At 45.1% G+C, this 57,671-nt stretch carries 54 protein-coding genes and 3 pseudogenes (1 of these 57 running past the window's edge); 50 read left to right on the top strand and 7 right to left on the bottom strand.

The features are described 5' to 3' along the window. The 5 genes from MBEAL2_RS19255 to MBEAL2_RS19235 all read left to right on the top strand — a co-directional run. On the top strand, positions 1-548 hold the 3' portion of the coding sequence (locus MBEAL2_RS19255) for a branched-chain amino acid ABC transporter permease (RefSeq protein ID WP_047153891.1). It extends 472 nt beyond the left edge of the window; only the last 548 of its 1,020 coding nucleotides appear in the window; its start codon lies beyond the left edge, outside the window; it ends in the stop codon at positions 546-548. Positions 549-566: 18 nt separating this feature from the next. After that, the gene (locus MBEAL2_RS19250; protein ID WP_047153890.1) at positions 567-1,337 is read left to right on the top strand and encodes an ABC transporter ATP-binding protein; all 771 of its coding nucleotides are present in this window, start codon (positions 567-569) and stop codon (positions 1,335-1,337) included. Then, the gene (locus tag MBEAL2_RS19245; protein ID WP_047153911.1) at positions 1,330-2,040 is read left to right on the top strand and encodes an ABC transporter ATP-binding protein; all 711 of its coding nucleotides are present in this window, start codon (positions 1,330-1,332) and stop codon (positions 2,038-2,040) included. The genes MBEAL2_RS19250 and MBEAL2_RS19245 overlap by 8 nt, the downstream gene beginning before the upstream one ends. 36 nt (positions 2,041-2,076) lie before the next feature. Continuing rightward, the gene (locus MBEAL2_RS19240) at positions 2,077-3,348 is read left to right on the top strand and encodes an ABC transporter substrate-binding protein (RefSeq protein WP_047153889.1); all 1,272 of its coding nucleotides are present in this window, start codon (positions 2,077-2,079) and stop codon (positions 3,346-3,348) included. A 74-nt stretch (positions 3,349-3,422) separates the two neighbouring features. Continuing rightward, positions 3,423-4,265, top strand: a complete 843-nt coding sequence (locus MBEAL2_RS19235; RefSeq protein WP_047153910.1) for a 3-hydroxyacyl-CoA dehydrogenase family protein — start codon at positions 3,423-3,425, stop codon at positions 4,263-4,265. 12 nt (positions 4,266-4,277) lie between these two features. Here the strand turns inward: MBEAL2_RS19235 and MBEAL2_RS19230 are convergent, their stop codons facing one another. Further along, entirely contained in the window at positions 4,278-4,517 is a 240-nt protein-coding gene (locus tag MBEAL2_RS19230; protein WP_047153888.1) for a hypothetical protein, read from the bottom strand. A gap of 256 nt (positions 4,518-4,773) precedes the next feature. Here MBEAL2_RS19230 and MBEAL2_RS19225 point away from each other — a divergent pair, with 256 nt between their 5' ends. From MBEAL2_RS19225 to MBEAL2_RS19205, 5 genes are all read left to right on the top strand, one after another. Beyond that, positions 4,774-5,718 carry an aldose 1-epimerase gene (locus tag MBEAL2_RS19225; RefSeq protein ID WP_047153887.1) on the top strand — a complete coding sequence of 315 codons (945 nt, stop codon included), beginning with the start codon at positions 4,774-4,776 and terminating at the stop codon, positions 5,716-5,718. Between the two features lie 110 nt (positions 5,719-5,828). Beyond that, positions 5,829-6,023 carry a hypothetical protein gene (locus MBEAL2_RS19220; RefSeq protein ID WP_047153886.1) on the top strand — a complete coding sequence of 65 codons (195 nt, stop codon included), beginning with the start codon at positions 5,829-5,831 and terminating at the stop codon, positions 6,021-6,023. A gap of 31 nt (positions 6,024-6,054) precedes the next feature. Then, the gene (locus tag MBEAL2_RS19215; protein WP_047153909.1) at positions 6,055-6,399 is read left to right on the top strand and encodes a YojF family protein; all 345 of its coding nucleotides are present in this window, start codon (positions 6,055-6,057) and stop codon (positions 6,397-6,399) included. A gap of 13 nt (positions 6,400-6,412) precedes the next feature. After that, positions 6,413-7,060 carry a bacillithiol biosynthesis deacetylase BshB2 gene (bshB2, locus tag MBEAL2_RS19210; protein WP_047153885.1) on the top strand — a complete coding sequence of 216 codons (648 nt, stop codon included), beginning with the start codon at positions 6,413-6,415 and terminating at the stop codon, positions 7,058-7,060. 129 nt (positions 7,061-7,189) lie between these two features. Beyond that, the gene (locus tag MBEAL2_RS19205) at positions 7,190-8,323 is read left to right on the top strand and encodes an MFS transporter (RefSeq protein WP_439644890.1); all 1,134 of its coding nucleotides are present in this window, start codon (positions 7,190-7,192) and stop codon (positions 8,321-8,323) included. A gap of 160 nt (positions 8,324-8,483) precedes the next feature. Here the strand turns inward: MBEAL2_RS19205 and MBEAL2_RS29520 are convergent, their stop codons facing one another. Next, positions 8,484-9,149, bottom strand: a complete 666-nt coding sequence (locus MBEAL2_RS29520) for a copper amine oxidase N-terminal domain-containing protein (RefSeq protein ID WP_052947840.1) — start codon at positions 9,147-9,149, stop codon at positions 8,484-8,486. A gap of 502 nt (positions 9,150-9,651) precedes the next feature. Here MBEAL2_RS29520 and MBEAL2_RS19195 point away from each other — a divergent pair. The 16 genes and pseudogenes from MBEAL2_RS19195 to MBEAL2_RS19125 all read left to right on the top strand — a co-directional run bounded on the left by MBEAL2_RS19195 (position 9,652) and on the right by MBEAL2_RS19125 (position 27,878). Then, on the top strand, positions 9,652-11,157 hold the full coding sequence (locus MBEAL2_RS19195; RefSeq protein WP_047153884.1) for an ATP-binding protein: 1,506 nt from the start codon (positions 9,652-9,654) through the stop codon (positions 11,155-11,157). Beyond that, positions 11,132-12,520 carry a sigma-54-dependent transcriptional regulator gene (locus MBEAL2_RS19190; protein ID WP_047153883.1) on the top strand — a complete coding sequence of 463 codons (1,389 nt, stop codon included), beginning with the start codon at positions 11,132-11,134 and terminating at the stop codon, positions 12,518-12,520. Before MBEAL2_RS19195 ends, MBEAL2_RS19190 begins: the two co-directional genes overlap by 26 nt. Positions 12,521-12,696: 176 nt before the next feature. After that, positions 12,697-14,019: a TIGR00366 family protein gene (locus MBEAL2_RS19185; protein WP_082130037.1), complete on the top strand. Its 1,323-nt coding sequence runs from the start codon at positions 12,697-12,699 to the stop codon at positions 14,017-14,019. 247 nt (positions 14,020-14,266) lie between these two features. Beyond that, positions 14,267-14,431 carry an iron-containing alcohol dehydrogenase gene (locus MBEAL2_RS31925; protein ID WP_161798250.1) on the top strand — a complete coding sequence of 55 codons (165 nt, stop codon included), beginning with the start codon at positions 14,267-14,269 and terminating at the stop codon, positions 14,429-14,431. Between the two features lie 58 nt (positions 14,432-14,489). Then, positions 14,490-14,804 (top strand): NIPSNAP family protein, encoded by a 315-nt coding sequence (locus tag MBEAL2_RS19180; protein WP_047153882.1) that lies wholly within the window; start codon positions 14,490-14,492, stop codon positions 14,802-14,804. 283 nt (positions 14,805-15,087) lie between these two features. Then, positions 15,088-16,065 carry a TRAP transporter substrate-binding protein gene (locus MBEAL2_RS19175; protein ID WP_236692942.1) on the top strand — a complete coding sequence of 326 codons (978 nt, stop codon included), beginning with the start codon at positions 15,088-15,090 and terminating at the stop codon, positions 16,063-16,065. A 26-nt stretch (positions 16,066-16,091) separates the two neighbouring features. Beyond that, entirely contained in the window at positions 16,092-17,126 is a 1,035-nt protein-coding gene (locus tag MBEAL2_RS19170; protein ID WP_047153881.1) for a tripartite tricarboxylate transporter substrate binding protein, read from the top strand. Positions 17,127-17,303: 177 nt separating this feature from the next. Continuing rightward, the gene (locus MBEAL2_RS19165; protein WP_047153880.1) at positions 17,304-17,759 is read left to right on the top strand and encodes a tripartite tricarboxylate transporter TctB family protein; all 456 of its coding nucleotides are present in this window, start codon (positions 17,304-17,306) and stop codon (positions 17,757-17,759) included. A 13-nt stretch (positions 17,760-17,772) separates the two neighbouring features. Further along, positions 17,773-19,278 (top strand): tripartite tricarboxylate transporter permease, encoded by a 1,506-nt coding sequence (locus MBEAL2_RS19160; protein WP_047153879.1) that lies wholly within the window; start codon positions 17,773-17,775, stop codon positions 19,276-19,278. A gap of 201 nt (positions 19,279-19,479) precedes the next feature. Further along, entirely contained in the window at positions 19,480-20,541 is a 1,062-nt protein-coding gene (locus tag MBEAL2_RS19155) for an Ldh family oxidoreductase (protein ID WP_047153878.1), read from the top strand. 12 nt (positions 20,542-20,553) lie between these two features. After that, positions 20,554-22,254 carry a thiamine pyrophosphate-dependent enzyme gene (locus MBEAL2_RS19150; RefSeq protein WP_369405512.1) on the top strand — a complete coding sequence of 567 codons (1,701 nt, stop codon included), beginning with the start codon at positions 20,554-20,556 and terminating at the stop codon, positions 22,252-22,254. A 6-nt stretch (positions 22,255-22,260) separates the two neighbouring features. Next, positions 22,261-23,414, top strand: a pseudogene (locus tag MBEAL2_RS19145) (iron-containing alcohol dehydrogenase). Between the two features lie 14 nt (positions 23,415-23,428). Then, positions 23,429-24,856, top strand: coding sequence for an NAD-dependent succinate-semialdehyde dehydrogenase (locus MBEAL2_RS19140; RefSeq protein ID WP_047153876.1), 1,428 nt, complete (start codon positions 23,429-23,431; stop codon positions 24,854-24,856). Positions 24,857-24,886: 30 nt separating this feature from the next. Continuing rightward, positions 24,887-25,885, top strand: coding sequence for a C-terminal binding protein (locus MBEAL2_RS19135; RefSeq protein ID WP_047153875.1), 999 nt, complete (start codon positions 24,887-24,889; stop codon positions 25,883-25,885). Between the two features lie 184 nt (positions 25,886-26,069). Beyond that, complete coding sequence (locus MBEAL2_RS19130) at positions 26,070-26,726, top strand: GntR family transcriptional regulator (RefSeq protein WP_047153874.1); 657 nt, start codon at positions 26,070-26,072, stop codon at positions 26,724-26,726. A gap of 135 nt (positions 26,727-26,861) precedes the next feature. After that, a complete protein-coding gene (locus MBEAL2_RS19125) occupies positions 26,862-27,878 on the top strand; it encodes a galactitol-1-phosphate 5-dehydrogenase (protein WP_047153873.1) in 1,017 nt (338 codons plus the stop codon). Positions 27,879-27,943: 65 nt separating this feature from the next. Here MBEAL2_RS19125 and MBEAL2_RS19120 read toward each other — a convergent pair whose 3' ends face one another. Together MBEAL2_RS19120 and MBEAL2_RS19115 are read right to left on the bottom strand one after the other, a co-directional pair. Then, entirely contained in the window at positions 27,944-28,705 is a 762-nt protein-coding gene (locus MBEAL2_RS19120; protein WP_047153872.1) for an SDR family oxidoreductase, read from the bottom strand. Positions 28,706-28,719: 14 nt separating this feature from the next. Beyond that, positions 28,720-29,739 (bottom strand): zinc-dependent alcohol dehydrogenase, encoded by a 1,020-nt coding sequence (locus MBEAL2_RS19115; RefSeq protein ID WP_236692941.1) that lies wholly within the window; start codon positions 29,737-29,739, stop codon positions 28,720-28,722. Between the two features lie 329 nt (positions 29,740-30,068). On the opposite strand from MBEAL2_RS19115, the gene MBEAL2_RS19110 reads away from it, so the two are divergent. From MBEAL2_RS19110 to MBEAL2_RS19085, 7 genes are all read left to right on the top strand, one after another. Further along, complete coding sequence (locus tag MBEAL2_RS19110) at positions 30,069-31,049, top strand: glycosyltransferase (RefSeq protein ID WP_152667850.1); 981 nt, start codon at positions 30,069-30,071, stop codon at positions 31,047-31,049. Positions 31,050-31,210: 161 nt separating this feature from the next. Continuing rightward, on the top strand, positions 31,211-31,447 hold the full coding sequence (locus MBEAL2_RS30415) for a spore germination protein GerPB (protein ID WP_439644889.1): 237 nt from the start codon (positions 31,211-31,213) through the stop codon (positions 31,445-31,447). An 83-nt stretch (positions 31,448-31,530) separates the two neighbouring features. Next, positions 31,531-32,271, top strand: coding sequence for a spore germination protein GerPC (gene gerPC, locus MBEAL2_RS19105; protein WP_047153870.1), 741 nt, complete (start codon positions 31,531-31,533; stop codon positions 32,269-32,271). Next, on the top strand, positions 32,271-32,468 hold the full coding sequence (locus MBEAL2_RS19100) for a spore germination protein GerPD (protein ID WP_047153869.1): 198 nt from the start codon (positions 32,271-32,273) through the stop codon (positions 32,466-32,468). The genes gerPC and MBEAL2_RS19100 overlap by 1 nt, the downstream gene beginning before the upstream one ends. Next, complete coding sequence (locus MBEAL2_RS19095) at positions 32,465-32,827, top strand: spore germination protein GerPE (protein WP_047153868.1); 363 nt, start codon at positions 32,465-32,467, stop codon at positions 32,825-32,827. Before MBEAL2_RS19100 ends, MBEAL2_RS19095 begins: the two co-directional genes overlap by 4 nt. 173 nt (positions 32,828-33,000) lie before the next feature. Continuing rightward, entirely contained in the window at positions 33,001-34,287 is a 1,287-nt protein-coding gene (locus tag MBEAL2_RS19090; protein ID WP_047153867.1) for a hemolysin family protein, read from the top strand. 278 nt (positions 34,288-34,565) lie between these two features. Continuing rightward, entirely contained in the window at positions 34,566-34,775 is a 210-nt protein-coding gene (locus MBEAL2_RS19085) for an alpha/beta-type small acid-soluble spore protein (RefSeq protein ID WP_152667849.1), read from the top strand. Between the two features lie 78 nt (positions 34,776-34,853). Here the strand turns inward: MBEAL2_RS19085 and MBEAL2_RS19080 are convergent, their stop codons facing one another. After that, positions 34,854-35,534, bottom strand: coding sequence for a TerC family protein (locus MBEAL2_RS19080; RefSeq protein WP_047153865.1), 681 nt, complete (start codon positions 35,532-35,534; stop codon positions 34,854-34,856). Between the two features lie 2 nt (positions 35,535-35,536). Next, entirely contained in the window at positions 35,537-35,818 is a 282-nt protein-coding gene (locus tag MBEAL2_RS19075) for a YkvA family protein (RefSeq protein ID WP_047153864.1), read from the bottom strand. Between the two features lie 453 nt (positions 35,819-36,271). Between MBEAL2_RS19075 and MBEAL2_RS19070 the strand changes: the two are divergent. The 15 genes and pseudogenes from MBEAL2_RS19070 to MBEAL2_RS18995 form a co-directional block, all read left to right on the top strand. After that, positions 36,272-36,838: pseudogene (locus MBEAL2_RS19070) on the top strand (RRXRR domain-containing protein); the annotation flags it as partial. A gap of 27 nt (positions 36,839-36,865) precedes the next feature. Then, positions 36,866-38,545, top strand: coding sequence for a sigma-54 interaction domain-containing protein (locus tag MBEAL2_RS19065; protein ID WP_047153863.1), 1,680 nt, complete (start codon positions 36,866-36,868; stop codon positions 38,543-38,545). 216 nt (positions 38,546-38,761) lie between these two features. Continuing rightward, entirely contained in the window at positions 38,762-39,478 is a 717-nt protein-coding gene (locus tag MBEAL2_RS19060) for an ABC transporter ATP-binding protein (protein WP_047153862.1), read from the top strand. Positions 39,479-39,562: 84 nt separating this feature from the next. Beyond that, on the top strand, positions 39,563-40,747 hold the full coding sequence (locus MBEAL2_RS19055; protein WP_047153861.1) for a thiolase family protein: 1,185 nt from the start codon (positions 39,563-39,565) through the stop codon (positions 40,745-40,747). A 60-nt stretch (positions 40,748-40,807) separates the two neighbouring features. Beyond that, positions 40,808-41,962, top strand: coding sequence for an acyl-CoA dehydrogenase family protein (locus MBEAL2_RS19050; RefSeq protein ID WP_082130032.1), 1,155 nt, complete (start codon positions 40,808-40,810; stop codon positions 41,960-41,962). Between the two features lie 81 nt (positions 41,963-42,043). After that, the gene (locus MBEAL2_RS19045; RefSeq protein ID WP_047153860.1) at positions 42,044-43,270 is read left to right on the top strand and encodes an ABC transporter substrate-binding protein; all 1,227 of its coding nucleotides are present in this window, start codon (positions 42,044-42,046) and stop codon (positions 43,268-43,270) included. 12 nt (positions 43,271-43,282) lie between these two features. Next, positions 43,283-44,176 carry a branched-chain amino acid ABC transporter permease gene (locus tag MBEAL2_RS19040; RefSeq protein ID WP_047153859.1) on the top strand — a complete coding sequence of 298 codons (894 nt, stop codon included), beginning with the start codon at positions 43,283-43,285 and terminating at the stop codon, positions 44,174-44,176. Between the two features lie 12 nt (positions 44,177-44,188). Continuing rightward, positions 44,189-45,976, top strand: a complete 1,788-nt coding sequence (locus MBEAL2_RS19035) for a branched-chain amino acid ABC transporter ATP-binding protein/permease (RefSeq protein ID WP_052947836.1) — start codon at positions 44,189-44,191, stop codon at positions 45,974-45,976. 20 nt (positions 45,977-45,996) lie between these two features. Next, the gene (locus MBEAL2_RS19030) at positions 45,997-47,166 is read left to right on the top strand and encodes an acyl-CoA dehydrogenase family protein (protein ID WP_047153902.1); all 1,170 of its coding nucleotides are present in this window, start codon (positions 45,997-45,999) and stop codon (positions 47,164-47,166) included. Between the two features lie 16 nt (positions 47,167-47,182). Then, on the top strand, positions 47,183-48,781 hold the full coding sequence (locus MBEAL2_RS19025; RefSeq protein WP_047153858.1) for a long-chain-fatty-acid--CoA ligase: 1,599 nt from the start codon (positions 47,183-47,185) through the stop codon (positions 48,779-48,781). Between the two features lies 1 nt (position 48,782). Beyond that, the gene (locus tag MBEAL2_RS19020; protein WP_047153857.1) at positions 48,783-49,649 is read left to right on the top strand and encodes a 3-hydroxyacyl-CoA dehydrogenase family protein; all 867 of its coding nucleotides are present in this window, start codon (positions 48,783-48,785) and stop codon (positions 49,647-49,649) included. A gap of 20 nt (positions 49,650-49,669) precedes the next feature. Then, positions 49,670-50,446, top strand: a complete 777-nt coding sequence (locus MBEAL2_RS19015) for an enoyl-CoA hydratase/isomerase family protein (RefSeq protein ID WP_047153856.1) — start codon at positions 49,670-49,672, stop codon at positions 50,444-50,446. A 19-nt stretch (positions 50,447-50,465) separates the two neighbouring features. Further along, entirely contained in the window at positions 50,466-51,314 is an 849-nt protein-coding gene (locus MBEAL2_RS19010; protein ID WP_173427727.1) for a 3-hydroxyacyl-CoA dehydrogenase, read from the top strand. A gap of 27 nt (positions 51,315-51,341) precedes the next feature. Continuing rightward, positions 51,342-51,829 (top strand): annotated as a pseudogene (locus MBEAL2_RS34385) (acyl-CoA dehydrogenase family protein); the annotation flags it as partial. A 165-nt stretch (positions 51,830-51,994) separates the two neighbouring features. After that, positions 51,995-53,965 carry a methyl-accepting chemotaxis protein gene (locus tag MBEAL2_RS18995; protein ID WP_047153853.1) on the top strand — a complete coding sequence of 657 codons (1,971 nt, stop codon included), beginning with the start codon at positions 51,995-51,997 and terminating at the stop codon, positions 53,963-53,965. A gap of 45 nt (positions 53,966-54,010) precedes the next feature. On the opposite strand, the gene MBEAL2_RS18990 is transcribed toward MBEAL2_RS18995, so the two are convergent. Continuing rightward, positions 54,011-55,477, bottom strand: coding sequence for a potassium/proton antiporter (locus tag MBEAL2_RS18990; RefSeq protein WP_047153852.1), 1,467 nt, complete (start codon positions 55,475-55,477; stop codon positions 54,011-54,013). A gap of 403 nt (positions 55,478-55,880) precedes the next feature. On the opposite strand from MBEAL2_RS18990, the gene MBEAL2_RS29510 reads away from it, so the two are divergent. Next, complete coding sequence (locus MBEAL2_RS29510; RefSeq protein ID WP_052947835.1) at positions 55,881-56,780, top strand: LTA synthase family protein; 900 nt, start codon at positions 55,881-55,883, stop codon at positions 56,778-56,780. Positions 56,781-56,797: 17 nt separating this feature from the next. Beyond that, on the top strand, positions 56,798-57,628 hold the full coding sequence (locus tag MBEAL2_RS29505; RefSeq protein ID WP_052947834.1) for an LTA synthase family protein: 831 nt from the start codon (positions 56,798-56,800) through the stop codon (positions 57,626-57,628). The last annotated feature ends 43 nt before the right edge of the window (positions 57,629-57,671 follow it).

The raw sequence follows: 57,671 nt of genomic DNA, 5'->3' as shown, positions 1-57,671 counted from the left end.
AAATGTATTACCTTCTGCTTGTGGTAACACTCATTGTTACCTGGCTGCTAAGCAATTTAATCAACAGTAGAATGGGCCGCGCATTTGTAGCCATACGGGAGAGCGAAATTGCAGCAACGGCCATGGGAATCAATGTGCCTTTATATAAGGCGCTAATGTTTAGTATTAGTGCTTTTTATACCGGACTGTCCGGAAGCCTTTACGCTCATTTTATCGGGTTTATTAGTCCCAATGATTTTAATCTCAGTATTTCATTTCTTGTATTAGCGATGGTCGTTGTAGGCGGATTCGCTTCCATACCGGGTTCCTATCTGGGGGCCATTCTGTTGACGATGATTCCGCAGCTGACGGATAAAGTTCCTGGCTTATCTCTTGTGTTAACGGGAGCAGCATTGGTTCTTGTTATCCTTTTCCTTCCGGACGGCTTAATTAGCATCGGCTCCAGGCTAAAAAGAAAAAAGGCAATAAAAAGATCCAGCCATCAAACGGGCGACCCGGTACCCGAAACCGTCCCAACGTCTCAGCAGGTTATCAGTTCAGAGAAGTAATTGAAGGAGGTGATACGTATGTTTTTTGAAATGAAAGGGGTTACGGTTCAGTTTGGCGGCTTAACAGCCGTCAATCATCTTGATTTGTATGTGGAGAAAGGCCAAATCTTCAGTTTAATTGGCCCCAACGGAGCTGGGAAAACTACGGTATTAAATACGATTTCACGCTTTTACCAACCGATTCAGGGTCAAATCACGTTTGAAGGGAAAAGTATACTGTCTCTAAAGCCCCATCAAGTGATTAAGTCGGGCATTGCCCGCAGCTTTCAGAATGTAGAGTTGTTTGCAAACATGAGCGTTTTGGATAACCTGCGAACAGGATTGCATCCGAAGTTAAAGAGCGGAGTTTTTAGCAGCAGTTTCCTCTTGCCCGGATTTCGCCGTGAGGAGCGGGAAGTCTTAAAGAAGGCGGAGGAAATCCTTGAAGTGTTGGAGATTCAAAACATTGCTCACGAGATTGTTAAAAACCTGCCCTTCGGGCTGCAAAAAACGGTGGATATTGCCCGCGCCCTCATGGTTAAACCGAAATTATTGCTACTTGATGAACCGGTAGCAGGTATGAACCATACTGAAACCGAACGTATGGGAGACTTTTTCCGGAGGCTGCGTGATGAGTGGGGCATTACGATTTTCATGATTGAACATGACATGCCGCTCGTGATGAAGATTTCTGATCGGATCGCTGTGGTTGATTTCGGGAGTAAAATCGCGGAAGGGTTGCCTGCGGAAATTCAACAGCACCCGGCAGTTATCGAGGCTTATTTGGGAGAGGGGGATGAAAGTGCTTAAACTCGAAAATATTTCTGCAAGCTATGGAAATATCGAAGCCCTTCGGAATATTAGCCTGGAAATCCCTGCCGGTTCGATTATTACGCTGCTGGGAGCGAACGGCGCAGGAAAGTCTACTACTCTTAAAGTAATTTCCGGTGTAGTGAAACCAACACTGGGGAAGTTAATCTACCAGGAAGAAGAACTAACCGGAAAGTCTCCGGATCAAATTGTAAAAATAAGGGTGATTCAATGCCCGGAAAATCGCCAGGTATTTCCACAATTAACCGTTCTGGAAAATCTGCAAATTGGTTCGTACACCCGGCGCGACCGAACCGCAGTGAAGGAAGATTTACAAAAGGTATTGGCGATGTTCCCACGTTTGAAGGAGAGACTGGCTCAATTTGCTGGAACGCTAAGCGGAGGAGAGCAGCAAATGCTGGCGATTGGCCGGGCGTTAATGGCAGCACCAAAAGTTCTGCTATTAGATGAACCTTCGTTAGGTCTGGCTCCTATCATTGTGAAAGAAATATTCGAAATAATAAGAAACATCAATCAGACGGGTACTTCAATTTTATTAGTTGAACAGAATGCGAATCTTGCCTTATCGGTCGCGGATTATGCCTATATCTTGGAGAACGGGCGTGTGGCTTTAGCTGGAAAGGCGAGTGAATTGAAGAAAGATCACCGGGTACGGGAGTTATATTTAGGAGTTACATCCTAAACATAAATATCATTTTAAAACAGAGGGGGAAAATCAATGGAAAAGATGAATAAGAAAAGTTTAGTGTCGATTGCAAGTATGCTCGTTAGTGTAAGTTTGCTCCTGTCAGCCTGCGGGGCCGGGACTGCAAGTAAATCAACCACGACTGCCGGCCAGGAAGCATCTAAAGGCAGCGGCTCCGCAAAACAGGAGGCGGGGAAGTCTTCTCCCGGAATTACGGATTCTGAAATTATTATTGGAAACTGGGCAACCCAATCCGGCTCAGCGGCGTTGTATAGTGCCATTGCCAAAGGAGTGGATGCTTATTTTCAATATGTTAATGAACAGGGCGGGGTAAACGGGCGAAAATTAAAGCTTGTAACATATGATGAGGAATACCAGCCATCCCGGGCTGTTGCGGTTGCTAAAAAGTTAATTGAAGAGGACAAGGTGTTTGCCATTGTCGGAAACGACTGTACATCCTGCAACAAAGCGGCATTACCCCAAATTAAGAAGGAAGGGATCCCACTTGTTGGTCCTTCGACCGGTGCCGATATTTTTGTGAATCCTGTCATTCCTAACGTTTTCGGATTGCTCACAAATTATGGGGTAGAAGGCCGGATTTTTGCCAATTATGCTGTAGATCAATTAAAAGCGAAGAAAATAGGGATTTTCTATCAGAACGATGATTTTGGAAAAAGCGGTTATAAAGGAGCGATTGATGAATTAAAGAAAAAAGGAATTGAGCCAGTGGCTGAGATTCCCTACAATTCCACCGATGTAGATTTCAGTTCCCCTGCCTTAAAAATGAAGGAAGCAAACCCGGACGTTGTCCTTTCTTTCTCCATCACCAAACCAACTGCTGCCTACAAAAAAGAACTTCATAAGGTGGGAGTGGATGTGCCGTTTATGGTTACAAGTGTAGGCGGCGCGGATAACAATTTATTCAATCTAGCTGGGGATGCCTGGAAGAACGTCTATAGCTCCAGCTGGACAGCCCTGGCGGGAACGGACGATCCGAAAGTGAAGAAATACGAGGAAGCACTCGGTAAATATGCTAAAGGTGTAAATCCTAGCGGACCGGCCTTATGGGGATGGGCAGAAGCCGAGGTTCTTGTAGAAGGACTCCGCAGATCCGGCAACGACCTATCCCGTGAAAATTTCATAAAACAGTTGGAAACACTCAAAGATTGGAATGAGGGGCTTGCTTTTAACGTCACCTATTCCCCCGACAACCATTATGGAACAACTTCAGTCGTCATAATCAAAGATGAGAATGGGAAAATGGCCAAAGCTTCTGATGTTATCAAGTATGAAGTTAGCAAATAAACAATAAGGAGAGCAGGCGGATGTTGAATCATTTGGCATCCGCTCTCTTGTATCTTATAGGCGGGAGGAAAAAAATGAATCGAGTGGCTGTTATAGGAGCAGGAACAATGGGAGCCGGTATTGCCCAGGCATGTGCCGAGGCGGGATATACGGTAGTTTTATTTGATATAGACGCTCAAACTTTAAATAAGGCAGTAACGACGATCGAAACCCAGCTTCACACTGCTGTAAAGAAGGAAAGGTTTACAGTTGAGGAGCGGGATTTAATTTTTGGAAGAATCCACAGAACGACAGATTGGCAGGAGCTTGCCGATGTCCAGTACGTCACAGAAGCTGTAATTGAGAAGACGTCTATTAAACAACAGGTATTTTGTAAGCTTGAATCGATCGTGAAAGAAGAAGTTATTTTTACAACAAATTCGTCCGGGTTAAATATTACGGAGATAGCTTCTGCGCTTACGAATCCAGGACGGTTGGTTGGTACCCATTATTTTTATCCCGTGCCTAAAATGAAGCTCGTTGAAATAGTAAGGGGAGCCCAAACCTCTGATGAGACTGTAGAAACTGCTTTGAAGTTTGCCGAAAGCCTGGGAAAGAAAGCGATAGAAGTGAAGGAATCTCCTCTTTTTGTGTTCAATCGCATCTTAATTCCTATGATTAATGAAGCAATTTTTGTCCTGCAGGAAGGGATTTGCCGCAAGGAAGAAATTGATGAAGCCATGATTTTAGGAGCAAGTCATCAGATTGGGCCGCTTGCGCTAGCGGATGTGATTGGACTCGACACGTTGTTATATGTAATTGAAACATTACATACGGAAATGGGTGATCCAAAGTACCGTCCTGCGCCACTGCTGCGGCAGATGGTTCGTGCCGGGAATTTGGGGAGAAAAACGGGGAAAGGTTTCTATTCATACTAGGCAAATCAAATGTTATTTTTTAAGGTGCTTAGTCCTAATAACCGTGCATTCCTCTACATCAAAAAAGATTTGCCGGACTTCTTCATCATATTGAAACCGAGGTGTGATCCCTTCTTCTTCATTCTGTAAAAGCAGTTCGCTTCTTCTGCGGAGAAGAGAAAATGTTATAATAAAAAGCATTGCCATTCCGCCCATCCCGATAAGCCATCCGCATATAAACAGAAGCAGAAAGTGTACAATTCCTGGCGGCATGTCCCTTCCTCCTTTCGTTTTTTAGTAGATAAGAAAGCATATGTTGCTTTAAAGTGTTAAAGGGAATTATTATCATGGGACCGTGCGGTCCCAAAGTCAAAGAAAAACATCGCGGGCGATGACGGCTCTCAGAAGGGGAAAGGACGAGCGGCATGCCCGCGATGTTTTTCTTATGTTCCCTCTCTTAAGGGAGTTTTACTCAATTAACCCTGGATCGGGCATACTGGAATCAATCGATATATTTGGAGGAAAATATATGGCCATACGACAAATTGTTTTTCTACAAGAGCCTGCATATGAGATGGCGAATGATAAATTTAGAGCGATTATCGTGCCGGGCCTGGGGAGCAATTTGCTTTCATTATTTGATAAAGAACGCAAGGCAGAACTGCTGCGGACTCCGGGGAGCAGGGAGGAGTATGATCAGCGGGCGATGCTGTACGGAACCCCTGTCCTCTTTCCGCCGAACCGAATTGAGGATGCGATGTTTACTTTTCAGGGGAAAATCTATCATCTCGAGATGAACCGTGCCAAGGAAAGTAACCATATCCATGGGTTTGTCCATAACAAGCGCTGGAGCGTGGTTTCGGAAAATGGAGAAAGCAACGAGCTTATTACCCGGCTGCGATCGGATGATTATCCGGAAATTATGCAACAGTTTCCCCATTCGTTTGAGTTAACCATGCGCTTTGCCTTAACAGAGCAAGGGTTAAAACAAATGCTCCTCGTCTCAAATCATAGTGCGGAGACGATGCCGATAGGAGTGGGATACCACACGACGTTCCCATTTCCTGCGCCTGCATCCCGCCTGCAAATCGAGGTAGGGAAGCAGTGGCAGCTCAACGAGCGAATGCTGCCAACCGGACAGCTCTTAGATTCGCCGCTGCAAAAGGAGCTGGCCGCCGGGACCGGGCTGGAAGGCAGACAGCTCGACGATGCGTTTATCATGACAGAAGATAAGAGGGCCGTGTTGAGACTTCCCCAACTTGGTCTGTCCCTAACGTATACGGTGGGGGGCGATTTTAAACATTGGGTTATCTATAATGGGAAGGGTACAGAGGATTTTCTCGCCATTGAGCCGTATTCATGGATTACAAATGCCCCGAATTTACCGCTTCCTGCGGAAATAACGGGTCTTGCAGGACTAAAGCCGGGCGAACAAAAGCGCTTTGAGACCGAGTTTATCGTTTCACCCCTTTAACGGTCGAGCCGGACAGCCCGGATGATACATAATAATAGGGCACACGGATGTTTTCCACTCCCCATATGCTGTAGAGGTATCTTTCTTTAGAAAGGGAGGTTTCTTGCGTTATGAGAGTATTCATTGATATGGGGCATGGTGGCAATGATCCGGGGGCGGAAGGGAACGGGGTCGGGTATGCAGCCGCGCGTGAACTCGGCCGCGTTATCGGTGCAACTGTAGAGGGGGTGGGGGAGACGAGAACCGTCCGCTTTCAACTGCCGGGACAGAGTGAGCCAGGGGCACAGGCAACGGCAGAACCGTAATATTTAGAAAAAACAAGGGGGAATGGATAAATTGAACCCGATTAGTACCCGCGATGTTCAGGAGGAATTGGCAAGCTTCCTCAATAAAGCTGTCTATCTACATTTAGAAACGACCAATGGAGCTTATGCGGCTCACCAAAACGAAAATTTCTTCTCTACAGGTGCGTATATCCGAAATGCACAAGTTCAAATTACAAGCGGGAAAATAACGGGAGATGGACCATACCGTATTGGATTAAAAATGGAGCTGGGTTGGATCTATGCAGAAGGGCTGACGCACTGGGAAGTCGACGGGAAGGGCAGGCTGCTGTTAGCCGGGCATGACGGCGACGGAAAGCTTGGTGTTGCTCTTCATCTGAGCGCGGAACCATTTTAAAGGAGAATGTTGAATGAAGGAACATTTGTTGATCGTTTTTCCTCATCCTGACGATGAAGCATTTACCTGTTCAGGAATCGCAGCGTCTTACACAAGCCGGGAGCTTCCTGTTACTTATGTATGCATGACCCTGGGCGAGATGGGGAGGAACATGGGAAATCCTTTTTTTGCAAATCGAGAGACGCTTCCTCTTATTCGGAAAAAAGAACTCGAAAATGCCTGTGAGCATATGGGAATAACGGATTTGCGCCTTTTTGGCATACGGGATAAAACGGTTGAATTCGAAGATGAAGAAGAACTGGCCGCTCGAGTAAGAGCTGTTATAGAAGAGATAAAGCCATCACTTATTATTACATTTTATCCGGGTTATAGCGTTCATCCGGACCATGATGCTTGCGGAGCCGCAGTCATTAGGGCGGTAGAAACAATGGCTGATGTAAACCGCCCTATCGTTTACTGCGTTGCGGTTTCGAAAGATGCCAGAAAGGTACTGGGAGAACCGGATGTGACGATTGATGTTGCGGATTACATAGAACAGAAACTTGCCGCCATTGCTTCACACCAATCTCAGTTTCATGCGTTAAGTAAACAGGCCGCGAAAGACAAGAAGCTAAGGGAGAAATTTGCCAGGGAGCGTTTTTGGACGTATCCATGCAGATAATTAACAAAACGAAGGCAGCCGACCGGGTTCCATTCCGGAGGGCTGCCTTCTTCATTTAAAGCCTAAAGTACGTTACAATGATGTATATACATTTTCAGAGAAAAATGAGTTTGGAGAGGTGGATGAAGGATGCAAGTGGCTGTAAAATCAAGTGTAGCGGATCAATCGACCGTATATCGCATATTATTTGCGATTAGTTTCGTCCATTTGTTAAATGACTCAATGCAATCCGTTGTGCCGGCTATTTTCCCAATATTAGCAAAAAGCATGCAATTATCCTATGTCCAGCTGGGCTGGGTTGCCTTTGCCTTAAGCATGACTTCTTCCATTATGCAGCCGGTTGTCGGCTGGTATACGGATAAGCGAAGTTCACCGTACATGCTCCCCTTTGGAATGGGATTATCCTTAATCGGAATGCTGGGCTTAGCTTATGCCCCTAGCTTCTCTTTTGTTCTGCTATCCGTTATGTTTATTGGGTTAGGATCGGCATCCTTTCATCCGGAGGGTTCCCGTGTTGCTTATATGGCAGCGGGTATAAAGAGAGGGCTTGCGCAATCGATTTATCAAGTGGGAGGGAATGCCGGACAGTCTTTAGCCCCCATCATGACTGCTTTGATTTTCGTTCCACTGGGCCAATTCGGTTCCATCTGGTTTACTTTTGTTGCCGCTTTGGCTGTACTTGTGCTCATTTACGTTTCTCATTGGTATAACCAGCAGCTTGTTTACTTTCCTAAGGCCAGTAAAACAAAAGAAACAAGAGAGCGGAACGGGGGAAAAAGAAAGCAAATTACATATGCTATCCTTCTCCTTATTTTTCTTGTATTTGCCCGGTCCTGGTACTCCGCTGGAATTTCAAACTATTATCAATTTTATTTAATAAACCATTATGGGCTTTCTGTTAAAAACGCCCAGTATTATATCTTTGTATTTTTAGCTTCCGGGGTGCTTGGCACCTTCTTAGGCGGACCGCTGGCGGACCGTTTCGGGAAAAGAAATGTGATTTTATTTTCGATGCTTGGCGCCGCTCCCTTTGCCCTTATCCTTCCGCATGTGGGTTTATTCTGGGTGTATCCTATTTTTCTTATTCTTGGTTTTATTATTTTGTCGAGCTTCTCTGTGACGGTTGTTTACGCCCAGGAATTAATACCGGGCAAGATTGGGACCGTGTCAGGGTTAATTGTTGGTTTGGCGTTTGGCATGGGGCGATTGGGTCCGTTTTGCTGGGAAAACTGGCTGACGTTTATGGATTGTATTTTACGATGATGCTGTGCAGTTTTTTGCCCATTATTGGGATCCTTACGGTTTTCCTGCCGTCTGACCGAAAGCTAAAGCAATGGGAGACAGCGGATCGTGTTACTTTAGGAAATTAAAACAGCCTTAGCCCGTTTGAGTACCGGGCTAAGGCTGTTTCCCATTCGTTTTTCTATTTTTGTGTAATGATAACTGTATGGCTGGCTGCATCCCATTTAACATTGGCTTCGAATGATTCGCTAATAAAACGCAGTGGAATCATCGTTCTTTGGTTTATTACCTGTGCTTTTTGCTCAAGCTTTACGGCCTTCCCGTTTACTGTTGCAGTCGTTGAACCAATCTTTACTGTGACCTTATTTTTGCCTTTCCCTGCTTTTACGGTTCCGGTTTTTCCATCCCAGTCTATTTTAATCCCTAAAGCTTCGAAAATAGTGCGCAAAGGCACAAGTGTTCTCCCTTGTACAACGACTGGTTTTTGATCAAAGGAGAGGTTTTTTCCGTTCAGTTTCACAATGATTTCATTCTTAATGATAACAGGAGTAACCATAACGGTATCTCCGGTCGTTACATTAATGGTATCGCCTGTCGTTACGTTGTTCTGCTGCTTTTGAATATTGCTTAAAATGACTTGTTTTGCATGTTCGTTTTTAACATGATTCAGGGCATTTTCCAACCCTGTCTTTTTAGTTGCAGCCGGACCATCTTGCTTTTGTGCAGAGTGTACGGAAACAGATCCGCTGGCCGTACTATTTGTTTGTACCGTACCTGCAAAAGCAGATGCTGCTCCGCTTACTAATAAGGCTGTTGAGAGGATACCTGTTACTAACTTTTTCTTCATTTCCCATTTCTCCTTACATTTATGTATTTCTTACCTTTATAGAATTCGAGCACCTTCAAAGTTTATGGGGTATTTTCTGGACACTGTTAATAAAATAGGAGAATTGAATTATACATTCTTGTTATAATTCAAATATAAGGGAGGCAAATAGACTAATTATATCAAATAGCAGGTGTGTAAACTGGGCGTTCTTTCAATGTTAGAGCAAAAAATAGGCCTTTAAAATTTTTCAGGATCGCCCATACACATTCGCCCTCCTTTTCATATCTTATAGAAGATTAACAAAAGGAGTGATGGATATGTCGTCGAGCTGCGGATTTGGTGATAACCTCGGGGTTATTCTCGTACTGTTTATTTTATTGGTAATCATCGCCTGCTCTTGTGAGGGCTAGGATATAAAAGAAATAGAGCAGCTCCCCAGGATGGATTGGGGAGCTTTTTACATATGGAGCGAAAATAATGCTAGAATTTATGGAAGGACAAGGCAATCCAGGGAGGAAGCATGAATCGTTCATTAATCTCTTTTCGGATGAAATTAATTATGATTATGTTATTAGCGATATCCATTCCGGTTTTAACGACAGGTTATTTCATGATCGACAAGGCGGAAAAAGCTTTATTGAAAGAAAAAGAGAAAAAGCTTTCCTCTATAGCTAAACAGCTGGATTACATGCTGAAAGGTACTTTTGATAATTACCTGGATTCTACCGGGAATACGATGACACGGGCAGAAAAAATTAGTCACTTAAATTCAAGACTGGGCCCCCTTACAGACATGGTTGCAGCAGATAATGCAGGGGTTGGTGTGGGATATTACTACAGTGACTTAGATGCCGTAATTACTTATGGTCCAAGTTCGGAGTTGGGAGATAAAATCGGTTTGTCCATTAGCGAAACGCACCCGGGAAGGCGTGTGCTTCAGAACGGGAAACCGCTTGTGTTTACGGGAAAACAGGTGCGTGGTGATATTATGAATGCGATGGTACCGCTTATGAGAGAACATCGAATTATCGGATACGTATGGGCGAATGAGTTAACGAGTGATGTTGTGGCCCAAATGCGGAAAATGGAGCGCAACATTTTGCTTATTCTTGCGGTGGGAATGCTTGCCGGAATGGCAATTGCCCTGCAAATGGCTAATGCTCTTGGAGGATCTATCGATAAAATCATCCGGTCCATCGATCGAATTGGAAATGATCTATCCTATCGTCTTCCCGCCAGTAAAGGGGTCCTGGGAAAAATCCCAATCGCTATCAATGGGCTGATGAATCGGTTGGTTGAAACAAAGACGCACACGGAAGCGATGGAAGAACAAATTCGCAGGGTTGACCGCTTGAAGGCGCTTGGTGAACTGGCGGCAGGGATGGCCCATGAAATTCGCAATCCACTTACTTCGATAAAAGCCTTTAGCCAGATTGCGGAGGAATCAATGGAAGAAGGGGACCCGAATCTCGAATATATCGGTATTATTGTGAAGGAAGTAGAGCGAATGAACGGCTTAGTGGAACAACTGCTTTTATTTGGGCGCCCTTCGATAAAAAAGGAAGTAGAGGTCAATGTTCCTGATTTAATTAACCGTTCTTTATTATTAGTAGAATACGATTTGCGCAAGAAAGGGCTAAAGGTCATAAAGCAGCTGGAAAACATCAAAATGTTTGCAGACCATAATCTTATCCAGCAAATCATTATTAACTTATTGCTGAATGCCATCCAGGCAGCCAATCAAGGGGGAACTCTGGAGATTAGAACTTTTGCTGCCGGCAATCGCCTCGGCATGTCTTTTTTTAATACCGGTTCCTATATCGATAATGACCAAAAGGAAATGATTTTTGATCCCTTTTTTACGAGTAAAGAGAAGGGAATGGGTCTGGGATTGTCTGTGACGCAAAATATTGTTCATTTATATAACGGTACGATATGTTTTGAAAATGTGGATACCGGTGTAAAATTTCAGGTTGAATTCCCTGGGAAGGAGATTGCGAATGACGAGAGTTCTAGTAGTCGATGATGAAGCCCATGTTAGAAAAGCGCTGCAAACCGTATTGAGCAAAGAAGGATATGATGTTGATGAGGCGGAAAACGGAAGGGCTGCACTTACCATGCTGGAAGAGCATCCTGCTATGTTCAGGCTTATTCTCCTGGATTTGAATATGCCGGAAATGTCCGGGATGGAGTTTTTAAAAAAGATAGATAACAAAATCTCGGAAATTCCGATTGTTATTCTTACCGCCTTCAGTACGGCGGAAACAACCATGGAAGCGATGAGTTTAGGTGCATTTGATTACATTGCCAAGCCTTTTAACATTTCACAAATCAAGCAGGTTGTAGCCAGGGCGATGGATATGAACAGGCTAACGGAAGAAGCAAAAAGTTTACAAAAAGATACAGTCAAGCATCAGTCCGCAGACTCTATTATTGGACATTCCGCCGAAATGCGCGAGGTATATAAATTGGTAGGAAAAGTAGCCTCTTCCCGTGTAACGGCGCTCATCCAGGGTGAAAGCGGCACAGGAAAGGAGTTAATTGCCAAATCGATTCATTTTAACAGTTCAAGGGCAGGGCATTCGTTGATCGCGATTAATTGTGGAGCGATACCGGAAAATTTGCTGGAAAGCGAATTGTTTGGTTATGAGAAGGGGGCTTTTACAGGAGCTTCGATCCGGAAACCCGGAAAGTTTGAACTCGCTCATCAGGGAACCGTATTCCTTGACGAAGTGGGGGAACTGCCGATGAGCCTACAGGTTAAATTGCTCCGGGTTTTGCAGGAGGGAGAGGTAGAAGTGGTAGGGGGAACGCAGACATTGAAGGTTGATGTTCGCGTTATCGCGGCTACGAACCGCAACCTTATTAGAATGGTACAGGCCGGCCAGTTCCGGGAAGACTTATATTACCGGCTGAATGTCGTTTCCATCCATTTGCCTCCCCTCCGCAACCGGAAAGAAGATATCCCCGAGCTGGCCCGTTTTTTTCTGGCCCAATATGCGAAGGAATTTGAAACAGGCGAATTTTATATCTCACCGGAGGCGATGGAGCACTTACTGATGTACGATTGGCCAGGCAATGTGCGAGAGCTGCAAAACATTGTTTATCGCGCAGCGGTAATGGCACCAGGAAAAATGATTATGTCTGAGCATCTTCCTGATCTTAACGAGGATAACGCTGGTCACGATAGCGAAACGAATCAATTTGAAATAAAAGAAAAGTTTAATCCGGGATTCACTATGCGGGAAGTGCTGCGGAAGGCGGAAATGGAAGCCATGAAATGGGCTCTTCAGCGAACCTTCGGCAATAAGGCGCAGGCTGCAAGAATGCTAGATATGTCACGTAAAGCTTTTGTTTACAAGTGTCAGGAATATGAATTGGATACATAAGGATGAGTTGTGTAATGTTTACACACTGAGTGTAACTTCTTTACTCTCTATGTTAGAAAAGAGGCTCCCTGAGGAGCCTTTTTTCCATTAATGTAAGCATATTTAAACAGTATTTATATTGGCAAGAAATTTGCAGTTGAAGAAATGTGAAATTATCAATAAATAAGGAGGAAATCATGAAAGCGTTATCAAATTTTTTCACGATTATTGTACAGCGATTTCTACCGGACCCGTTCGTATTCGCAATGCTGTTGACCATCATTTTATTTGCAGCCGGCATCATTTTTACCCAGCATGGTCCGATTGAAATGATTGGGTTTTGGGGAAGTGGGTTCTGGAACTTACTCGCTTTTGCGATGCAAATGAGCTTAGTTCTGGTTACAGGCCACGCTCTGGCCAGCTCGCCGCTGGTTAGGCGCTGGCTCAAAAAAGTAGCAGGCCTCGCGAATACTCCTGGACAAGGGGTTGTCCTTGTTACCCTTGGGGCGGCCCTTGCTTCCCTAGTTAACTGGGGCTTTGGTTTGATTGTAGGAGCCTTATTTGCGAAAGAAGTAGCCAAGCGGGTTCCGGGTTCTGATTATCGTCTCTTAATTGCAAGTGCGTACATTGGCTTCCTAACATGGCATGGCGGCCTGTCCGGTTCTGTTCCCCTTCTGGCGGCAACGGCGGGAAATCCAATGGAGAAAATTTCAGGAGTTATTCCGCTTACGCAAACGATTTTTACCGGGTATAACCTATTTATTACGCTGGCCCTGCTCGTCGTTCTTCCCATTATGACGAGGATGATGATGCCTAAACCGCATGAGGTGGTGGCGATTGATCCGAGTTTGCTCAAAGAAGATGAAGTAGCCGCGACGGCCGCTTTGCCACAGGAAAAAACATTTGCTGTTAGAATGGAAAACAGCCGAATTTTACTATTGGTGATTGTTGCGCTTGGCTATTCCTATTTAATTTATTACTTTGCAACCAAAGGCTTTAAAATGGATATTAATACGGTAAATTTGATTTTCTTCTTTACAGGACTGCTGCTGCACGGTACGCCCGCTTCTTATATGGAAGCGATTACAAATGCAGTGCGGGGCACAGCAGGGATTCTGATTCAATTCCCTTTCTATGCCGGCATCCAGGGGATGATGGAGATGTCAGGGTTAGGAGGGATGATTACAAATGCGTTCCTTTCCATTTCTACGAAGGAAACGTTTCCGTTCCTCGCTTTCTTAAGTTCAGGTTTTATCAATTTCTTTGTTCCTTCCGGTGGAGGGCACTGGGTTGTACAGGGACCGTTCATTATGCCGGCTGCGGCGTCGCTCGGTGTGAACCCGGGTGTTGCGGCCATGGCCATCGCATACGGGGAAGCGTGGATGAACATGGCGCAGCCGTTCTGGGCACTGCCGGCACTCGCGATTGCCGGCCTTGGCGTTAGGGATATTATGGGGTACTGTGTTACGACACTGCTCGTTTCCGGGATTATTTTTGCGATTGGTTTATCGTTTTTCTAGTCCAGAGAGTTATACATTAACTAAAAGAGCGCCCAACCCGGGTGCTTTTTTTATTGTTGTATAAGAAACTACATGTTGCTTTAATGCAGTCCTTCCTCGCGGAAGGGAAAGGCAAGTGGAATGAACTCCCTTTTTTCCTTTTTATCTAATGTAAAATATATAAAATTTTAATTATTGAAACTATATCGAAAAATTGATACCATCTAATCAGAGGTCAGATTCAGGAAATATTGAGGAGGAATGGAAAATGGCACCCGTACCTTATACGTTTTTAATCCCGACCCAAGTGGAATGCGGGGTGGGTGTCTCTCAAAAAATAGGAGAAATGGTGAAGGAGATGAATGCGAAAAGAGTAGCCATTGTGACTGACAAGGGCATGTCAATCCGAAACTTACCACGGCTAAGGATATAGAAGGTATCATTGAGCGCTCTTATCGTGGCGTTCTAGCATAACTATAAGGAGGAAAAACATGATTCACGAAATGAGAACGTACTCGGTTAAAATTGGGAAAACTCAGGAATACCTCCAGCTTTTTGAGGAAATTGGGCTAGCTATCATTTCAAAATACGCTAAATTAGTTGGCTATTGGTATACCGAAATTGGTGAGTTAAATCAAATCATCCATATTTGGGAATACGAGAGTCTTGATTTACGTGCCGAAAGAAGGAAGGCGCTATATAGCGATCCTGAATGGCTGGAAGAGTTCATTCCAAAGGCAATGCCTTTACTGGAAAAGCAGGAATCAAAAATTTTATATCCGGCTGCTTTTTCGCCTATTAAATAAGCGTGACATCTGAATAAAGGGAAGCGAAGTAGATAGAGTACGATTAAGGGGGCAGGGCGTTAACTGCCCCTTAATTTATTGTTAAAATTTATTGACTATTGTAAAAATAATAAATATAATCTAATATATCAGATTATGTAATACATTAGATTTTTAATTATTAATAGAGCAAGAATGATAACAAATAAGAAACAAAACTGGAGGAGGAAATAAGAATGAAGGCAATCAAGAAGCGGAACGCCGTGGGAGCATTGCTTCTTAGCGGGGCACTCCTCGTGGCAGGGTGCGGGAGTGGGAGAAAGCAACAACAGCAGGCTCACAGGGGGGCCAGGAAAAAAAGCAGCATACGATTAAAGTGGCGAACTTTTTTGCGGCAGACCATCCGCAAAATGTCGCCCTCCGTGAGAAATTTAAACCAATGGTGGAGGAAAAATCAGGCGGTACCTTAAAGGTAGAAATATTCGATAACAACAAATTAGGCGCTGAAAAGGAATTTTACGACGGTGTGCGCAATGGCACGATTGAGATGGGGATTTCGGGCATGAGCATGCAATCAGACGTAGAAAAAATGCAGGTTCCTGAATGGCCCTTCCTGTTTAAAGATTTTAATCACGTAAAGAAGGTACTGAATGGACCGATTGGACAAGAACTGGCGGCTGATCTTGAACCAAAGCATGGTGTTCATCCGCTGGCCTGGAGTGCAAACGGTTTCAGAATGTTCTCTTCCAACAGAACGATTGCGAAAATAGAAGACTTCAAAGGGCTGCGTATCCGAGTGCCGAACGTTCCGAACTACATCACATTAGGTAAGCTGTTGGGAGTCAATGTTACACCGATGCCGATTTCCGAAGTATTCCCCGCATTGGAACAGAAGGTTGTTGATGGCCAGGAAAACCCAATCGCTACACTCCGCGCATCTGGATGGTACGAAGTACAGAGTGATGTGCTCGAATCCCAGCATATGTTCAGCCCGAACATCTATATTATCAACAGCAAGCTCTGGAAAAGCCTGACACCGGAACAGCAAAAAGTGATTGAAGAAGCATCAAAAACAGCGGCTGATTACGAGTTTGACCTGCTTGAGAAGAGTTATGAAGCGGACAAAAAGTTTTTGCAAGAACATAAGATTAAGTTCACAACACCAAGTGATGAATTCCGAAGCCAAATGGAACAAGCAGCGCAGCCTTTGTATGATGAAATCTTTCAGAAGTTCGGCTGGGCTAAAGAAATGAGAGAAAGAATTAAAGCGGAAGCAAACTAATTTACCAAATAAAAGGGGGGTATAACATGAAGAACATATGGAAAAGCTTTACCGTTTCTGCCGCCTTGGTTGGAATGTTAGCGTTGACTGCCTGTGGCGGCGGCGGTGGAACAACTACCGGCGGGCAAGCCGCAGGGGGAACAGCGGAAAAGGCCGCATCCGGAGGAACCGGCTTTCCAAAACGCAGTGTCACACTGCTCGTGCCTCACGCAGCAGGCGGGGGGACTGATTCGACGGCACGCGCTCTGGCCAAAGCAGCGGAAAAGCATCTTGGAAAGCCAATTGTGGTTGTGAATAAGCCCGGCGGTGGTGGAGCAATAGGAATGACCGAAGGGGCTAAATCTAATCCGGATGGATATATGGTAACGATGGCCACGGTAGAGTTGACCACATTGCCGCATATGAATCTATCCCAGGTAACATATAAAGATTTTAAGCCGATTGCGCAAATAAATTTTGACCCGGCAGCAATTACTGTTCGGGCGGATGCTCCTTATAAAAATGTGAAAGAGTTTTTAGACTATGCGAAAGCAAATCCTGGAAAGGTAAAAATGGGGAACTCTGGCGTCGGTTCAATCTGGCACCTTGCTGCAGCGGCGGTTGAAAAAGCTGCAGGTGTAACGTTTAACCATGTGCCGTTCGACGGGGGTAAACCTGCGGTAATGGCATTGATGGGCGGCCATATTGATGCGGTTCCGGTTAGCCCGGCGGAAGTAAAGGCACAGGTTGAAGCAGGCAAATTAAAGACACTGGCCATTATTGATGCTCAGCCTTCAGAGGCGCTGCCGGGCGTTAAAACGCTCGAAGAAGAAACCGGTATTAAAGCAACGTATGTAGGTCCGTGGCGTGGTGTTGTAGTACCGAAGGACACGCCGGATGATGTCGTAAAAGTACTAACTGACGCCTTTATGAAAGGTGCGGAGGAAGAAGAATTTAAAACTTACATGAAAAAGAATGGGCTTGGCCTTGTGGTTAAAGATTCAGAAGGCTTTAAAAAGCTAATTGAGGATAGTCATGAGAGTTTTGGAAAGCTTATTCCGGAACTTGGGCTTAAAAAGTAGTAAAGCCAGAACCGCAAAGGCTGAGTTTTCTCAGCCTTTGTTTTCTTCGGAAGATGAAAGTGAAAGGGGAGGGAGCGACGTGGCGATTTGGAATGGTAACACAGCCTATAAAATGAAAGCGGATACTTAATCATGCTCAGTCCAACACAATCTGAGAATTTCCAAAGGAGTGTTTAGGTGAGAAAGATAAACGCAGGGATTATCGCTGGATTGGTCATTCTTATTTATTCTTGTGTCATTTTTTGGCTTTCCTTTGATTACGATTATTACACGAATCTTGGACCGGGGCCTGGCCTGCTTCCGATGTGGTTAAGCGGAGCATTAATTGTTTTATCGATTCTCTATATGTTTGAATGCGTTCGTAAAGAAGTGGTTTTAGTTAAGGATATTTTGCCCAAAGGGCGGGAGCTTGGGGGCGTTCTAACCGCCCTGGGTGTAATCCTGTTATTTATGATTATTGTCAATACAACAGGATTTGTGATCGCCTGTACTCTTTTGCTATTCCTGCTGCTTGTTCGTGAATTTAAGTGGTACTGGGGGCTCGGTATTTCAGCGGGTGCATCTATTTTATTGTTTATTGTTTTTTACACGCTTTTGGGAGTACCGCTGCCTGTGAACGCATTCGGATGGTAAGGAGGAGACGTCAATGGAGTCATTTTTTCAATTGATTCAAGGATTCGAGACCGCTCTAACATGGTGGAATCTTCTGTACTGTTTAGCCGGTGTGTCGGTAGGAATGCTCGTCGGGATTTTGCCGGGACTTGGCCCTACGACAGGAACGGCTCTTCTGCTCCCCATCACCTTTGGAATGGAACCTGTTTCCGCTATTATCATGCTGTCAGGTATTTACTACGGCTCAATGTACGGAGGAACCATTACATCGGTTCTTATTAACACGCCGGGTGAAGCCGCTTCTGTCATCACCTGTCTTGATGGATATCCTCTTGCCAGGCAAGGAAGGGCAGGAGTTGCTCTCGGAGTAGCGGGGATTGGGTCCTTTATCGGTGGTACAATTTCCATTATCGGTTTGGCATTTGTAGGCCCTCCATTGGCAGAGTTCGCTTTGCGTTTTGGTCCTCCGGAGTTTTTTGCTTTGATGGTGCTAGGGTTAATTATGGTCATAGGCTTGATGGGAAAATCGATTATACGCGGAATGACGGCCGCCGTTCTAGGTTTGTCATTGTCCCTTTTTGGGATGGACCCGGTTTCCGGTACCGCTCGATTTACATTTGGGGATCCTCACTTAATGAATGGTTTTGATTTTGTTACCGTAGCCATGGGGTTGTTTGGCCTTTCTGAGATATTAATAGGGCTGGAAAGCATAACCAGGGCCGAAAAAATTCCAAAGGTCGAAGGATTGCTGCCAAGGCGTGGTGAATGGAAACCGACCATGGGAGCTATTGGAAGGGGAACTGGACTCGGCTTTTTAATTGGGCTTATTCCAGGCTCGAACTCTGTAATTCCGGCTATCCTCTCTTATTCTTTGGAAAAGAAGTTAGCCAAAGATCCTTCCAGGTTCGGACAGGGGGCCATCGAGGGTGTTGCCGGACCTGAAACCGCAAATAATTCCTATTGTGGGGCTGCTCTCATTCCTTTATTTACTTTGGGATTGCCGAGTTCACCTACGATTGCCGTCCTCCTGGGCGCCTTTATGATGCATGGATTAACGCCGGGGCCTATTTTATTCCAAAGCAATCCAGAGCTTGTCTGGGCAATCATTGCCAGTATGTTTGTCGGAAACTTGATTCTATTATTCATGAATTTACCTATGGCAGGATTATGGGCTAAAATTGCCATGATCCCAGGCAAGTTATTGTATCCCTTGATTTTGGCCATTTCGGTTTTGGGCGCGTATAGTGTAAGTAATAGTCTATGGGATGTAGGGGTAATGATGGGATTCGGCATCATGGGTTATTTTATGAAAAAGCTGGATATTCCTATGGCACCCATCGTCTTAACGTTTGTTTTAGGCCGCTTGATGGAGAGTTCTTTATTGCAATCACTTAAGTTATTTAACGGTAATTTTATGGAACTTTTTCAGCGTCCCATTTCAGGCGGGTTATTAATCCTTTCTATCATCATTCTCATTGTTAGTTTTGTTTTGAGAATAAGGAAAACGAAATTTATCATTGCTAGTGACGTGGAAATGTAAACTGATTATCTAAACCGGTCCGCCAAACATCCGGGTATTCTGAAGAGAGGTACCGTGGCGGATCTTTTTTTATTGTAATGAAAGATTGATTTTTCTAAAAATAAACTATATTATGTAATATATCAGATAAAAAATACTAGGATGAATTTCTTCATTTATTATTGTTTTATCGTTATACATAACAGGAAAAGAGGGAGAAAAATGATGCAGCCTATCTATGTACCGGTGGACTCTCTGAAGGAGCATTGCCGCCAAATTTTGCGTAAAGCTTCCCTGCCGCTGGAAGAGGCGGAAGCGGTCGCTGATAATTTAGTGGATGCGAACCTGACAGGTGTCGATTCACATGGGGTAACCCGTTTAGCTGATTACCTTACACGGCTCGAAAACGGCGTAATTAATAATAAAACAAACCTCACAGTTATCAGGGAGCGGGAAACAACCGCCTTGTATGATGCAAACAATGGCTGGGGGCAATATGCGGGAAAAATAGCCATGGAAAAAGCGATTGAGAAAGCGAAAAAATATGGCAGCGCGTTTGTCGGGGTGAATAACTCAAACCATTTTGGTACGGCTGCTTATTTTGCACGGATGGCAGCACAGGCGGATTGCCTTGGGATTGTGCAGACCAATGCTTCACCGCTAATGGTAGCCTGGGGTTCGAAAAAGCCAACGCTTGGCACAAACCCCATTGCGGTTTCCGTGCCGACCCACCGTCATCCGGTGACGCTTGACATGGCGACCAGCAATGTGGCGCGCGGAAAAATCAACCTCGCTGTTAAAAACAAAGCGGCGATCCCTGAAGGCTGGGCGATAACAGTTGATGGGGAGCCTACGACAGACGCCGAAGAGGCACTAAAAGGATTTCTGCTTCCATTTGGCGCCAAAGGATCAGGCCTGGCGATGATGATCGATATCATGAGCGGGGTGATGACAAACGCGCTGTTCGGTGAAGACGTACCGCGGATGTATGATGATCCGGCGCCACAGCAGCTTGGCCACTTGTTTATCGTGTTTGATATTTCCAGTTTCATGGATGTGCAGCAATTTAAAGATCGAATGGACCAGCGTGTTAAGCAAACTGTGGAAAGTCCAGCCGCGCCGGGGTATGACCGTGTATATATGCCGGGCGAGATTGAACAATTGAAGCGGGAAAGATGCGCAGCCGAAGGCGTTCCGTTAAGCCGGGCTATCTATGAAGAACTACAGCGGCTGGGAAAGAAATATGGTGTTGAGACAGAAGACTTTGCGATTTCACTAACCTGAGAAGGAGGGACAATGATGGTGAATGTAAATACAGTGCCGACTGAAACGAAGAAAATGGTGTTGACCGGAGGCCAGGCTGTGGTCGAAGTACTGCGGCGCGAAGGGGTAGAGAAAGCGTTTTGTGTACCGGCGGAAAGTTTTTTGCCGGTAATGGATGCGATGTACGATTACCCTGACATTCAATTAATTTCAACCCGCCATGAAGGCGGGGCCGCTTTTATGGCGGAAGCGTATGCAAAAGCATCGGGCAAGGTAGGGGTCTGTATGGGTACGCGCGGGGTCGGATCGGCGAATCTCGCCATTGGCATTCATACCGCTTTTCAGGATTCAACCCCCATGGTTGCCTTAATTGGCCAGGTAGAGCGGGGCTTTCGCGGACGCGAAGGATTTCAGGAAGTCGATTTGAGTGATTTTTACAGCCACATTACTAAATGGGCGGTGGAAATTTCTGACCCAAAACGGGTGCCGGAGTTACTCCATCGGGCATTTCGCGTAGCCCAATCCGGGCGCCCAGGACCCGTTGTGGTTAGCCTGCCGGTCGATATGCTGCAGCAGCAGGCAGAAGCCGTGTTTCAAAATCATATGCTGCCTTCCACTCCAGCGCCGGATATGCGCAGGCTTGCAGCCGCAAACGAATTGCTGGCAGGTGCGAAAAAGCCGCTTATCATTGTCGGCGGTGGCGTAACGGCAACGAATGCGCAGGATGACCTGGTCCAGCTATCTGAACGGCTTGGCGTTCCGGTAATGACAAGCTTCCGGCGTCATGATGCTTTTCCGAATCGCCATAAGAATTATGCAGGACAAATCGGGCTGGGTCCGCATCCCGATTTGCTGGATTATGTAAAAGAAGCAGACGTAATTTTGGCCATTGGCATGAAGTTCTCGCAAATTGTCACGCAGAACTATACATTGATACAGCCGGAAACAAAGCTGATTCATATTGATATCGATGAACAGGCAATCGGCAAGTTTTATGATACGGCTATCGGGATTGTCAGCGATGCAAAGCTCGCAATTCAGGCGCTGGCAGAGCTGAATAAAGAGGCTGCTGTTTCGTCCGGGCGTCTGCGGTACTGTCAGGAAATAAGAGAAGTATACGAAACAGTGTCTCTTCCGAAACAGATGTACCGGGATGACTTTGTCAATTTAGAGGGGCTTGTTTATGACCTGCAGGTAACACTTCCGCCGGATGCTGTACTGACAAGCGATGCGGGTAATTTCTCCGGCTGGATTCAGCGTTATTATCAGTTTGAACAGCCGAGGACATATCTTGGTCCAACTTCCGGCGCGATGGGCTATTCCGTACCTGCGGCTGTAGGTGCCAAGTTGGCCTTCCCGCATCGTCCGGTTATTTCAATCGCTGGAGATGGCGGATTTATGATGACGCTACAAGAGCTGGAAACGGCGCTCCGCTATGAACTACCGATTATTTCGCTTGTGATTAATAACAACATGTATGGCACCATTCGGATGCATCAGGAAAGAAATTACCCTGGACGGGTCATCGGTACTGCTCTTTCCAATCCGGATTATGTAGCGCTGGCACAAGCATTTGGCGCGCACGGCGAACGAGTGGAAAGAAACGACCAGTTTATCCCTGTGTTACAGAAAGCGCTTGCCGCAAAGGTTCCAACCTTAATTGAGGTGGTAACCGACCCGAATGTCATCTCTGTGAATGCGACAATTGACAGCCTGCGCAAGGGAACTAAATAGAGGAGGATGCCAATGTTTTCTTCATTTTTATGCCCAACCGAGATTCATCTTGGAATCGGTTCACTAAAAAAGGTAGAAGAAATTGTGATGAGCGAAGGTTTTAAAAAAGCGCTTATCGTAACGGACAAGGGAATTAGAAATGCAGGTATCGTTGCACCACTTGAAAAGCTGCTTCAGGAGGTAAACCTGGCATTCAGCATTTTTGATGGTGTCGAGCCAAATCCAACGCAGCATCTGGTGGAGGGAGGTTTTGCGTTTTTACAGCAGGAAGCACCCGATGTATTAATTGCAATTGGCGGCGGCAGCTCAATTGATACGGCGAAAGCATTTGGTATTTTAGCAACAAATGAAGGAAGGATTGCCGATTTTAAAGGTGTTGGCAAGGTGGAAATTCCCATTCTCCCGGTTATCGCGATTCCGACCACAGCGGGAACAGGAAGCGAAGTAACGACTGTTACTGTGCTTACGGATACAGAGCAGAAGGTAAAGTACTCAATCGGAGGGCGAAATGTAGCCGCTAGATGGGCAATTATCGATGCGGAATTAACGGTTACGATGCCTCCGCATGTTACCGCTGCGACCGGCATTGACGCGCTCACCCATGCGGTAGAGTCATATACCTCGAAGCTGTCCTATTCTGTAACCGATGCCCTGGCAAGAGAAGCGATTTCGCTAATTGGCAGGCACCTCCGTACCGCAGTCTACCAGGGAGAAAATTTGGAAGCGCGCAGTAAAATGCTGGAAGCCAGCCTGATTGCCGGACTTGCGTTTAACAACGCGAAATTAGGCTTTGCCATTCGTTGTGCAACCCGCTGGGCGCGCATTTTAATATCGCACATGGGGTAGCGAACGCAATTCTGCTGCCGCATGTGACGAGATTCAATTTGCCTGCGCGGATCGATAAGTACGCGGATGTCGCTGAGCTACTAGGGGAATCGGTATCAGGATTATCAAAAACAGAGGCGGCGGAAAAAACGGTAAGTGCCATTGAACAGCTAAACCGTGATGTTAGCATTCCGGCCCGCCTATCAGACGTAGGCGTTACCGAGGATTATTTGGAACAGATGGCGGAAGAAAGCATAGGAAACCCACTCGTCAATATTAACCCGCGGAAGGCGACGCAGGAAGACTTATTGCAAATCTATAAAAATTGCTATTAAAGGAGGAAATCAATATGTATATCAATGGAAAATGGATTGAAAAAGGAATAGACGAGGTTGTTGTACGAAACCCGGCAAACGGCGAAGTTGTCGGCCGTGTGGCGAAAGTTGGGAAAGAAGAAGTAGAAGAAGCGATTGAAGCGGCCAATGCCGCGTTTAAAACATGGTCGAAGCTGCCGGCAATTGAGCGGAGCAATTACATGTACCGGGTTGCAGAAATCATGCGGGAGCGAAAAGAAGATCTTGCCCGGACGGGAACGCTGGAGATGGGAAAAGCGCTTGCCGACATGCGCGGCGAAGTGCAGATCGCCATTGATTATGTTCAGTGGTACGCCGAGGAAGGACGCCGCGTCTATGGTGAAACGATTCCAACGAATGCAGCTAATAAGCGTGTTTCTGTTATTAAGCAGCCGATCGGTGTTGTAGGAGCCATTACACCATGGAATTTCCCGGTTTCAATGATTACACGAAAAATTTCTCCGGCTTTGGCCGCAGGATGTACGGTTGTTGTCAAGCCGGCTTCCCAGTCCCCTCTTTCAGCCAAATTGATTTTTGAAATCTTTGAGGAAGCCGGAATTCCGGCCGGTGTAGTTAACCTTGTGCTAGGCGATGCCCGCGAAGTATCGGAAGCCATGCTAAAAAGTACAAAAGTGAAGAAAATCAGTTTTACCGGTTCGACAGAAGTCGGTAAGAAATTAATGGCCGGTGGCGCTGAAACGGTAAAGAAAATGTCGCTGGAATTAGGCGGACATGCACCCTATATTGTGTTTGAAGATGCCGATCTTGATTTAGCGGTCGATGGACTTGTGTCAGGCAAGTTTCGCTGCGCCGGACAGACATGTGTATGCATGAATCGGGTCTACGTGCAGGAATCGGTTATAGAAGCATTTAGCGAGAAGCTGGTTGAGAAGGTCTCGGCACTAAAAATAGGGAACGGCCTTGATTCGGCAACGAATGTCGGTCCGCTCGTTGACCAGAAAGGGGTAGAGAAATCGGAAGAGCATGTAAAGGATGCGGTCAGCAAGGGAGCAAAAGTGCTGGTTGGCGGTCAGCGCCCGCAGCAGCCCGAATTTGCAAACGGCAGCTTTTATGAGCCGACCGTGCTTGCAAACGTGGATGAAACGATGTTGATTTCTTATGAAGAAACGTTTGGTCCTGTTGCGCCGATTTTCACTTTCAAGACGGAAGAAGAAGTTATTGAAAAAGCAAACAACACGCCGTACGGCCTGGCCTCTTATTTCTATACGAACGATTTATCCCGCAGCCACCGGGTAGCCGAGCAGCTTGAATTCGGTATTGTTGGCGTTAATGATTCACTTCCAATTACTGCGGCCGTACCATTCGGCGGTATTAAAGAAAGCGGGAACGGCAAGGAAGGCGGCCACCATGGAATGGAGGAATATTTAATTGAAAAATTAATTTCTGTTCGCCTGCAGGATTAACCTTCTCAGCGATAGGAAGGAGGCAGCGGAATGACAAGGTATAAGGTAATTATTAGCGATTACGACTTTGGAAATATCGATTTAGAAACTGAAGTGATAAAGCGGCAATTGGGAGACGGCGCCGAGGTCATAGGATTGAACGCGGAAAACGAAGCGGAATTTCTTGCGCAGGCAAAGGATGCGGACGCGATTATTACTCAGTACTTTAATGTTAACGGGACAATGATTGAACAATTGGAAACCTGCAAAATTATTGCCCGCTACGGAACCGGGGTTGATATTGTTGATGTAAAAACAGCGACAAAACAGGGCATCCTTGTCACCAATGTTCCCGATTACTGTCACCACGAAGTGGCCGACCATGCGGTTACGCTGCTGCTTTCTTTGGTGCGAAAAATTAAAATGTATGATCAAGCTGTGCGTGCCAGCGAGTGGCGATGGCAATCCGGGCAGTTCATCCACCGGATTCAGCAGAAAAAGCTCGGTCTTGTTGGGTTTGGCCTGATTGCTAAAGCGATTGCAGCAAGAGTAAAGGGATTCGGTATGGAAACGATGGCCTACACGCCGCACCTAACGCAGGAGGCGGCGGCCCAATATGGGGTGCAGGCCGTCTCGTTTGAACAGTTACTCACCACAAGTGACTATATTATTGTACAGGCACCTTTGACTGATGAGACCTGGCATATGTTTAGCGACAGGGAATTCGCTATGATGAAGCAAGGAGTGATTTTCATAAACACAGCCCGGGGTCCGATTGTGGACCAATCGGCCTTGATTCAAGCGCTGGAGACAGGGAAAGTAGGCGGCGCTGGACTCGATGACATTGAGGAGGAACCGGCCAAACTGCATGACTGGCAGGCAGACTCACAATTGTTTGCTTTCGACAATGTAATTATCACACCGCATGCCGCTTATTATTCGGAAGAATCCATTGCAGAATCGCGTCGCCGAGCGGCGGAAGAAGTGGCTCGTGTACTGGCCGGTTTTCCGCCGAAGCATCCGGTCAACCAACCCGTTGCTGCAATATAAGCTGGCTTGTTACGTCCATCAGAAATTCGACCTACAACAGAAAGAGAGAAAGGCATAAACAACGCGCCTTTCTCTTTTCTGACCCTACCGTGTTTTGTACCAGTTACCTGCCAGGCTGGGGAAATATAATCTTATATAAGTAATCCATGATATTGTATACTAAGGAGGGAGGGAAGGGAAGAAGATGGAAATGACAACCGCTTTTGATAACCGCAATCTTAATGAACGGACATATCTTTATTTGCGCGATAAAATTTTCCGCAATGAATTAGAACCAGGTGCACGAATTAACTACGAAGAGTTAATCGAGGAATTAGGAGTTAGCCGTACACCTCTGCGCGACGCATTAAATCGGTTGCAGCAAGATGGTTTAATTGAGGTGAAGCCGCGTTCAGGTACCTTCGTCAGCACGCCGAAACCGAAAGATATCGAAGAGATTTATGATTTGCGCAAAGGGCTGGAGAGCCTGGCCATAGAACTAGCCGTTCCCCGCATTCCAAAGCACATTCTTGAACAGCTGCTCAATGAGATGAGGGAAATCGAAATGGAAATCCAGAAGGGAAACATGCCGCTCTTCTTTCAATCCGATCGCAAATTGCACCGGACAATTATCCAGTACTCCGGCAACCAGCGCTTGATTAGTTTTATGGAAACGCTCGAAGTGCAAATTAAATGGTTTGGCATTATTATGACGAAGAATTTTGACCGTCCACTGCAGGCGAACGAAATGCACAAAAAGTTCCTAACCGCAATGTATAATGGAGACGTAGTCCAGGCGAAAAAAACGATGGAACAGCACATCGAAGAAATAAAAAGCCATATTATGAGCGATTACTCATGAAAGTTGCTTTTTACGATTCTCCCACGGCATAAGCTAGTGGGATTCTTACTTTATTGCTGTTTTCTTATCCGTAATCAATTGACAATTTTTAGAAAAATAAATATAATCAAATTATTTTATAAGGGAGGAAGTACAATGGAAACATTAGTATGGACTGGACCAAAACGGATGGAAATGCGGCAGGGAGATGAACCGCGCATAACAGAAAATGAAGTGTTAATAAAGGTTGAAGCGGCCGGTATTTGCGGATCTGAAATTGAAGGCTATCTTGGCCATAACAGCCTGCGTGTACCGCCGCTCGTGATGGGCCATGAATTCAGCGGGAAAGTTTATGAGGTCGGATCCGGTGTAGATGGATTTTCACAGGGCCAGTCTGTCGTAGTGAATCCAATTCTCTCATGCGGACAGTGCAATCAGTGCCGGAAAGGATGGCCCCAGCTCTGTGCGCAGCGAGGGATTATTGGGGTTCATCGTCCCGGTGCGTTTGCCGAGTTTGTCAGTGTGCCGGCATCCTCCCTACATGTAATCCCGGATACGCTCAGCCCTTACAGGGCTTCCTTAACCGAGCCGCTCGCCTGCTCACTGCGTGCAGCAAGACGGGCGATGCAAAACCACCCGTTCGCGAATGTCGTAGTGTTTGGAGCAGGAACGATTGGCTTGCTCAGTTTTCTTGTGGCACAAATCCTGGGGGCAGCGAAAGTAATCGTAGTGGATACAAATGAAGCAAGGCTGCGAACTCCGGCTAATCTGGGAGCATACGGCACAATTACGCCGGAGTCAGGTTATATCAAAAAAATTAAAGATGCAATGGGACCTTCCGGAATTGATGTCGTGATTGACGCGGCTGGTTTTCAACCTACACGGACAGCCGCCGTCGAACTGGTGAATCCGGGGGGCACCATTATGAATATCGGCCTTGGCATTGATGACACAGTACTGCCTATCAATCATTGCATTCGCAGTGAGATTAATGTTCTGGGTTCCTTCTCCTATAACGCGCAGGATTTCTACGACGCAATCGAGCTTTTAAAAGCCGGGAAAATTGATGAAGAGCAGTGGTCAGAAATCCGTTCACTGAAAGAAGGCGACGAGGCGTTTCAGGATTTAATCCATCATCGTGTGCAGCATGCGAAGATTTTCTTAACGCCATAGAAATTAAACTTACATAAAAACACCTCCCTTTGTTCATATGAATAAAAGGGAGGTGTTTTTCACATTTAGCGGCCTAGCCATCCACCATCGACAGCGAGCGAATGGCCGTGAACGTAATTTGATGCATCGGAAGCCAAAAACACGACAGTTCCTTTGAAATCTTCTGGATTTCCCCAGCGTCCGGCTGGAATCCTGTCAAGGATTTGGCTATTCCGCGTTTCATCATTAATTAAGGCGGTATTCAGATCGGTTGCAATGTAGCCGGGGGCAATGGCATTTACATTTATATTGTGCTGCGCCCATTCATTTGACAAAGCTTTTGTTAGCTGCGCGACGCCTCCTTTTGCTGCGGCATAAGCCGGAACCGTGATTCCACCTTGAAAAGAAAGGAGGGAGGCGGTGTTAATGATTTTCCCTTTTTTCTGTGGAACCATATAGCGCCCAGCCTGCTGGGATAAAAGCCAGACGGCTTTTAAATTTACCTGAATCACATCGTCCCAATCCGATTCTTGAAAATCTACAGAAGGGGAGCGGCGTTGAATACCTGCATTGTTTACTAAAATATCAATTTTTCCAAAAGACGACACCACGTTAGGTATAGCTTCTTTTACCTGGTTACTATTTTCCATATCACAGGGAATAATTGTGCATTTTCTTCCCAGTTTCTCCAGCTCTTCTTTTAACTCATATTGCTCGGGCGAGCGTTGAAGCAGGGCAATATCCGCTCCTGCTTCTGCTAAAGCCAGAGCCATTGCGCGTCCGATTCCTCTGGTAGCTCCTGTTACTGCTGCAACTTTCCCGTCTAATTTAAATAAATCAATGATCATGTTTGCTCCCCTTTTTACGGTTGAATTAGAATCTTTAAAGATACATCGGGGTTTTCCATCAATTCAAACCCTTCAGCAATTTGTTCAAGGGAAAGCTGATGCGAAATAACCTGCGAAACATCAATAATCCCGTTTGCCATAAGCCGAATTGCTTTTTCAAAATCACCCCGGCTATAACACCTTGTCGTCGTTAAAGATATTTCTTTAAAATGCATGGCTGCTAAATCAACAACTGGCGGTTGCTTGAATACACTAACGACTACAATCTGTCCTTGAATTTTGATCAGATCCGTCATCTGCCTGGCAGTAGCCGGAGATCCTGCAACTTCAAAAACAATATCTGCTCCAACCCTATCTGTAAGCGCAGCCACTTTTTCATTAACATTTTCTTCTTTGGCATCCAGTGCAATGAATCCTAGTTCTTTTGCTTTGTTTAAACGGTAAGGGCTAATGTCGGACACAATAACTTGATTTGCTCCAGCTTGTTTGGCTACCAAACCGATAAGCAGCCCAATAGGACCGCCCCCCAGGATAACAAGGTTGTCTCCTACTTTCAAATCGGAGCGGCGCACTGTGTGGACTGCTACGGCCAGAGGTTCTGCCAGGGATGCATGAGCAGCGGAGAGTCCCTCAGGGATTTGATGAAGCCGGCGCAAGGGGACTGCTGCATATTCAGCAAATCCGCCATGATGATCAATTCCAATAAGCTTTAACGTTTTGCATACATGATACTGTCCTGATGTACAGGCTTCACAAGTCCCGCAGCTAAGTGTGGGCTCTATTACCACTCTGTCTCCAATTGCAAAAGAACAATCACCGTTAATGTCTTCGATTACACCGGCAAATTCATGCCCCATTGCCAGAGGGGCTTTTGCTCTGGGGTGCCTGCCGAAATAAATCATCATATCGGTTCCGCAAATGCCTGCATAAGATACCTTAATAAGTGCTTCTCCCTGCTTTAATAATGGTTTGTCTACTTCTCCAACAACTACTTTTTTTTCTGAAACATACAATCCGGCTCTCATACTGCTCATCTTTGTGCACCTCCAACATGGCTATCTATGTATCAGACCATGACTTTTTATTAACTCTAATTAAGTATAGCAATCTTATAAATATTTTCACTATAAAAATAATTAGTAATGTTTAAGATGATTGTTCTGTTCATCATGAATTATAATACCCGATTTTCCTACTATCCTCTGGCCATTGTGTTTTGCCAGCAGGCTCAGGATGCCGTCAATGATATAATATGAATATCGGTTCGGTTTTTCCTCGGCTCAGCCCGTGAAGGAAGTTTCGAGTGACTGATAAGGAAAAAGATTTTTTTTTCATTTATTCTAAATGGCACAGGTGGCTCATTATGCATATTTTATTTTTTGCGCCTTATTTCAACCAGCCCAGAGGAAACTCAACAACAATTAAACGACTTGTCCATTTTCTTCAGCAGCAAAGTATTAATGCATCTGTTATTCCCTATTTGGAAAAGGATAATTGGCATCAACCTCGTGCTGATATTTTTCACATCTTACATGCCACGCGATTTTTACTCTGGGCAAAGAACAATCATTTCATCTTAAACCGCCCGTACATCGTAACAATGGGTGGTACAGATATTAATATCGATTTACAACAGGAAAGCATGGATGACGACATGTTCGCCTTCTTAAATGATGCTGCCTATATTACTGTTTTTACAGAAGATGCAAAGGAAAAGGTACTGCGTTTATCACCGGGATGGATCGATAAAACGTTCGTTGTCCCCCAGGGTATTTGGCAGCCCTGGACTGTATCGGCCATAGAAGAAGAAATGGCTCCCCGTATTCTGCTTCCCGCTGGTTTGCGTCCGGTAAAAGACGTGCTGCATGTTCTTCCGGCACTTGATGAGCTGATTCATAAATATCCTGAAATGAATTTTACAATCCTTGGTGCGAATTTGGATCACAACGTTTATGAGCAGGTGCAAAGAAAAACAGAGCAGCGTCATTGGATGGATTATGCGGGGGTTGTTCCCTACGAGGTTATGAAATTCTGGTACGAACAAGCTCAAATGGTAATCAACACTTCTCTATCGGAAGGCCAGTCCCTTGCACTTATGGAGGCAATGGCAGTGGGACGGCCTGTCATCGCGCGAAAAAATGAAGCGAATGTACAATTGATTGATCATGAACAAACCGGGTGGCTTTATGAAACACTGGATGAGTTTATAGAAGCGGTTGATTCCATTGTGACGAATGCGCCCCTGCGGGAGAAGGTTGTCCGGCAGGCAAAAAGCTGGAATGCCGAACACGCTTCACCGGAAAAAGAAGCAAATGCTTATGTACGTTTGTACAGAAGCTTATAACAACCGGTGTTGTATTCGGCAAATGATGAACTTTTGGGTGAATGCCGTCATACCATACATTATTAACTACGTTACAAAGGAAGTTTGTCTATAACGGCGTTAGTGCAATGAATACGACCGATGAAGATATTGCAGATTCGAACAATACAGATGTGATTTAAGTGAGAATAAAGGAGGAGAGGAATATACCTAATCTAACGGTTCATCAAAGCATTGTTATTCACAGCTTACGAGTGGATAGCGTTACAAATTCATCCGTTCTGCAAATTGGAAGTGCCGGTATAATCAAGCCTCTGTCTAACGTATATAATACAGGTGAATCTGCCGAACCTGCCGCAAAACCTGAAACATCCAGGCAATCACAGGCTCATTTAGTACCGTTGCCCGCTCCAAGGTGATTTCCTTTGTAATAAATCATTTCGTTATGGGCTAACACCCATCCTCCTATTTGCATAGGATAAAGCAAAGGGGGGTCAGTTGTATGTATCCCGGTAATATGCAATCATTTTTTCAACAGATGTATGCCCATATAAACTGGCAAACCGAGAAAATGAACCAATTAGAGACGATTATTCAGCAGTTGCAGGAAAAAGTTACCGTAGAACAGGAAGCGCCGATCGCTCAAGTAGAGGAGAGGATCCGGGAACTGCAGGATGAAGTTGCCGCACAGCAGCAAGGATCAATAAATCAACTGGCAAAGACAGTTCAGCAGCTGCAGCGTGAAATTAGCCTGTTGAAAACCCAGCGCCCGGTTATTGTAGAAAAAATGGAATACAAATTCGACCAATTAAAGGTTGAGAAACTCGAAGGAACTTTAAATATTGGCGTTACTCCTAATAGTTTAGGAAACATTGATCAATTGACTGCCAATGACCAAACGGTTGAAGATGTCCCGCTTCAACCTCAACAATCACATTCTTTCCGCCAGATTAAAAATCAGCTTGAACACTATTTAAAACGAGAACTTCCTAAAGAAATCAATGCGATGGAAAGAAAATATAAATACAAATTAGATGAGGAATCTCACCAATTTATCATTGAAGATATTAGAAGACAGATGGATGATCGCATTTATTATTATCTCAATGAAATGAATAAAGATGGTGCTGCCACTCGTTCGGATTCTGTAAGGGAAACCATCATTAAAAAAGTAAGAAGAGATATTCGAACTGGAATTGAAAATTATGTTCGTGCATTATCAAGTGGGGAGAATGAGACTTAATGAAAATGAGTGTAATTAATAAAGAACTTTCAGTTGGAAACATCCGGATTCTCGAAATTTCTACTTCTTCCGTTTTTTTAATAGGGGATACGAAGGTCATTACTTGTTCTTCTGTTTCCGAGGCGCCACCTGAATCGCCTGTAACCGGGACACAGGTTCCTCCGTCACCACCGGCAGCAAGAGGCCGTTCATTGTGAGTGTAAGAATATCAGTTGTTAAAAAGATTGAAATTCTCAGTGTTTCATCAAGCGCTATCGTTCACATAGGGGATGCAGTCAAGGTAAAACCTCGCTCAAAAACAATTGAACTAGAACGTGATCTTCCTGCCTTTACTGAAAATGAAGCAGATTTCTCCCACTACTCAGTATTCAGTATTCCTATTTCCCAACCTACTGTTCAAGAAAATGTTGACATGACTGTAAAGAACAAGTCCCCGTGGATTAAAGTAAATCAGGTCAACGTCGTGGATATTTCTTCATCCTCAATTTTTCAAGTTGGTTCTAATCAATCAATGAATACAGAAGCCCGGTATAAACAAATTCGCCAATCTCGCTAAAAAATTAAGAGGTGTTCGTTTTAATTAGTGAATGTGTCCAAGCGGTAGAAAGATTATAAACTTTTGGAATAGAAATATATAAAGCTAAAGAATAGGCAGTATAATGGTATAATGAGGTATGAATACAAATAAGGAATCATTGGGAATTATGGAGGTGACCCTTCGGGGAATCGATGGACGAAGTTATTAATTTACTTTTGGTCGCAATCTTAATTATTGCAACAGCTTTCTTTGTTGCGGCAGAGTTTGCGCTGGTTAGGGTGCGGCCTACCCGGGTTAATCAAATAGCGATGGAAGGAAACAAATCGGCACGTGCCGTGCAGCGAATCCTTGAGAACCTGGACGGATATTTATCTGCCTGCCAGCTTGGCATTACGGTCACTGCGCTGGGAATCGGCTGGCTGGGGGAACCGACCATTCATCATTTACTCCACCCTTTATTTATGGAGTGGAATGTTCCGGAGGGAGTAGCGAACCCCCTTTCTTTCATCCTTGCTTTTTCAATCATTACATTCCTGCATGTCGTTCTGGGGGAATTAACGCCCAAGACCTTTGCCATTCAAAAAGCAGAAAATATTTGTTTGTGGATAGCAAGACCGCTTATCAACTTCAACAAAATTATGTATCCGTTTATTTGGTCGTTAAATGGCTCCGCCAGGTTTATTGCTCGTTTATTCGGTCTGAAACCGGCCAGTGAGCATGAACATGCCCATTCGGAGGAAGAACTGCGTCTCATTCTGACTGAAAGTTTGGAAGGTGGAGAAATTAACGCTGTTGAGTATACATATGTAAACAATATTTTTAAGTTCGATGAACGGGTTGCCCGTGAAATTATGGTGCCGCGGACGGAAATGGCCTGCCTCTATGTTGGCGCAGAGGTAGAGGAGAACTTACGGACAATTCGTGAAGAGGGCTTTACACGCTACCCGGTAGCCGATGGAGATAAGGATCATATTATTGGGATTTTACATACGAAAGAACTTCTTATGCGATACTTAGAAGACAAGGACTTCGACACGAAGACACTTGTTCGGCCGGCCTTATTTGTTAATGAAGCAACCCCGATAGAAAAGCTCCTGCGAAACATGCAGGAAGAAGGAACCTCGGTTGCCATTCTTATTGACGAGTACGGGGGAACAGCAGGGCTTGTGGCGATGGAAGATATACTGGAGGAAATCGTGGGAGAGATTCGCGACGAATTTGATACGGACGAACGTCCTCCCGTTGAGGAAATAGGAGAAAATCATTTTGTCCTGGATAATAAATTGCTGCTTACTGAAGTGGAGGAATTAACGGGAATTGAGGCTGATCCGGAGTTTGATACGATTGGCGGGTGGGTGGCTGCCCATATTCCCGAAGTTGAAGAAGGAAGGCAGATAGAACATGAGGGCTGGCAGTTTAAAGTCCAGGAAACCGAGGGGCTGCAAATCAAGCGGATTGAAATAGTAAAGGTTCAGTAACAGTCAGGATCCAAACAGAAGCAGCTAGCACGGTTTGGATTTTTCCTCATCATAATAATTTAATAAAATGTTGGATAGTCTAAAAGAGGTGGAGATTTACCATTTCTCCACCTACAGAACCGGTAGGATAAGAAAAAGGGCGGGATCTGCAGGTCCCATCCTTTTTCTTATCCAACACTTTCCATTACACACAGTGCATAAGAACATGCTTTTTATATAAAGCTACAGTTACAAGGTTAAAACCTTGTAACTAATCCTCAATAAAGGAGATGAAAACAATGTCAGGACGCAGTGGCGGTCGAAACAAACTTCTCGTACCTCAAGCAAGACAGGGACTGGAACAATTTAAGTATGAAATCGCAACAGAGTTTGGTATCCAGGTTGGTGCTGACCAAACTTCCCGTGCAAACGGTTCCGTTGGTGGAGAAATGGTAAAGCGTATGATTACACTAGCTGAGTCACAACTCGGCGGAGGCGCAGTTCGTTAATCAATGATTTAAAACCGAATATAATGGCAATGAAGAGGAGCGAATGCGATCGCTCCTCTTTCTTCTGTGTTTTCCACTTTACAAAGCGTTTTCTACCTTCTTACTTTGATTTTTCACTCTGCCAAAGAAGAGAACCCCGGCAATGATAACAAAGCTTAATCCCCACTTAAGGATGGAATTGTCTTCGAACAGGCCTTTTAGAAAAGGTTCATCTACCACCATTTTAGAGGCGGTCCAGGCCAGCACTCCTGCTCCAATATAAATGATAGCCGGGTAACGTTCTACCCATTTAAGAATCAGTGTACTTCCCCAGACTACAATCGGCACACTGATTAATAGCCCCAAAACAACAAGGACAAAGCTTCCGTGGGAAGCACCTGCAACGGCAAGCACGTTATCTAATCCCATCACGGTATCTGCAACGACAATCGTTTTAACGGCCGCCCATAAACTCGCGCCTGCTTTCACGTTTTCGTGGTCCTTTTCTTCGACAAGAAGCTTATACGCGATCCAGATGAGCAGTAAGCCTCCAACGAGCAATAAACCCGGAATTTTCATCAGCCATACAACAGCCAGCGTTAACAATGAACGAATGGCAATGGCTCCAACCGTTCCCCAAAATATCACTTTCTTCTGCTGATCTTTCGGCAAGTTACGTGCCGAAAGCCCGATGACAATCGCGTTATCTCCTGCTAAAACGAGGTCAATAATAACAATGGCAAACAGCGCTGACCAGAACTCTGGAGAGAAGAAATCCATTACTACCACTCCTTAATATCATATTTGTCTTTTAATTCTTTCGGCGATATTTTTACGATTCGTTGGAGAACAAAAGTCAATACGGCTACGTCATCTAAGATGCCGAAGAAGGCTAAAAAATCCGGAATAGCATCGAAAGGAAATAAAAAATAACCTATCACCAATAACGATGAAAATAATTTCTTACGCATCGGAACTCTTTTTGAGGTAAAGAATTCGAATAGAAACGGAAGAAATCGTTTAACGTTAAGAATAAAACGCAGTCTCCTTGTGAACTTGCCCATACTATTCTCCTTTCTTAAAAAATAAAAATGACCTTTACCAGATGAAGGTAAAGGTCATTAAACAATAAAAACCTTTACCATACCGGTAAAGGTCTCGCTAACAACTTCAATCGTTGCCAACAAAGCCGAGGGCGGAAACCCTGAATTGACGACTTTGCTGTACAGCTACTCCCCTTTAAAGGAATAATACTATACTATTTATTTACATCATAAATACATTTTTCCTATAAGTCAAGCCGAATTTTTCAAAATCTAATAAGACTGGGTGAAAAATATTCTAAAAATAGACAATATTATTATTTGTTGTTACAATATTTATGAATGGTTAGCCGTGATAAATCAGAAAAAGGAGCACGGTACATAGTCAATTACCCGCCACTTAGAACCTAACGGTTCTTGAAGTGGGGGCTTATCAAAGCCCTGATTGACTAGCTTGGGTTCCTTAGATACCGGAAAGCCCGCTTTTTGAATCGCAGGAAGCCCGAAGGCTGGCTTGCACCGTCGGTGCAACACAAGGTCGACAGCCATCTCAAGCTGATTGACCGCCTGCATCGTCTTCTGCCCATTCGTCAACTCACCATCGAGGTGGCCCAATTTGACATTCAGAAAATCAAGAACCCGCTGATACAGGAAACCGAGTATCAGCAGGGTAATCAGCTTGGCTTCTGGAACGTGCGAGAATACGTCTTGTGGCGGGATAATCACACCTGCCAGCACTGTAAAGGCAAGTCAAAAGACAAAATTCTCAACGTGCATCACCGGGAATCACGCAAAGGCGGCTGCCGGCAGAAAAATACGGCTCCGAAGTGGGTGCATGGGTTCCAGTTGTTCGACAAGGTGTGCTTCGAAGGACAGGAGTGTTTTATCTTTGGGCGAAGAAGCTCTGGGTATTTTGATGTACGAAAGCTGGATGGCACACGGATACATGCCAGTGCCAGCTACAAAAAACTACAGGTCGTTGAACGAGCCACGACGTTATTAATCGAGAGGAGGCAAGGCGAATTCCTCCCCGCCCTGTAGAGGACGGGGTATCCTTTGCCGATTTAGATGAACACACAAATAGAATGGCTGGAGCGCTTTCCCCTTCCGGTCCTGATTACGAATGAACAGGGGAGCGTACAGGCCTATAACCATTTGTTCTCTGGACTATGTGAGGAAAATTTTATCAAAGCAGGCATGCAGGCAGAAGAAATATTCGCCCGGTGGAAAACGCAATCACCTGATATCGGACTCGTTGAAATTGGCAATAACCATTTTATTATACTGCATCGAAACTTTACCTGGAGCTCAGAGAATCTGCTCCTTTACCTTCTTGTTGATGGTTCGCAGGTCTATTGTTTGAAAGAGCAAATTGCACAATTAGGTAAAATAAATAATGAACTGGATACCATTATCGAAAATTCCTATGATGTCATTTATATTACCGATAGAGAAGGAATCACCCTGAAAACGAATTCCGCCATTGAGCGGGTTACCGGAATTCCTAAAAAATACTATATTGGAAAAAACGTTAACGCTTTAGTTGATAGAGGGATTTTAAAGGAAACGGTTACTTTCAAAGTAGTCGAGCAGAAAAAGCCGGTAAGTGTCATACAAAAAAATTTCGCAGGAAGAGAAACTCTGATGACCGGAAGCCCTATTTTTAACGAGGCAGGCGAAATTGAAAAAGTAGTCACGAACATAAGGGATCTCTCCGAGCTAAACGCGCTTCAGAAGGAATTGGAGAAGGTGCACGAACTAAACAATCAATATAAGAAAGAGCTGGAAAGATTAAAATCAAACAAACTGAAAAACGAAAACGTTATCATAGAAAGCCAGGCAATGAAAGAGATTTATGACATGAGTGAACGCATCGCGGATTTTGATGCGACCGTTCTCCTTCTCGGGGAAACCGGTGTCGGAAAGGATGTTCTGGCAAGACATATTTACTGTTCCGGAAACCGGCATGAAAAAGGGGAATTTATCAAAATTAATTGCGGGGCTATTCCGCATGAACTTCTTGAATCGGAATTATTCGGCTATGAAGCAGGTGCTTTTACAGGAGCGAACCGGACCGGAAAAGCAGGGATGTTCGAATTGGCTCACAAGGGCGTTCTTTTTCTCGATGAAGTAGGGGAAATGCCGCTTGCCCTCCAGGTGAAGCTGCTGCGCGCATTGCAGGAAAAACAAATCCAGCGTATTGGCGGCATAAGGCCAAAAAATGTCGATGTACGGGTGATTGCAGCTACCAATCGAAACCTCAAAGAAATGGTAAGCCAGGGGGAATTTAGAGAAGATTTATTTTACCGTCTGAATGTGCTTCCTATTTTGATTCCCCCTTTACGGGAAAGAAGGGATGATATTCTCCCGCTCATCCACTATTTTTTAGATAAATTAAACGATAAGTACGCAGTTTCTAAACAATTCGACCGCAGTTTACGGGAGTTTCTCTACCATTATGCCTGGCCGGGCAATGTCCGCGAAATGGCAAACCTCGTGGAGAGGCTGATCCTTACGATTACCTCGAAAGTGATTACAGCGAACGATTTGCCTGCTGAGTATAAAGAAAATGAAAAATCGCCTGTCCGTTATACAAAAATAACAACCTTAAAGGAAGCAGTTGAAGTAGCCGAACGGGAATTACTGGCACTCGCTGTTAAAAATTTCCCCAGCACCTATCGAATGGCCGAGGTGTTAGGAACGAGCCAGCCTACCATCGTACGAAAACTTAAAAAATACAATTTTTAAAAGCACTGGTCCAGTGCTTTTTTTATTTGGCATTATATGGCGAACAATACATTTATGAATCGGTAATACAAAATAGACGCAGTAAAGCAATGAAATTAATTCAATTCTGTATCGTTTGTTTTCTTCCCTTATAAAAAGCCTGTGGAACAGGCGGGATGGCTTGGCATCACATTTGCAATTCAAAATATAACAGGAAAGACGAGGAGGGGAAACTAGATGCTCACAGTGAATCAGCTTGCCGCAGCGTATGGAAAAATCCAGGTTCTTCACGGCATTACTCTACATGTAGAGAAAGGAGAAATCGTTGCGATTATAGGAAGTAACGGTGCCGGGAAATCTACGACCTTAAAATCGATTTTAGGGGAATTAAAGCCTACGGGAGGTGACGTGAAGTTTCTCGGCCGTTCGATCACCGGGTGTTCCGTTTCTGAGACGGTTAAGAAAGGGATTGCGATTGTTCCGGAAGGAAGGCAAATTTTTCCTCATTTAACCGTGTGGGAAAACCTTCTCATGGGTGGATATATGAACTATTTTCGCAGCAAAAAAGACGTAATCGGACGCGCCGAAGAAATGCTCGACTTATTTCCACGATTAAAGGAACGCTTAAAAGTAAAAGCAGGGACGGTTAGTGGAGGGGAGCAGCAGATGGTGGCAGTTGGCAGAGCACTAATGACAAATCCGCAATTACTAATGCTTGATGAACCTACCCTTGGTCTTGCACCTAATATTGTTGATAATCTTTTTTCTATTATTGCGGATTTAAACAGCAGGGGATTAACGGTACTGCTCGTGGAGCAAAAGGCATACCGTGCCCTGGAGGTCAGCCACCGGACGTATGCGATTGAAACCGGCAAAATTGCCGTAGAAGGAAAATCGGCGGATCTTATCAATGACACGTATGTCAAACAAGTGTATTTGGGGCAGGTTAGCTAACAAACGGCACGGGAGGGGAACAGAACATGTGACGCAGCGGATACACTATTTATCCAAATGAAGTAGAGGAAATGGGAGGATAAGATGAACAACGATATTGTGATTGTATCGGCTGTACGGACAGCGGTAGGTAAGTTTGGCGGGACATTAAAAGACTTGAGTTCAGGCCATCTGGGAGCCATTGCCATCAAAGAAGCGATACGGCGTGCACAAATAAACCCGGAACTGGTGGACGAGGTCATTATGGGTGAAGTACGCCAAACAACAGAGTCATCCAATATGGCCCGTGTTGCTGCGCTTCGTTCCGGTATTCCGGAAACAGCGACAGCGTATACTGTGAATCGCCTCTGTGCCTCAGGCATGCAGGCTATCGCATCCGGCGTCCAGCAAATTGCATTTGGCCAGGCCGATGTTATAGTGGCGGGAGGGGCGGAAAGCCTCAGCTGCTCTCCGATTTATCTTCGCAATTCCCGTTTTGGGGAAGGCAATCCGATGCTCGTAGATTCTAACCTTGAAAACGGGCAGCAGCCGGTTGAAACATATGGAAATGGGCTTGGCATGGGGATAACGGCAGAGAACGTTGCGGAGAAATATGGGATTACACGGGAAGACCAGGATGCCTTCGCCCTGGAGAGCCAGCGGCGGGCGGCCATCGCTATTCGTACCGGAAAGTTTAGAGACGAAATTGTACCAATTGAAGTAAAGCAAAAAAAGAAAACGGTTTTATTTGACACGGACGAATTCCCGCGGGAGACATCAATGGAGCAATTGGCGGCGTTAAAACCGGCATTTAAGCAAGGTGGAACAGTGACAGCAGGAAATGCATGCGGAAGAAATGACGGGGCGGCGGCCGTTGTTATGATGTCAAAGGAAAAGGCACAAAGCCTTGGCCTTACCCCAATGGCGCGAATTATCGGCTGGGCTGCTTCGGGTGTTTCCCCTGAGGTCATGGGAATCGGCCCCGTACCGGCGATAAAGAAACTTCTAGGGAAGATAAACATGAACCTGTCAGATTTTTCATTGATTGAATTGAATGAGGCATTTGCCGCTCAATCCCTGGCCGTGATAAGGGAAGCAGGCCTGAATATGGAGGGGGTCAATGTAAATGGTGGGGCAATTGCCTTAGGGCACCCGCTTGGTGCAACCGGGGCAAAAATCATTGTGACATTGCTGCACGAAATGCAGCGCCGCAATGAACAATTCGGACTGGCCACACTTTGTGTAGGCGGAGGCCAGGGAATGGCAATCGCAATAGAAAAAATATTATGAATTGATACAATTATGTATCAAAAAAATAACACAATAATGAGAACATAAGGGGGACATAACGTGATAGTGACAATGAACGAGGAATTAGAACAAATAAAAAACATGGTGCGGGATTTTGTCGAATATGAAGTAGAGCCCTATGCACAGCAAATTGAAGAAGAAGATGTGCTTCCCCAGCATTTAGTAGACAAGGCGAAGGAGCTCGGCATGTTTGGCTTAAGCATTCCGGAAGCGTACGGGGGAATCGGCTTGAACACAGTGGGGAAAGCGCTCGTTCTTGAGCAGCTGGGCCGTACGCACAATGGTTTTGTTTCTCTTATTAGCGCCCATACCGGAATCGGAAGTACCGGGCTCGTAAAATTAGCCTCCGATTCCTTGAAAGCGAAATATTTACCTGATATGGCGGCAGGAAGAAAAATTGCTGCGTTCGCTTTATCCGAGCCCGGTGCCGGCTCGGATGCCACTAATCTGTCGACGAAGGCAGTAAAAAAGGGAGATAAGTGGATTCTTAATGGCATGAAGCATTTCATTACGAACGGCCCCATCGCCGATGTTTTTACTGTCTTTGCTGTAACGGATAAAGAAAAAGGAGCCAAAGGCGGTATCACTTCTTTTTTGGTTGAAAAAAATTTTCCTGGCCTTATTGTCGGGAAAACGGATAAAAAAATGGGATTACGTGGTTCCTACACTTCTCAAATCATTTTTGAAGACTGTGAAGTGCCGGAAGAAAACGTCATTGGCGAAGTGGGGCTTGGCTACTCCTCCGCCCTGCGTATTCTCGGGGAGGGCCGCGTAGGGCTTGCCGCCCGTTCGGTCGGTTCCTGCGCGAAGTTGATCGAAATGTCTGCACGCTATGCCCAGGAGCGGGTGCAATTTGGCAAACCGATTGCCGCAAATCAGGGAATACAGTGGATGATAGCGGAGATGGCTACCGAAACCGAAGCGGCCCGTGCCCTGACCTACCAGGCGGCCTCGCTTATCGATTCCGGAAAAAAAGCCATTAAAGAAGCTTCCATGGCGAAGCTGTTTGCCACAGATGTATTTAACAGAGTAGCAGACAAAGCAGTGCAAATTCATGGGGGAATGGGTTATATGGCCGAATACCCGGTGGAGCGTTTCTACCGTGATGCACGCATTACGAAAATTTATGAAGGAACGAATGAAATCCAAAAGATCATCATCTCCCAGCGTGTATTTGAGGAGTGTGCGAAATAACGATGCATACCAGGAATTATGGAAGCGCTATCTTTATCTTGCTTTTATGCCTAAATAAAAAATGAGATTGAGGTGGAACCAATGATAAAAAAGGGATTTTTCATATTATTAAGCATGATGCTCGTTATCGCCATATTAATCGGTTGTACCCGCACGGATAGCAAACAGACTTCAAGCGCTCCCGCCAAAAACACTTCCGGCGATTCCAAAACGGTGAAAATCGGGATTATCGGAGCAAGGACAGGAGCTTCCGCTACGCTTGGCCAATATCTGGATGGAGCCATCGCTGCGTTTAACAAAATAAATGATGCTGGCGGCATTAATGGATATAAGTTTGAAGTCATCGTTCGCGATGATGAAGCGAACCCGACGAAGGCAAAAGAGCTGGTGAAAGATCTCCTTTATAAGGAAGGTGTTTCAGCCATCATTGGTCCAACGAACACTTCCAATGCCCTGGCTATGCTTCCCGAGGTTTTCAAGGCCAAGGTTCCTCTCATTGACCCGGTAGCTACAGGTTCAAAGATTGGAGAAGAAGCAAAGAAGCTTGCAAAAGGCGATAAAAATTATTTCTTCCGGACAACTACGCCTGACTATACCCAGGCAGACGCAATTGCCGGCTACTTAAAAGCAAAAGGCATCCAAAAGCCGGTCATCCTGCACGATGAAACAGCATATGGAAAAGGCGGTCTAAAGGAAATTCAAGCCGCCCTGGATAAAGCCGGAGTAAAACCGGTTAAAGAAGTCGGTTTCCCAATGAGTACCTCAGATTTAACGCCTCAGGTAATGGAAGCAAAACAAGCACAGGCTGATGCGCTTGTTGTCTGGGCACTCGGCCACGATCAGGCTCAAATTGCAAAAGCGAAGCAAAAGCTTGGCTTCACCGTCCCGATGGTTGGTTCAACCGCCATGCAGCAGACGAATTTCCGTGAATTAGCGGGAGATGCAGCAAACGGAAACATCAGTATTTGGCCTTCCAATCATGTGCGTGCACAGAAGGAAGGCAAGCTGTCCCAGCGCATTACAGATGCGTATGAAGTATACAAGAAGTACTTCCCGAAAGGATATTCCCTTGAGGATGCCGGTTCTCTTATGTTCGCTTATGATGCCGCTATGATCGTTGCTAGTGCAGTAGAGAAAGCAGGCAACGACCCTGCAGGCATCCGCGATGCGATGGAAAGCCTGCCGCATAAAAATATAGCTTCGAAAGACCTGCTCCAATACAGTGCGGACAATCACGAAGCGTGGGAAAGCAAAGATATCGGGATGGTTAAAATTGAGGACAATAAAATATACCAATTGAATGAATAGGGGGAGCCAGCTATGACTTCCGATCTTATTACGCAATTGCTTGTTTCTGGGCTGACCATGGGCAGTATTTATGCCCTGGTCGCCATTGCCTATAATATTATTTTTTCTACTACCCACATTATTAACTTTGCGACCGGGGAATTTGTGATGCTGGGGGCGCTTGTTACCCTCTCGCTCGTCACCGGCTTACATATTCCCAGCCTGCTGGCGATTCCGGTTACGATGATTGTTGTTGCCATTGTCGGCCTCATTGTAGAGCGTGTTGCTTACCGGCCGGTACAGGGCAAGAAGGTAGCAGGCCACAGCATTGCCTGGATTATTAGCACACTGGCTTTCTCTATCATTCTGCAAAATGTCGCAATGTTAATCTGGGGCAAAGAGTTTTTGCCGGTTCCTGCCCCGTTTGGCAATCGGACCGTTTCATTTATGGGCGCTGTTATTGATACGAATCAGATTTACATTTTCCTGGCAGCCCTTATTATTGCACTCTTGGTCGAAGTGCTGTTAAACAAAACCTACATTGGCATGATGATTAAAGCTACCAGCGTAAACAGGCGGGCAGCAGAGTATATGGGAATCAAAACAACCTTCGTTATTTCCCTGTCTTTCGCTATTGCCGGGGGTGTTTCCTCGATTGCTGGAATACTGGTGAGTCCGCTTACATTTGCCAGCAGCACCATGGGGCTCTTAATTGGTTTAAAAGGATTTGCCGTTGCGATTATGGGGGGCCTCGGAAGCGGCCACGGAGCGATTATCGCCGGACTTGTTCTCGGTGTATGTGAAGTGTTTGCCGGTTCCATTTTCTCTCCGGGCTACCGTGACATTGTTGCCTTTGTCCTTCTCATCGCTGTTCTTGCTTTAAAACCGGACGGGCTATTTGGCGAAGCCATCCAGGAGAAAGCCTAAGGGGGGAATGATTTGAATCCGTCAATTGTTAAAAAAGCAGCGGCAGGACTCTTCCTGCTTGCTTTAGCGCTCTTTCCGCTTATTATAACGAACGACTACTACATTCATATGGCACAGATGATCGGCATTACAGTCATTGTCACCCAGGGATTAAACCTGCTCAGTGGCTATGCGGGTCAAATCTCTCTCGGCCACGCCGGATTGTATGCCATTGGTGCCTATGCGGCAGCCATCGTAACGACGAATTTTGAAATGCCATATCTGGCGGGGCTTGTGGCGTCCATTCTCTGTTCGGCCGTTGTTGGACTGCTCATCGGTATTCCCGCCCTTCGTGTTAAAGGCCATTATCTGGCTATGGTAACGATCGGCGTTGGAATTATTATCGAAAAGGTGATGAACGAGGGTGGAGATTTAACAGGGGGGTTCGCAGGAATTAGCGGGATTCCCGGCCCTGAAATGTTTGGTTTTTCACTGACAGGCACAGGGATTTATTACATGATTGTTATTCTTGCCGCCGTCATTACTGTTTTGCTCTGGAATCTTATTCGAACAAGACCCGGACGGGCCTTTCTTGCGCTGCGTGACAGTGAAACGGCGGCAGAAGCGATGGGGATTTCAAGGTACCGCTACAAATTAATCGCCTTTGTTCTAAGTGCTGTTATTACAGGAATCGGTGGAAATATGTATGCACACACGAACAATTATGTAAGTCCCGATTCTTTTACCTCTCATTTATCCATTTTCCTGCTTGCTATGGTGATTCTAGGGGGAATGGGGACTGTCATTGGTCCTATTATCGGGACGATTCTGCTGTACCTTCTGCCGGAAGCTTTGAAAAACTTTGATGACTACCACCTTATTATCTATGGAGTTATTTTATTGGCTTTCATTGTTGGACTGCCTGGAGGTATTGCGAGTTTACTTCCGAAAGCGTACCGGCCGAAAGAAACCCTCTTCAATGAAGAGAAGCTCTCCAAAGAAACGGTGGGCGGCTATGAGCCAGGTGTAGTACAGGGCGCCGAAAATAACCATCAGGCTATTCTTGAAATCGTTAACTTGACCAAACGATTCAGTGGTGTTGTAGCGAACGATCGGGTTAGCATGTCGGTAGAGAGAGGAACCATTCATTCTCTTATCGGTCCGAACGGTTCCGGAAAAACGACATGCCTGCATTCGATAAGCGGGCTTTACCGGTACGATGAGGGCGAAGTACTCTTTGAGGGTAAATCGATTACTTCATTGAAGCTACACGAAAAAGTCGGCATCGGGATTGCCCGTACATTTCAGCACGCCCAGATTTTCAAAGAACTGACGGTGCTCGAAAATGTAATGATCGGCGAGCACAACCTGCGGAAAACAGGTTTTCTTGGTGGGGCTATGCTTTTGCCCCGCGTTGTAAAAGAAGAAAAAGAAAGCCAAAGAGAGGCGCTGCGCATTCTTGATTGGTTTGGGATGAAGGAGCTCGCTTTTGCCAAATCAGGTGACCTGCCTTATGGGTATCAGAAGATTCTAGAAATCGCGAGGGCTATGGCTTCACGGCCTAAGCTTCTTATTCTTGATGAGCCTGCAGCCGGGTTAACGAATACTGAGATTGAGCAGTTAGAGCATATTTTGATTAAGCTTCGCGGGGCAGGGGTTACCATCCTGCTCGTCGAGCACGACATGCGGTTAATTATGAAAGTATCCAACGCGATTACTGTATTGGATTCAGGCCGTGTTATTGCGGAAGGATCGCCTGCAGATATCCAGGATAACCCACAGGTTATTCAAGCGTATCTGGGCGATCGAAAAGTAGGATAAGAGAGGGAGGGGTTAGCATGATTGATTTCAGCCTTACAGAAGAACAAAAAGAGTTTCAAAAATTAGCCCATGATTTTGCGAGAAATGAGATTCGGCCTGTCGCTCCGGAGTACGACGAAACAGAAGAGGTACCATGGGATGTTATCAAGAAGGCGGCAAAGCTGGGCCTTACCGCGTACCGCTATCCGGAAAAGTATGGCGGTCTCGGACTCGATGATCCGATTACTTCCCTGCTTATTACAGAAGAACTCTCATGGGGCTGCGCGGGAATTGCAACGGCCATTAACGGAACAGGCCTTGCGGCTACCGGCATTCTCGTAACAGGGACGGAAGAGCAGAAACAAAAATATATTCCAATGTTTACCGATCCGGACCATCCAAAGCTAGGCGCCATGGGGCTAACAGAACCCGGGGCTGGTTCCGATGTTGCGGCTATGTCTACAACGGCTGTGCCGGACGGAAATGAATACATCCTGAATGGAACGAAACAATTCATTACAAACGGTGGAATTGCCGATATTCATGTTATTTTTGCCCAAACAGATAAAGCGAAAGGCTGGGATGGAGTCGCAGCCTTTGTCGTAGAGAAAGGGACACCTGGCCTCAAAATGGGCCGCAAAGAAAGAAAGCTGGGTGTGCGGGCTTCCCATACTGCCCAGGTCATCCTGGAAGATTGCCGGATTCCGCTGGAAAACCGCCTGGGAGGAGAACCTGGTTCTCCTACTTATATCACGGGGCTTGGCGCGCTCAAAATGCTGGAAGCCACGAGGCCGTCTGTCGGTGCCGCAGCCCTTGGGGTTGCCCGGGCTTCTTATGAATACGCTCTGGAATATGCGCGGGAACGCAGGCAATTCGGCAAACCGATTATTAAGCAGCAGGCGATCGCTTTTAAACTGGCAGACATGGCGATGGAAATCGACGCAGCGCGCCTATTAATCTGGCGGGCTGCATGGATGGTAAAAAACAAAATGCCCTTCCGCCTGGGAGAAGGCAGTATGGCAAAACTATTTGCCGGTGATACAGCTGTAAAATCGGCCATGGAAGCGATACAGATTTTGGGCGGCTACGGCTATATTAAAGAGTTTCCGGTTGAAAAATGGCTGCGGGACGCAAAAATCTATCAAATCTGGGAAGGAACCGCAGAAATTCAACGTCTTATTATTTCCCGTCTATTGGAGAAAAACGGGTAACAGAGGGGTGACAAATATGAACAGACCATGGCATGCTTTTTATCCTGAAAGTGTTTCTCCTCACATCCAAATTCCTTCATTGTCTATTTATAACCTGTTGGAACGATCTGAACACGAGTACGCTGCCTCGCAAGCAGTCATCGATGGCGATAAGGAATTAACCTATTACCAATTAAAAAATCTCGCAGACCATTTTGCATCCGCTTTATATGAACGGGGATTTAGAAAGGGTGACCGGATCGCGCTTATGCTGCCGAATTGCGCGGAGTATATTATCGCTTATTTCGGTGTACACCGCCTGGGCGGCGTAGTTGTCCAGGTGAACCCATCCTACCAGCATACCGAGCTGGAATACATCCTTATCGATTCAGAGGCGAAGTGGTTTGTCGGCCACAATAAGCAGAAAGAAAAACTGGAGAAAACAGGCCTTTCAAGCAAGCTCACTGCGGTTTTTGTTCATCGTGAGCCCGGGCATGACGATTATGATTTCTATGATTTAATCTCCAGTGCCGGCTCCGAGCTGCCGCCACTGGAAATTCAGCCGGAGAAAGATTTGGCTGTTCTGCAGTACACAGGCGGAACAACCGGGCGTTCAAAAGGCGTCATGCTTACCCATATGAATTTAATCAGCAATGTTTACCAGAGCTTCGCCTTTTCCGCCGGTATTTTCAAGGTGCCGGGTGAAAAAATGCTGAGTATTTCTCCTTTTTTCCACGTGTATGGGATGACGAGCGCCTTAAATATCGCAATTTACGCGGCAGCTGCGATTATTTGTGTGGTCCGGTTTCAAGTTGAACAAACGCTGCACATTATCCAAAAGCATAAACCGACTTTTTTTCCGGGTGTTCCTACGATGTATATTGCGCTCTTGCACCATCCTGATTCCGAGGCAGCCGGGCTGGACTCTATAAAAATATGCAACAGTGGTTCTGCTCCCATGCCGGTTGAAGTTCTGAGAGAATTTGAGAGAAAGGCCGGAGCAAGGATTATCGAGGGATACGGGTTATCCGAAGCCTCACCGGTGACCCACCGCAACCCTGCCCAGGGGCAAAGAAAAGTGGGCAGCATTGGGATTCCCATTCCAAATACAGACGCCAAAATTGTTGATATAGCAACCGGTACAGTGGAGCTGCCTCCTGGTGAACCGGGAGAGCTGCTTGTGAAAGGTCCCCAGGTGATGCGCGGATACTGGAAGAAGCCGGAGGAAACACAACTTGCCCTGCGGGATGGCTGGCTGTACACGGGAGATATCGCCACAATGGATGAAGACGGCTATTTCTACATTGTAGGCAGAAAAAAAGAAATGATTATTGCCGGCGGGTACAACATTTATCCGGTGGAAGTAGAGGAAGTCCTGTATCAGCATTCTGCAGTAGAAGAAGCGTGCGTTTTCGGCATTCCTGATCCGTACCGCGGAGAGGCTGTAAAAGCGATCATTGTACCCAAAAAATCAGTTCGCATAACCGAGCAAGAAGTAATGGATTGGTGCAGAAAAAGAATGGCAGCCTATAAAGTTCCCCGAATTATCGAGTTCAGGGAAGGGCTGCCGAAAACAGCTGTCGGAAAAATCCTGCGCCGTAAATTAGTAGAAGAAGAAATACAAAGGGGGAAATAGGATGGACATCAATCACATTAAACAAATCTCTGTTGTTGGTTCAGGAGCCATGGGATCGCAGATTGCCATGGTATGCGCGCTGGCAGGTTACGATGTGTATCTGCAGGATGTTAATGAAGAAAGCCTCGCCAAAGCGAAACAATCGCTTGAAGGCCACATGAAGCGGCGCGTGGACAAAGGGAAACTCTCGGCTCAGGAAGTGGATCACGCTTTTTCCCGCTTGCATTTCGTTACCTCCTTGGAGGAAGCGGTCCAGGGTACAGATTTTGTCATTGAAGCAATTGTTGAGAAACTGGAAGCGAAGCGCGCTTTATTTGCCGAGGTCGATCGGCTGGCGCCCGCGCATACGATTATCGCCAGCAACAGCTCGACGATCATAAGCTCTAAGCTCGCAGATGCTACGAACCGCCCGGAAAAAGTATGCAACATGCACTTCTTTAATCCGGCACTCGTCATGGAGCTGGTCGAAGTGGTGCAGGGACCCCACACGTCTGAGGAAACAGCGCAAGTTACAATGGAATTAACCCGGAAAATTAATAAAACACCGATTCTTCTGCAGAAAGAAATTTCCGGTTTTGTAGCAAACCGCATTCTCGGAAAGCTGATGGATGAAGCGATTTATTTATTAGAGAATGGAATCGCTTCCGCGGAAGAGATTGATCTGGCGTGTACCAAAGCATTAAACCACCCGATCGGCCCGTTTGCACTCATTGATTTAACAGGGATTGACGTCCACTATGATGTGAGAATGCAGCGTTACAAAGAGACCGGCGATGAGTCCGCCAGGCCTTCCAAAATCGTCACAGAAAAGTACCAAAATGGAGAATTGGGGCGCAAAACAGGAAAAGGGTTTTATACGTACTCATAAAATCAAGGAGGCAAAAAGCAATGGAATACGAAAACATTTTACTGCAGAAAGAAGGGGCGATCGGCATGATTAAAATCAATCGCCCCGAGGTAAGAAACGCCCTGGATGGAGGGACGCTGCAAGAAATGAGGCGCGCTTTGCAAACCCTTGAAGAGGATAAAGAAATAGGCGTAATTGTATTTACAGGAGAAGGAGAGAAATCCTTTGCGGCAGGGGCTGATATTCGGCAGCTCAGGGAAAAGCAAGCGCTTGATGCCCTCGCTCCGGGCATGTCCGCCTTTTATAGAGAAATTGAAAACAGCAGCAAAGCGACCATCGCAGCGATTAACGGATTTGCGCTCGGCGGGGGGTGCGAATTAGCCATGGCGTGCGACATTCGAATCGCAGCCCACCACGCTAAAATCGGGCTCCCGGAGTTAAATCTGTCCATCATTCCCGGTGCCGGGGGAACACAGCGCCTGGCGCGCATTGTCGGAAAAGGCAGGGCGCTTGATATGATTCTAACCGGAGACATGCTGTCAGGGGAACAGGCAGAACGGATCGGCCTGGTGTCGCGAAGTGTTCCGGGTGAGGAGTTATGGCAGGCGGTAAAAGAAAAGGCAGAAAAAATCATGGCAAAAGGACCGCTGGCCGTTCGGTTAGCCAAACTGGCGATCCACCGCGGCTTTGACCTGGATATGGAAACAGCGCTATCCGTAGAAAAGCTGGCCCAGGCTATCTTATTTGCTTCAGAAGACAAAAACGAAGGAACCCAGGCTTTCCTTGATAAAAGAAAAGCGGATTTCCAGGGCAAATAAAAAGATGGAATCGATAAAAATAAACAACATAGCCGTAATCGGCAGCGGGACGATGGGAAGAGGGATTGCTTATACGGCCGCCCTGGCCGGGTTTGATGTTATCCTGCAGGATATTTCAATCGAAGCGATTGATAAAGCGAAGCAATATATCATCAAGGAAGCGTCAACAAGTGTGGAAAAAGGTTTTATTACAGGTGAACAAAAGGAGAGCGCTTTACAGCGTTTATCTTACACAACAGACTTGATAGAAGCAGTGCAAACCGCCGATCTTGTTGTCGAGGCCATTATCGAAGTAATGGAGGCGAAAATCAATATTTTCCAACAGCTGGATACGTACGCACCGCGGCATGCGATTCTGGCAACCAACACCTCTACGATGAGCCCGACAGAAATTGCGGCTTCTACTTCCCGTCCCGGACAGTGTGTAGCGATGCACTTTTTTAATCCCGTTCATAAGATGAAGCTTGTAGAAATTATCCGGGGCCTTGATACATCCGATGCAACTGTTCAACTGGTCAGGCAAACGGCAGAAGAGATGGGCAAAGAAACGGTGGAAGTGAATGAGTTTCCCGGCTTTGTTACAAGCCGAATGAACTGTTTGATTGGGAATGAAGCGATGAATATGCTGATGGAAGGCGTAGCTTCCGCCGAGGATATCGACAAAGCGATGAAGCTCGGCCTTAATCATCCGATGGGGCCCCTGCAGCTTGCCGACCTCGTGGGTTTAGATAGCCGCCTGCGCAATATGGAATATTTGTATAAGCACCTGGGTGAGAAATACCGCCCATCCCCTCTGCTCGTAAAGTATGTAAAAGCGGGCCGGCTTGGCAGGAAGTCAGGAAGAGGCTTCTATACGTATACAGATTGATAGAAAACAATAAAGGAGGACCTTCTCATGATTTTTCAACTGTCCGAAGATATAACACTGCTGCAGCAAAGCGTCCGCGACTTTGTACAGTATGAAGTTGAACCGATTGCCATGGAAATCGAAGAAACCGATGAAATCCCACAGCGAATTATGGAAGTGTCGAAAGAGATGGGGCTGTTCGGATTAAGCATTCCCGAACAATACGGCGGGATTTGTATTCTGCCTTTCTTTTGATGCATACCACCCCCAGCCTCGATGCTGTAGACCGAACCGGCTGCCTTGCCGACTTTGATGCCTTTCTGCCTTTGCACGATCAGGAAATTGTAGAAAAAGACTTCCCCGGATTTCATGTTGGCAAAATGGAAAAGAAAATGGGCTTGCGCGGCTCCCACTCAGCGGAACTGTTCTTTGAAGACTGGGAAGTTCCGGTAGAAAATGTACTGGGGGAAGAAGGGCAGGGATACGTCAACGCCCTTAAGATTTTGGCGAACGGGCGGGCAGGGCTTGCCGCAAGGATTACCAAGATTTATGAAGGAACATCGGAGATCCAAAAAAATATTATTGCCGCCCAATTAAGGCAAGAGTACAGCTAATGTTCATTAAGCTTTAAACAATTCGTGTAACTTGCCGATAAACTAAAAAGTACGTATAAAAATAGCAGCAGAGAAAGGTAGAAAGTGATGCGTAATGTTTTTAGTTTAAAGGTAAGAAGCAGGTTAATTATTTCGTTTTTAGTTGTTTTGCTTATCCCAAGTCTTGCGATTGGATGGTCGTCGTATAACACATCAAGGGATAAAATTGATGTGCAAATGACGATGTCTTCCAGTGAAGCCGTCAAATTGTTGAATTCAACGGTTGATAGGTTTATCGAACCTGAGATACAAAATATCGATTACCTGGCAGATCGAATTACAGTTGGTACATATAAGGGCCAAGAGCCCATTCTGCGGACAGATATCCTGGCCCCCTTCGTCTCAAAGCACTCTGAGATTTCAAACATTTATGTAGGAAGTACAGAGGGATTATTTATTAATGCTCCTGCAATGAAGATGCCGGAAGGATACGATCCGCGCCAGAGACCCTGGTACCAGGAGGCAATAAAACAGAAAGGCAATGTAATCGTTACAAGTCCGTACATATCAAAAACGACCGGTGATTTTGTCGTGGCCATTGCAAAAGCCGTAAAAGACGGCTCAGGGGTTCTGGGATGTGAAGTCAAACTGGAAACCTTCGCTGCCATTACGAAGCAGGTGAAGATTGGTACGGAAGGATACGCATTCATTCTGGACAAGGGGAGTAAGGTTGTTGTTCATCCTACGACAAAGCCAACAGAACAGTTGAAATCGGATGCGATAACGAAAATGTTCCAGTCGGACTCCGGGCAATTTGACTATGTAAATGAAAATAAAGCGAAGAAAATGGTGTTTTCAACAAACAAAATAACAGGCTGGAAGATCGCAGGAACGATGTTCTCAGATGAAGTAAAAAAAGAAGCAGCACCTATCTTCTATAAAATGATTCTCGTTCTTTTCATCGCCCTAATCGTTGGAGTCATCGCAGTGTACTTTATTATTACTTCTATCACGAAACCGCTAAAATCCCTGGTTCACGGTGCTGAAAGAATAGGGCAGGGCGATTTAACTGAAGTCATCGAAGTAAAGTCGAACGATGAATTAGGCCTGCTCGGAAATAGCTTTAATCAAATGGCAGCCAATCTCCGCGAAGTGATCCGGCAGGTTGGGGACAACGCGGAACAAGTGGCTGCTTCGGCCGAACAGTTATCTGCCAGCGCTGAGCAAACAGGGAAAGCCACGGAACAAATCGCCGTTACGATTCAGGAAGTGGCTGCGGGTACGGACAAACAAACCCAAAGTGTGGAGGAAAGTTCGAGAACAATTGGCAAATTGGCAACTGGTGTCCAGAGAATTGCCGATAACGCACAGCATGTTACTGCTTCTGCAGCGGACACTTCAGAAAGGGCCGAGGAAGGGGCGAAGAATATCCAATTGGCGATAGAGCAAATGAACGCCATTGGCAACACTTTTAGCGAGCTTTCAGATTCCATCAAAGTTCTGGGTGAGCGTTCAAATGAGATTAGCCAAATCGTGCAGGTGATCACGGATATTTCTTCTCAAACGAATCTGCTTGCTTTAAATGCCGCCATCGAAGCAGCGAGGGCGGGAGAACACGGTAAAGGATTTGCAGTTGTAGCGGATGAAGTGCGTAAATTAGCGGAGCAGTCTTCGAATTCAGCACAGCAAATTGCACAGCTCATTACAGCCATTCAGGAAGAAACCAATAAGACGGTTCAATCTATGGATCATGCGACGAAGGAAGTAGTTGAAGGAATTGGCGTTGTTAATTTATCCGGTGAATCGTTTAAACGAATCCAGCATTCGGTAAGCGAAGTGGCAGGCCAAATTGAACAAGTGTCTTCTTCGGTTCAGCAAATCTCTGCCGCCACGGAGCATGTGGTTCATTCGATTACCCTCATTTCAGAAGTGGCAGAGGATGCCGCTGCCGGCACACAACATGTATCGGCAGCTACGGAAGAACAGCTCGCTTCTATGCAAGAGATTTCAGCTTCTGCCGCCTCGTTAACCAATAGGGCGGAAGAGTTGCAAGAGGCGATTGGGAAATTTAAAGTATAATCTTTTTCTGCTTTTCTACAATGTAAGGAGCCTAAACAGGCTCCTTTATTCGTTGCTAAGCACCTCTTCTAACGATGTTATGAATAAATTTTTTACTTCTTCCTGTTTACTTTTTGGCGATAAAATATACAGGTGGTCGCCCTCATGTACCTCAGTTTCGCCATTCGGAGTGAGCAGTTTTTCACCGCGAATAACCCCCGTTACCAGTACGCCATCCGGAAAATCCAACTGTCCAATTTCTCTATTCGCTGCCTTTGAATGAGGCGGTATGTGTATTTCTAACATTGCTAAATTGGTCTTTCCAATCGAAAGAAGTTCAATGCTATGTGGAGGGTGTACCTTCTCTCCCTGGGAAAGCTTCAGCTTTTCTCCCAGCCAGGAAATCGTTGAGCCTTGAATTAAAGCGGAAGTTAAGACAACGAAAAATACAGTATTAAAAATCAATTGAGCATGCTCAATGCCTGCCAGGAGCGGATACGTGGCTAAAACGATAGGGACCGCTCCGCGAAGCCCTGCCCAGGAAATGAACAGCTTTTCCCTAACCGAAAATTTACTGAAAACCGTACTAATAAATACACTGATCGGGCGGGCTATAAGGATGAGAACAAACGATAAGATAAGCCCTGGCCAAACGATATTTATAAGCTGGGACGGAAATACGAGGAGCCCGAGAAGGATAAACATAAAAATTTGCATCATCCAGGCAAATCCCTGGTTAAACCGGGAGATGGAAAAACGATACGTAATATCAAAGCTCCCCAGATACACTGCCATGACATATACTGCCAGCAGCCCGCTTCCCCTGAATAGGGACGTTAAACTGTACGTCAAAATGGCGAAAGAAAGGGCCAGAACAGGATACAACCCTGACGAATCCAGGTTTATTTTATTAATGGTTTTAACGGATATCCATCCCATCAATAGCCCCATGACAAGGCCGAATCCCATTTCCCAAAAAAATTCTAAAACCATGGGGACCAGGGCTGCATGGGGGCTTTGGACGAAATGAAGAAAAGAAACCGTAAGAAATACGGCCATCGGATCGTTAGTTCCTGATTCTGCCTCCAGAGTGGAAGTTAAGCGGCCTTTAATATTTTTATTGCCTAATACAGAGAAAACGGCTGCTGCATCTGTTGAACCCACGATGGCACCAAACAGGAAGCTTTCCACCCAGGGAAGATTCAGGATGTATTTTGCGAAAAAACCAATGACCGCGGTTGTGCAAAGCACGCCGATTGTAGCCAGCGAAATGGCCGGTTTTACTCCGGATTTAATGCTTTTCCAGTTGGTTTTCATTCCCCCGTCAAACAGGATGATGATAAGGGCCACGATTCCAAACAGCTGCGTAAAAAAAGCATTGGAAAAATAAATAAAATGATTCAATGCCATTCCAACGGCGATAAAGAGGACAAGGGAAGGCAGCCCGAGCCGCGAGGAAAATTTCGTTGTAATGACTCCAATGATGAGGAGGATAGAAAATAAAAAAATAATATTGTCTGCATTGAAGTCCAATAGGATCACCTGTCTTGTATTGAAATCATTTTGCTGCCGTAATCATGCTCCATTTAGTTTTACCTGTTTTATTGTTTACTGAATCATATCAAACGTAGTCACCCGCTTGGGGATTCCCTCTCTTTTGTTGTTTTATGAAGCGGTTATACTTAAAGCATAATTGCTGATTTTTATCTATTTCTGTTAATTCCTTATTGTTTCTTTATAACTTACGAATTATAAGTATATGAAATGGTTATACTTAAAGCACACCTGTTGATTAGCCAAAAAAAGTAAATAAAAATGAAAAAGAGGTGCCTTTTTCGGGAAAGTAGCTTGTACACGACTACAAACTATTTACGAAAAGAGGCGGCCCGCAAGCTCTCTGTTTCCTTTATAAAAAATAAAGGTGGTGTTTTAAGTTATGAAAAAAACGAATGACATCTTAGTGTATTTTACCATGTCTCTTGTATTACTAATTAAATCTTTTGCATTTATATTTCTCTTTAAGAATACAATATCAACATACATATTTACGCTTACTAATATCTATATCTATATTTCGTTTATTTTATTGGTTACTTCGTTTTATTTTCTAATGAAGAGTAAACATAGAACCTGGTATTTATTTTCAATTGATGTAATTATTACAATAATTTTGTTTGCTGATTTAGTTTTTTACAACGGATTTAGCAGCTTTCTATCTCTTTTTCATCTTAAAGAACTTGCTTCAGTGAGTGAAGCAAAAAGTGGAATTGGAAGCCTGATAAATCTAAAATATTTCACCCTCTTTATAGATATTATTGTTTTAATTCCTATCATGATAGCAATCTCAAAAAGAAATTCACCTGTAAAGAGAAGTCCTATCCTATTTGTGATACTTATATTTGTTGCTTTAAATTGTTTTACTGATAAGAATAGATTGTCTAAACTTCAACATTTAAGATATATGCAGAGTGATACCATGATAACGCAATCCCCTATAGGATATCATGTTTATGATATATACAGCTTTATAAAGTCTAAAAATCGTACAGTTAGTAAGAAAGAAATTCAAACTGTAAGTGACTGGATAAAAGTAAACAAAGAAGAACTGCCCAATAATGAATATTCTGGTTTGTTTAAAGGGAAAAATCTTTTAACCGTTCAATTTGAATCGCTCGAACAATTTGTTATAAATGAAAAAGCAGATGGACAGGAGATTACGCCCAACCTTAATAAATTGCTAAAAAACAGCTTATATTTTAACAACTATCACCAAATCATTAATGAGGGATCGTCATCTGATGCTGAATTTGCAACAAATACATCCCTTTATCCGTAGAGGGTGCAGTTGCTTATGTGTATCCTAATTTGAAATACAATACGCTTCCAACGATATTAAATCATAATGGATATGGAACAAGCATCTATCATCCTGATAAAAAAATATTTTGGAATTGGGGAGAAGTCAATAAATCTCTCGGATTTAAAAATCTTTACAGTGAACCTGACTATAAATGTAATGAATACACTCCAATGGGTATATCGGATGGATGTTTTTTAAATAAAGTATCCGATTTTATAGTGAAACAGAAACAGCCTTTTTATTCTTTAGCTGTTATGGGGACAAGCCATATACCTTTTAAATTAGCAAAAAGCTTCCAAGAACTAAAATTAGATAAATCTTTACAAAATACAATATTAGGTGATTACTTTCAAGCCGTTCACTACTCTGATAAACAACTTGGTCTAATGCTTGATAAATTAGACAAAAAAGGATTACTGGACAATGCAGTAGTTGCTGTATATGGAGATCATATGGGTGTCCACAAGTATTATGCTAATAAAGTATCTAAAATAAAAGATATTAAACCTGAATGGAAGAAGGTGACTTATAAAGTACCATTAATCATTTATCAGAAGAATTACGCTCACGCTAAAACGATGAATATATTAGGAAATGAAACTGATTTTTTACCAACCATTTGCTACTTGTTAGGAATAGATGATAAATATTATAAAGGTTATGCTATGGGTAAGGTTCTTGTAAATACAAATAAGAATTATACGTTATTAAATAATGGAACGATTCTTTCTGATAAACCCATTGGTGACAATGAAAAGAAGCATATTCTTGAATCATTCACTGTCAGTGAGACTATTATTAAAATAAATAATCCACATAAATAGAGTAATGAATCTCATAAAAAAGGCAGCATAAAGGAGGGAATTT

This window comes from Aneurinibacillus tyrosinisolvens (assembly GCF_001015055.1).
Classification (GTDB): domain Bacteria; phylum Bacillota; class Bacilli; order Aneurinibacillales; family Aneurinibacillaceae; genus Aneurinibacillus_A; species Aneurinibacillus_A tyrosinisolvens.
This window is presented reverse-complemented; position numbering and strand designations above follow the sequence as displayed.

Coding starts and splice junctions, on each gene's coding strand:
- MBEAL2_RS19225 (WP_047153887.1), top strand. CDS start 4,774: ATGGCCATACGACAAATTGTTTTTCTACAAGAGCCTGCATATGAGATG.
- MBEAL2_RS19155 (WP_047153878.1), top strand. CDS start 19,480: ATGATGCAGCCTATCTATGTACCGGTGGACTCTCTGAAGGAGCATTGC.
- MBEAL2_RS19240 (WP_047153889.1), top strand. CDS start 2,077: ATGGAAAAGATGAATAAGAAAAGTTTAGTGTCGATTGCAAGTATGCTC.
- MBEAL2_RS19080 (WP_047153865.1), bottom strand. CDS start 35,534: ATGGATTTCTTCTCTCCAGAGTTCTGGTCAGCGCTGTTTGCCATTGTT.
- MBEAL2_RS19250 (WP_047153890.1), top strand. CDS start 567: ATGTTTTTTGAAATGAAAGGGGTTACGGTTCAGTTTGGCGGCTTAACA.
- MBEAL2_RS19060 (WP_047153862.1), top strand. CDS start 38,762: ATGCTCACAGTGAATCAGCTTGCCGCAGCGTATGGAAAAATCCAGGTT.
- MBEAL2_RS19065 (WP_047153863.1), top strand. CDS start 36,866: ATGAACACACAAATAGAATGGCTGGAGCGCTTTCCCCTTCCGGTCCTG.
- MBEAL2_RS19045 (WP_047153860.1), top strand. CDS start 42,044: ATGATAAAAAAGGGATTTTTCATATTATTAAGCATGATGCTCGTTATC.
- MBEAL2_RS19190 (WP_047153883.1), top strand. CDS start 11,132: ATGACGAGAGTTCTAGTAGTCGATGATGAAGCCCATGTTAGAAAAGCG.
- MBEAL2_RS19125 (WP_047153873.1), top strand. CDS start 26,862: ATGGAAACATTAGTATGGACTGGACCAAAACGGATGGAAATGCGGCAG.
- MBEAL2_RS29510 (WP_052947835.1), top strand. CDS start 55,881: ATGAAAAAAACGAATGACATCTTAGTGTATTTTACCATGTCTCTTGTA.
- bshB2 (WP_047153885.1), top strand. CDS start 6,413: ATGAAGGAACATTTGTTGATCGTTTTTCCTCATCCTGACGATGAAGCA.
- MBEAL2_RS19120 (WP_047153872.1), bottom strand. CDS start 28,705: ATGATCATTGATTTATTTAAATTAGACGGGAAAGTTGCAGCAGTAACA.
- MBEAL2_RS19075 (WP_047153864.1), bottom strand. CDS start 35,818: ATGGGCAAGTTCACAAGGAGACTGCGTTTTATTCTTAACGTTAAACGA.
- MBEAL2_RS19235 (WP_047153910.1), top strand. CDS start 3,423: ATGAATCGAGTGGCTGTTATAGGAGCAGGAACAATGGGAGCCGGTATT.
- MBEAL2_RS19135 (WP_047153875.1), top strand. CDS start 24,887: ATGACAAGGTATAAGGTAATTATTAGCGATTACGACTTTGGAAATATC.
- MBEAL2_RS19140 (WP_047153876.1), top strand. CDS start 23,429: ATGTATATCAATGGAAAATGGATTGAAAAAGGAATAGACGAGGTTGTT.
- MBEAL2_RS19025 (WP_047153858.1), top strand. CDS start 47,183: ATGAACAGACCATGGCATGCTTTTTATCCTGAAAGTGTTTCTCCTCAC.
- MBEAL2_RS19110 (WP_152667850.1), top strand. CDS start 30,069: ATGCATATTTTATTTTTTGCGCCTTATTTCAACCAGCCCAGAGGAAAC.
- MBEAL2_RS19015 (WP_047153856.1), top strand. CDS start 49,670: ATGGAATACGAAAACATTTTACTGCAGAAAGAAGGGGCGATCGGCATG.
- MBEAL2_RS19170 (WP_047153881.1), top strand. CDS start 16,092: ATGAAGAACATATGGAAAAGCTTTACCGTTTCTGCCGCCTTGGTTGGA.
- MBEAL2_RS19230 (WP_047153888.1), bottom strand. CDS start 4,517: ATGCCGCCAGGAATTGTACACTTTCTGCTTCTGTTTATATGCGGATGG.
- gerPC (WP_047153870.1), top strand. CDS start 31,531: ATGTATCCCGGTAATATGCAATCATTTTTTCAACAGATGTATGCCCAT.
- MBEAL2_RS19130 (WP_047153874.1), top strand. CDS start 26,070: ATGGAAATGACAACCGCTTTTGATAACCGCAATCTTAATGAACGGACA.
- MBEAL2_RS31925 (WP_161798250.1), top strand. CDS start 14,267: ATGGCACCCGTACCTTATACGTTTTTAATCCCGACCCAAGTGGAATGC.
- MBEAL2_RS19085 (WP_152667849.1), top strand. CDS start 34,566: ATGTCAGGACGCAGTGGCGGTCGAAACAAACTTCTCGTACCTCAAGCA.
- MBEAL2_RS29520 (WP_052947840.1), bottom strand. CDS start 9,149: ATGAAGAAAAAGTTAGTAACAGGTATCCTCTCAACAGCCTTATTAGTA.
- MBEAL2_RS18995 (WP_047153853.1), top strand. CDS start 51,995: ATGCGTAATGTTTTTAGTTTAAAGGTAAGAAGCAGGTTAATTATTTCG.
- MBEAL2_RS19180 (WP_047153882.1), top strand. CDS start 14,490: ATGATTCACGAAATGAGAACGTACTCGGTTAAAATTGGGAAAACTCAG.
- MBEAL2_RS19185 (WP_082130037.1), top strand. CDS start 12,697: ATGAAAGCGTTATCAAATTTTTTCACGATTATTGTACAGCGATTTCTA.
- MBEAL2_RS19115 (WP_236692941.1), bottom strand. CDS start 29,739: ATGAGCAGTATGAGAGCCGGATTGTATGTTTCAGAAAAAAAAGTAGTT.
- MBEAL2_RS19040 (WP_047153859.1), top strand. CDS start 43,283: ATGACTTCCGATCTTATTACGCAATTGCTTGTTTCTGGGCTGACCATG.
- MBEAL2_RS19020 (WP_047153857.1), top strand. CDS start 48,783: ATGGACATCAATCACATTAAACAAATCTCTGTTGTTGGTTCAGGAGCC.
- MBEAL2_RS19055 (WP_047153861.1), top strand. CDS start 39,563: ATGAACAACGATATTGTGATTGTATCGGCTGTACGGACAGCGGTAGGT.
- MBEAL2_RS19100 (WP_047153869.1), top strand. CDS start 32,271: ATGAAAATGAGTGTAATTAATAAAGAACTTTCAGTTGGAAACATCCGG.
- MBEAL2_RS19090 (WP_047153867.1), top strand. CDS start 33,001: ATGGACGAAGTTATTAATTTACTTTTGGTCGCAATCTTAATTATTGCA.
- MBEAL2_RS19205 (WP_439644890.1), top strand. CDS start 7,190: ATGCAAGTGGCTGTAAAATCAAGTGTAGCGGATCAATCGACCGTATAT.
- MBEAL2_RS19220 (WP_047153886.1), top strand. CDS start 5,829: ATGAGAGTATTCATTGATATGGGGCATGGTGGCAATGATCCGGGGGCG.
- MBEAL2_RS19160 (WP_047153879.1), top strand. CDS start 17,773: ATGGAGTCATTTTTTCAATTGATTCAAGGATTCGAGACCGCTCTAACA.
- MBEAL2_RS19195 (WP_047153884.1), top strand. CDS start 9,652: ATGAATCGTTCATTAATCTCTTTTCGGATGAAATTAATTATGATTATG.
- MBEAL2_RS19150 (WP_369405512.1), top strand. CDS start 20,554: ATGATGGTGAATGTAAATACAGTGCCGACTGAAACGAAGAAAATGGTG.